This is a genomic window from Caulobacter sp. GW821-FHT11E11 (genome assembly GCF_058808315.1).
The window spans coordinates 164699-220395 of record NZ_JBXARO010000005.1 but is presented as its reverse complement, the minus strand read 5'-3'; the positions used below and the strand labels follow the sequence as shown (position 1 = coordinate 220395).

50 protein-coding genes and 2 pseudogenes (1 of these 52 cut by a window edge) are annotated in these 55697 nt (G+C 68.7%); 13 read left to right on the top strand and 39 right to left on the bottom strand.

Features of this window, described 5'->3' with window-relative positions; genetic code table 11:
- Positions 1-2: 2 nt before the first annotated feature.
- Positions 3-2402 carry a hybrid sensor histidine kinase/response regulator gene (locus tag AC1RR5_RS14275; RefSeq protein WP_492922301.1) on the bottom strand — a complete coding sequence of 800 codons (2400 nt, stop codon included), beginning with the start codon at positions 2400-2402 and terminating at the stop codon, positions 3-5.
- 60 nt (positions 2403-2462) lie between these two features.
- On the opposite strand from AC1RR5_RS14275, the gene AC1RR5_RS14270 reads away from it, so the two are divergent.
- Together AC1RR5_RS14270 and AC1RR5_RS14265 are read left to right on the top strand one after the other, a co-directional pair.
- Entirely contained in the window at positions 2463-2942 is a 480-nt protein-coding gene (locus AC1RR5_RS14270; protein WP_492922300.1) for a Dps family protein, read from the top strand.
- 18 nt (positions 2943-2960) lie between these two features.
- Positions 2961-4199 carry a cell wall hydrolase gene (locus tag AC1RR5_RS14265; RefSeq protein ID WP_492922299.1) on the top strand — a complete coding sequence of 413 codons (1239 nt, stop codon included), beginning with the start codon at positions 2961-2963 and terminating at the stop codon, positions 4197-4199.
- A 19-nt stretch (positions 4200-4218) separates the two neighbouring features.
- Here AC1RR5_RS14265 and trxB read toward each other — a convergent pair whose 3' ends face one another.
- Positions 4219-5226, bottom strand: a complete 1008-nt coding sequence (gene trxB, locus AC1RR5_RS14260) for a thioredoxin-disulfide reductase (RefSeq protein ID WP_492922298.1) — start codon at positions 5224-5226, stop codon at positions 4219-4221.
- Between the two features lie 72 nt (positions 5227-5298).
- Here trxB and AC1RR5_RS14255 point away from each other — a divergent pair, with 72 nt between their 5' ends.
- Both AC1RR5_RS14255 and pseI read left to right on the top strand, forming a co-directional pair.
- Positions 5299-5571: a hypothetical protein gene (locus AC1RR5_RS14255; RefSeq protein WP_492922297.1), complete on the top strand. Its 273-nt coding sequence runs from the start codon at positions 5299-5301 to the stop codon at positions 5569-5571.
- Between the two features lie 59 nt (positions 5572-5630).
- Positions 5631-6683, top strand: a complete 1053-nt coding sequence (gene pseI / locus AC1RR5_RS14250; protein WP_492922296.1) for a pseudaminic acid synthase — start codon at positions 5631-5633, stop codon at positions 6681-6683.
- On the opposite strand, the gene AC1RR5_RS14245 is transcribed toward pseI, so the two are convergent.
- From AC1RR5_RS14245 to AC1RR5_RS14230, 4 genes are all read right to left on the bottom strand, one after another.
- Entirely contained in the window at positions 6680-7852 is a 1173-nt protein-coding gene (locus AC1RR5_RS14245; protein WP_492922295.1) for a DUF418 domain-containing protein, read from the bottom strand. The two genes, pseI and AC1RR5_RS14245, sit on opposite strands and share 4 nt — an antisense overlap.
- A complete protein-coding gene (locus AC1RR5_RS14240; RefSeq protein WP_492922294.1) occupies positions 7852-9060 on the bottom strand; it encodes a DUF418 domain-containing protein in 1209 nt (402 codons plus the stop codon). Before AC1RR5_RS14240 ends, AC1RR5_RS14245 begins: the two co-directional genes overlap by 1 nt.
- A gap of 89 nt (positions 9061-9149) precedes the next feature.
- Positions 9150-10010 (bottom strand): SDR family NAD(P)-dependent oxidoreductase, encoded by an 861-nt coding sequence (locus AC1RR5_RS14235; RefSeq protein WP_492922293.1) that lies wholly within the window; start codon positions 10008-10010, stop codon positions 9150-9152.
- A gap of 52 nt (positions 10011-10062) precedes the next feature.
- Positions 10063-11481, bottom strand: a complete 1419-nt coding sequence (locus AC1RR5_RS14230; RefSeq protein ID WP_492922292.1) for a LytR/AlgR family response regulator transcription factor — start codon at positions 11479-11481, stop codon at positions 10063-10065.
- A gap of 123 nt (positions 11482-11604) precedes the next feature.
- Between AC1RR5_RS14230 and AC1RR5_RS14225 the strand changes: the two genes are divergently transcribed.
- On the top strand, positions 11605-13062 hold the full coding sequence (locus AC1RR5_RS14225; protein WP_492922291.1) for an alpha/beta hydrolase: 1458 nt from the start codon (positions 11605-11607) through the stop codon (positions 13060-13062).
- Here AC1RR5_RS14225 and AC1RR5_RS14220 read toward each other — a convergent pair.
- The 13 genes from AC1RR5_RS14220 to AC1RR5_RS14160 form a co-directional block, all read right to left on the bottom strand.
- Positions 13059-13766 (bottom strand): WbqC family protein, encoded by a 708-nt coding sequence (locus AC1RR5_RS14220; protein ID WP_492922290.1) that lies wholly within the window; start codon positions 13764-13766, stop codon positions 13059-13061. The two genes, AC1RR5_RS14225 and AC1RR5_RS14220, sit on opposite strands and share 4 nt — an antisense overlap.
- Positions 13763-15031, bottom strand: a complete 1269-nt coding sequence (locus tag AC1RR5_RS14215; protein WP_492922289.1) for an NAD(P)/FAD-dependent oxidoreductase — start codon at positions 15029-15031, stop codon at positions 13763-13765. Before AC1RR5_RS14215 ends, AC1RR5_RS14220 begins: the two co-directional genes overlap by 4 nt.
- Positions 15028-15675, bottom strand: coding sequence for a class I SAM-dependent methyltransferase (locus AC1RR5_RS14210; RefSeq protein ID WP_492922288.1), 648 nt, complete (start codon positions 15673-15675; stop codon positions 15028-15030). Before AC1RR5_RS14210 ends, AC1RR5_RS14215 begins: the two co-directional genes overlap by 4 nt.
- Before the next feature lie 56 nt (positions 15676-15731).
- Complete coding sequence (gene pseG / locus AC1RR5_RS14205; protein ID WP_492922287.1) at positions 15732-16724, bottom strand: UDP-2,4-diacetamido-2,4,6-trideoxy-beta-L-altropyranose hydrolase; 993 nt, start codon at positions 16722-16724, stop codon at positions 15732-15734.
- On the bottom strand, positions 16721-17434 hold the full coding sequence (locus AC1RR5_RS14200) for a cytidylyltransferase domain-containing protein (RefSeq protein WP_492922652.1): 714 nt from the start codon (positions 17432-17434) through the stop codon (positions 16721-16723). The genes pseG and AC1RR5_RS14200 overlap by 4 nt, the downstream gene beginning before the upstream one ends.
- A gap of 365 nt (positions 17435-17799) precedes the next feature.
- The gene (locus AC1RR5_RS14195; protein WP_492922286.1) at positions 17800-18936 is read right to left on the bottom strand and encodes a mitochondrial fission ELM1 family protein; all 1137 of its coding nucleotides are present in this window, start codon (positions 18934-18936) and stop codon (positions 17800-17802) included.
- A 94-nt stretch (positions 18937-19030) separates the two neighbouring features.
- Entirely contained in the window at positions 19031-19504 is a 474-nt protein-coding gene (gene greA, locus AC1RR5_RS14190; RefSeq protein ID WP_492922285.1) for a transcription elongation factor GreA, read from the bottom strand.
- 122 nt (positions 19505-19626) lie between these two features.
- On the bottom strand, positions 19627-21231 hold the full coding sequence (locus AC1RR5_RS14185; protein WP_492922284.1) for a methyl-accepting chemotaxis protein: 1605 nt from the start codon (positions 21229-21231) through the stop codon (positions 19627-19629).
- Positions 21228-21581 carry a hypothetical protein gene (locus AC1RR5_RS14180; RefSeq protein WP_492922283.1) on the bottom strand — a complete coding sequence of 118 codons (354 nt, stop codon included), beginning with the start codon at positions 21579-21581 and terminating at the stop codon, positions 21228-21230. The genes AC1RR5_RS14185 and AC1RR5_RS14180 overlap by 4 nt, the downstream gene beginning before the upstream one ends.
- Positions 21582-21699: 118 nt before the next feature.
- A complete protein-coding gene (locus AC1RR5_RS14175) occupies positions 21700-22101 on the bottom strand; it encodes a Dabb family protein (protein WP_492922282.1) in 402 nt (133 codons plus the stop codon).
- Positions 22102-22188: 87 nt separating this feature from the next.
- Positions 22189-22614, bottom strand: a complete 426-nt coding sequence (locus AC1RR5_RS14170; RefSeq protein WP_492922281.1) for a VOC family protein — start codon at positions 22612-22614, stop codon at positions 22189-22191.
- A gap of 94 nt (positions 22615-22708) precedes the next feature.
- Positions 22709-23983 (bottom strand): alginate export family protein, encoded by a 1275-nt coding sequence (locus tag AC1RR5_RS14165; protein WP_492922280.1) that lies wholly within the window; start codon positions 23981-23983, stop codon positions 22709-22711.
- Positions 23984-24063: 80 nt separating this feature from the next.
- Entirely contained in the window at positions 24064-24726 is a 663-nt protein-coding gene (locus AC1RR5_RS14160) for a glutathione S-transferase family protein (protein WP_492922279.1), read from the bottom strand.
- A gap of 105 nt (positions 24727-24831) precedes the next feature.
- On the opposite strand from AC1RR5_RS14160, the gene AC1RR5_RS14155 reads away from it, so the two are divergent.
- Positions 24832-27045 carry a methyl-accepting chemotaxis protein gene (locus tag AC1RR5_RS14155; RefSeq protein ID WP_492922278.1) on the top strand — a complete coding sequence of 738 codons (2214 nt, stop codon included), beginning with the start codon at positions 24832-24834 and terminating at the stop codon, positions 27043-27045.
- Here the strand turns inward: AC1RR5_RS14155 and AC1RR5_RS14150 are convergent.
- The 5 genes and pseudogenes from AC1RR5_RS14150 to AC1RR5_RS14130 all read right to left on the bottom strand — a co-directional run.
- Positions 27008-27178 (bottom strand): annotated as a pseudogene (locus tag AC1RR5_RS14150) (hypothetical protein); the annotation flags it as partial. The gene AC1RR5_RS14155 and the pseudogene AC1RR5_RS14150 sit on opposite strands and share 38 nt — an antisense overlap.
- 10 nt (positions 27179-27188) lie before the next feature.
- Positions 27189-28295, bottom strand: coding sequence for an HPP family protein (locus AC1RR5_RS14145; protein WP_492922277.1), 1107 nt, complete (start codon positions 28293-28295; stop codon positions 27189-27191).
- A 74-nt stretch (positions 28296-28369) separates the two neighbouring features.
- A complete protein-coding gene (locus AC1RR5_RS14140) occupies positions 28370-29869 on the bottom strand; it encodes a tryptophan halogenase family protein (protein ID WP_492922276.1) in 1500 nt (499 codons plus the stop codon).
- Between the two features lie 156 nt (positions 29870-30025).
- Positions 30026-30481 carry a hypothetical protein gene (locus AC1RR5_RS14135; RefSeq protein WP_492922275.1) on the bottom strand — a complete coding sequence of 152 codons (456 nt, stop codon included), beginning with the start codon at positions 30479-30481 and terminating at the stop codon, positions 30026-30028.
- 39 nt (positions 30482-30520) lie between these two features.
- The gene (locus AC1RR5_RS14130) at positions 30521-32191 is read right to left on the bottom strand and encodes a sensor histidine kinase (protein ID WP_492922274.1); all 1671 of its coding nucleotides are present in this window, start codon (positions 32189-32191) and stop codon (positions 30521-30523) included.
- A 150-nt stretch (positions 32192-32341) separates the two neighbouring features.
- Between AC1RR5_RS14130 and pgsA the strand changes: the two genes are divergently transcribed.
- Positions 32342-32959 (top strand): CDP-diacylglycerol--glycerol-3-phosphate 3-phosphatidyltransferase, encoded by a 618-nt coding sequence (gene pgsA / locus AC1RR5_RS14125; RefSeq protein WP_492922273.1) that lies wholly within the window; start codon positions 32342-32344, stop codon positions 32957-32959.
- Positions 32960-32962: 3 nt separating this feature from the next.
- On the opposite strand, the gene AC1RR5_RS14120 is transcribed toward pgsA, so the two are convergent.
- Together AC1RR5_RS14120 and AC1RR5_RS14115 are read right to left on the bottom strand one after the other, a co-directional pair.
- Entirely contained in the window at positions 32963-33127 is a 165-nt protein-coding gene (locus AC1RR5_RS14120; RefSeq protein WP_492922272.1) for a hypothetical protein, read from the bottom strand.
- A gap of 41 nt (positions 33128-33168) precedes the next feature.
- Positions 33169-33411, bottom strand: coding sequence for a hypothetical protein (locus tag AC1RR5_RS14115; RefSeq protein WP_492922271.1), 243 nt, complete (start codon positions 33409-33411; stop codon positions 33169-33171).
- A 295-nt stretch (positions 33412-33706) separates the two neighbouring features.
- Here AC1RR5_RS14115 and AC1RR5_RS14110 point away from each other — a divergent pair, with 295 nt between their 5' ends.
- Positions 33707-33916: a cold-shock protein gene (locus AC1RR5_RS14110; protein ID WP_492922270.1), complete on the top strand. Its 210-nt coding sequence runs from the start codon at positions 33707-33709 to the stop codon at positions 33914-33916.
- 137 nt (positions 33917-34053) lie between these two features.
- Here AC1RR5_RS14110 and AC1RR5_RS14105 read toward each other — a convergent pair.
- Positions 34054-34131 (bottom strand): annotated as a pseudogene (locus AC1RR5_RS14105) (hypothetical protein); the annotation flags it as partial.
- 56 nt (positions 34132-34187) lie between these two features.
- Between AC1RR5_RS14105 and AC1RR5_RS14100 the strand changes: the two are divergent.
- Positions 34188-35393 (top strand): patatin-like phospholipase family protein, encoded by a 1206-nt coding sequence (locus AC1RR5_RS14100; RefSeq protein WP_492922269.1) that lies wholly within the window; start codon positions 34188-34190, stop codon positions 35391-35393.
- Here the strand turns inward: AC1RR5_RS14100 and AC1RR5_RS14095 are convergent.
- The 4 genes from AC1RR5_RS14095 to AC1RR5_RS14080 form a co-directional block, all read right to left on the bottom strand.
- Positions 35353-36015 carry a glutathione S-transferase family protein gene (locus AC1RR5_RS14095; protein ID WP_492922268.1) on the bottom strand — a complete coding sequence of 221 codons (663 nt, stop codon included), beginning with the start codon at positions 36013-36015 and terminating at the stop codon, positions 35353-35355. The two genes, AC1RR5_RS14100 and AC1RR5_RS14095, sit on opposite strands and share 41 nt — an antisense overlap.
- Positions 36012-36470 (bottom strand): SRPBCC domain-containing protein, encoded by a 459-nt coding sequence (locus tag AC1RR5_RS14090; RefSeq protein ID WP_492922267.1) that lies wholly within the window; start codon positions 36468-36470, stop codon positions 36012-36014. Before AC1RR5_RS14090 ends, AC1RR5_RS14095 begins: the two co-directional genes overlap by 4 nt.
- Positions 36467-36823 (bottom strand): ArsR/SmtB family transcription factor, encoded by a 357-nt coding sequence (locus AC1RR5_RS14085; protein ID WP_492922266.1) that lies wholly within the window; start codon positions 36821-36823, stop codon positions 36467-36469. Before AC1RR5_RS14085 ends, AC1RR5_RS14090 begins: the two co-directional genes overlap by 4 nt.
- Before the next feature lie 197 nt (positions 36824-37020).
- The gene (locus AC1RR5_RS14080) at positions 37021-40437 is read right to left on the bottom strand and encodes a hypothetical protein (protein WP_492922265.1); all 3417 of its coding nucleotides are present in this window, start codon (positions 40435-40437) and stop codon (positions 37021-37023) included.
- A 254-nt stretch (positions 40438-40691) separates the two neighbouring features.
- Between AC1RR5_RS14080 and carB the strand changes: the two genes are divergently transcribed.
- The gene (carB, locus tag AC1RR5_RS14075; protein WP_492922264.1) at positions 40692-43985 is read left to right on the top strand and encodes a carbamoyl-phosphate synthase large subunit; all 3294 of its coding nucleotides are present in this window, start codon (positions 40692-40694) and stop codon (positions 43983-43985) included.
- A gap of 180 nt (positions 43986-44165) precedes the next feature.
- On the opposite strand, the gene AC1RR5_RS14070 is transcribed toward carB, so the two are convergent.
- A complete protein-coding gene (locus AC1RR5_RS14070) occupies positions 44166-44705 on the bottom strand; it encodes a hypothetical protein (RefSeq protein ID WP_492922263.1) in 540 nt (179 codons plus the stop codon).
- 191 nt (positions 44706-44896) lie between these two features.
- Between AC1RR5_RS14070 and AC1RR5_RS14065 the strand changes: the two genes are divergently transcribed.
- Positions 44897-46825 carry a hypothetical protein gene (locus tag AC1RR5_RS14065; protein WP_492922262.1) on the top strand — a complete coding sequence of 643 codons (1929 nt, stop codon included), beginning with the start codon at positions 44897-44899 and terminating at the stop codon, positions 46823-46825.
- 31 nt (positions 46826-46856) lie between these two features.
- On the opposite strand, the gene AC1RR5_RS14060 is transcribed toward AC1RR5_RS14065, so the two are convergent.
- From AC1RR5_RS14060 to AC1RR5_RS14040, 5 genes are all read right to left on the bottom strand, one after another.
- Positions 46857-47585, bottom strand: coding sequence for a class I SAM-dependent methyltransferase (locus AC1RR5_RS14060; RefSeq protein WP_492922261.1), 729 nt, complete (start codon positions 47583-47585; stop codon positions 46857-46859).
- Entirely contained in the window at positions 47573-48034 is a 462-nt protein-coding gene (locus AC1RR5_RS14055) for a GtrA family protein (RefSeq protein WP_492922260.1), read from the bottom strand. The genes AC1RR5_RS14060 and AC1RR5_RS14055 overlap by 13 nt, the downstream gene beginning before the upstream one ends.
- Positions 48031-49026, bottom strand: coding sequence for a glycosyltransferase family 2 protein (locus tag AC1RR5_RS14050; RefSeq protein ID WP_492922259.1), 996 nt, complete (start codon positions 49024-49026; stop codon positions 48031-48033). Before AC1RR5_RS14050 ends, AC1RR5_RS14055 begins: the two co-directional genes overlap by 4 nt.
- 188 nt (positions 49027-49214) lie before the next feature.
- Positions 49215-51878 carry a TonB-dependent receptor plug domain-containing protein gene (locus tag AC1RR5_RS14045; RefSeq protein WP_492922258.1) on the bottom strand — a complete coding sequence of 888 codons (2664 nt, stop codon included), beginning with the start codon at positions 51876-51878 and terminating at the stop codon, positions 49215-49217.
- Between the two features lie 282 nt (positions 51879-52160).
- Complete coding sequence (locus tag AC1RR5_RS14040) at positions 52161-52619, bottom strand: Lrp/AsnC family transcriptional regulator (protein ID WP_492922257.1); 459 nt, start codon at positions 52617-52619, stop codon at positions 52161-52163.
- A 104-nt stretch (positions 52620-52723) separates the two neighbouring features.
- Here AC1RR5_RS14040 and AC1RR5_RS14035 point away from each other — a divergent pair, with 104 nt between their 5' ends.
- On the top strand, positions 52724-53515 hold the full coding sequence (locus tag AC1RR5_RS14035) for a tryptophan 2,3-dioxygenase (protein WP_492922256.1): 792 nt from the start codon (positions 52724-52726) through the stop codon (positions 53513-53515).
- A complete protein-coding gene (locus AC1RR5_RS14030) occupies positions 53515-54657 on the top strand; it encodes an aminotransferase class V-fold PLP-dependent enzyme (RefSeq protein ID WP_492922255.1) in 1143 nt (380 codons plus the stop codon). The genes AC1RR5_RS14035 and AC1RR5_RS14030 overlap by 1 nt, the downstream gene beginning before the upstream one ends.
- On the opposite strand, the gene AC1RR5_RS14025 is transcribed toward AC1RR5_RS14030, so the two are convergent.
- Positions 54654-55223: a sigma-70 family RNA polymerase sigma factor gene (locus AC1RR5_RS14025; RefSeq protein ID WP_492922254.1), complete on the bottom strand. Its 570-nt coding sequence runs from the start codon at positions 55221-55223 to the stop codon at positions 54654-54656. The two genes, AC1RR5_RS14030 and AC1RR5_RS14025, sit on opposite strands and share 4 nt — an antisense overlap.
- 95 nt (positions 55224-55318) lie before the next feature.
- Positions 55319-55697 carry the end of an energy transducer TonB family protein gene (locus AC1RR5_RS14020; protein WP_492922253.1) on the bottom strand. 734 nt of this gene lie beyond the right edge of the window, so only the last 379 of its 1113 coding nucleotides appear in the window; its start codon lies beyond the right edge, outside the window; the stop codon is at positions 55319-55321.

Genomic DNA, 55697 nt, shown 5'->3' with positions numbered 1-55697 from the left:
CGCTAGTGCGGCCGCGCCTGGGCCAGCGCCTGCGCCAGCGTCTCCAACGAGAACGGCTTCGATATAAACGGCCAGTCCCCGGCCCGGGCCCGCCCCTGGTCCCCGCCCGTGTAGCCCGAGCACAGCACCACCGGCAGCCCTGGCCGATCCGCCGCCAGCTGCTCGGCCAGGTCCACGCCGCTCTTGCCGCCCGGCATGATCACGTCGCTGAGCACCAGCTGGATGCCCTCGTCCTGGGCCAGGCGCGACAAGGCCTCCTCGACCCCGCCGGCCCGCACCACGCTGTGTCCCAGGTCGTGCAGCATCACCCCGACCAGCTCGGCCACCTGCGGGTCGTCCTCGACCAGCAGCACGCGCGAGGGGGTCTGGGCGCGGATGTGGTCGACCCTGGGGGCGGTCTCGGCGGCGACGTCATTGAGGTCGATGGGCAGCAGCAAGGCGATGGTCGCGCCCTGGCCGGGCTTGCTCTCGATGTCGACCGAGCCGCCCGATTGCCGCGCGAAGCCGTAGACTTGGGACAGGCCCAGGCCCGTGCCCTCGCCGGGCGCCTTGGTGGTGAAGAACGGCTCGACCGCGCGGGCGATGGTGGCCGCGTCCATGCCGGCCCCGGTGTCGCTGACGGCCACGCGCAGGTACTGGCCCGGCTCCAGCTCACCCTGCTTGCGGGCGATGGTGACGGGGCGGCTCTCGATAGTGACTTCGCCGCCGGGCGGGGTGGCGTCGCGGGCGTTGACGACCAGGTTCAGCAGGGCCGCCTCGAACTGGCCCGCATCGATCTTGGCCGCCCGCACGCCCGAGCCCAGGCGCAGGTGAAAGGTGTAGGCGTCGCCCAGGGCGCGCCTCAGCAGGCCCTCGCACTCGGCGATCAGGCGGTCGACGCGGCAGATCTCGGGCTTCAGCGGCTGGCGGCGAGCGAAGGCCAGCAAGTGCTGGGTAAGCTTCTCGCCGCGCTTGGCCGCCGCCAGGGCCGCGCCGATCATCTTCTCGCGGCGGCGCTCGTCGTCGGGGTGGCGCTCGACCACGTCCAGGGCCCCGATGATCACCGTCAGCAGGTTGTTGAAGTCGTGGGCCACCCCGCCGGTCAGCTGGCCGATGGCCTCCAGCTTCTGCGATTGCAGCAGGGCCGCCTGGGCCGCGTCGCGTTCGGCCACGGCGGCCTCGACGCGTTCCTCCAGCAGCTCGTTGACCCCGGTCAGCTTGGCCTCGGCCCGCTTGGCGTCGGTGGTGTCGAAGGCGATGCCGATGAAGCCGACGAAGGCCCCGGTCGGGTCGAAGCGCGGCTGCGAGAACGATTTGAGCCAGCGCCAGTCGCCGTCGGCCCGGCGATAACGGCCCTCCAGGCTGAACGGCTTGCGCGAGGCCTCGCCCGCGATCTGGGCCTTGAGGATGCCCGGCAGGTCCTCGGGGAACAGCCGCGTGCGCCAGTCCATGGTCAGGGCGCCGTCATAGTCCAGGCCCGTGAACTCGACATAGGCGCGGTTGACGAACTCGCGGATGCCGCCGGGCCGCGACACCCACATCAGGGCCGGGGCGCTGTCGGCCAGGTTCCGGAACCGCGCCTCGCTCTCGCGCACCTGTTCCTCGGAGCGGCGGCGGTTGGTGACGTCGAAGTTCAGGCCGATCATGCGGATCGGCTTGCCCTCCTCGTCGCGGATCACCTCGCCGCGGCCGTGCACCCAGCGCTCGCCCTGGCTCATGTCGGCCAGGCGATACTCGACCTCGTAGTCCTCCAGCCCCTGCAGCGCCCGCCGCACCCGCTCGCGCGCCATGTCGCGGTCGTCGGGATGGACGTAGGTCGGCAGGTCCTCGATCCGCACCCGGCCCTCGTCGGGCGCGCCCATGTTCCGCCGCGCGCCGAGCGACAGGAAAAGGTCGCCGCTGACCATGTCGTAGTCCCAGGGACCGACACCCGCGGCCGTCTGGGTCACCCGCAGGCGGGCCTCGGCGTCGGCGCGCTCCTCGCGGGCCCGGGCCAGCATCCGGATCGCCCCGCGCAGACCCTCGGCCGCCGCCACGATCATGATCGCGCACAGCAGGAAGATGACCATGGTGGCCAGCTCGTCCTCGGAGATCGAGGTCGAGGCCTGGTCGGTCCACAGCCACCAGCCGAACGCCGCGCCGGAGGCGACGGGGATCAACCCCCAGCGCCAGCCGGCATAGAGGGTGACCAGCATGATGGCCGGGAAGAAGGGCTGGGTGGCGCCCACGCCGCCGTGCAGGCCCAAAAGGGCCACCCGCATCAGCACGGCCATGGCCACGCCGATCAGGGACGCGACCGCGCATCGCCACGCCGGTGGTGGAACCGGAGGGATGAGCCACGCGCTAACTAGAGCATGGATTCGACGGTGCTCGTCGGAAGCCAAGTTCGGGGCGTCTTCTTTTACCACCTCTGCTCCCCGCAAAGATGTCTTGCCAAGAGCATGGACACGCTTACCTAGAGCACGCAACACGGGAGATCATTGATGGCCGACGCCCTCAACACCGGACTGACCGCCAAGCAGCGCGCCGAGATCGCCGCGTCCCTGAACAAGGTCTTGGCCGACAGCTACGCGCTCTATCTGAAGACGCACGGCTATCACTGGAACGTCCGTGGCCCGAACTTCCAGTCCCTGCACGTTCTGCTCGAAGGCCAGTACCAGGAAGAGTGGGCGGCGCTGGACGACATCGCCGAGCGCATTCGCGCTCTGGGCGAGCTTGCCCCGCAGGGCTACGCCGCCTTCGGCAACCTCTCCAGCATCAAGGACGGCACTCCCGAAAATGAGTGGGAAGCCATGCTGGGCGAGCTGAAGGCCGACAACGAAACGGTTATCCGCACCCTGCGCGACGCCTTCCCGGTCGCCGACGACGCCGGCGACGAGGCCACGGCCGACCTGCTGACCCAGCGGCTCCAGGCGCACGAGAAGCACGCCTGGATGATCCGCTCCACCCTCGGTAGCAAGTAGCTGCTCGCCGGGGGCAGGGTGGGGACCCTGAACATCACCGCGTCCTGGAAGACCGCCGCGACCGCCCTGGTCGTCGGCGGTCTTTCCGCGTGCGCCACCACCACCTATTACGTGCCGTCCGGATCGGGGCGCGAGGCGGGCCTGATGCGCGTCACGGGCAGCTTCAGCGAGCGCGGTCTGCGCCACTATGTCGCGGACTTCGACCCCGCCATGCTGGCCCTGGCCCGGCGTCACGACCCGCGTCCGCACAAGGACTACTGGGGGCGTGTCGAGGGCTGGGAGGTCATCAATCTCAAGGACATCCCGCGCCTGGGCGACCGCGTGCCCGACTTCGACGAGGCGCGGATCATCAACGCCCTGCGCCCGGCGGTCCCCGACGAGCTCGAGGCGGCCAAGCCGTTCGTGCTGACCGGCTCGGCCGACGCCCGCGCCAAGGCGCTGAACTGCCTGACCCAGGCGGTCTATTACGAAGCCGGCTTCGAGCCCGGCGAGGGCCAGATGGCCGTGGCCCAGACGGTGATCAACCGCATGCGTCACCCGGGCTATCCGAAGTCGATCTGCGGCGTGATCTATGAAGGCGCGGCGCGCTCGACCGGCTGCCAGTTCAGCTTCGCCTGCGACGGCTCGCTGGCGCGCGTGCCGCCGCCGGCCCTGTGGGCCAACGCCCAGGCGGTGGCCAAGCGGGCGCTGAGCGGCTTCGTGTTCAAACCGGTGGGCGTGGCCACGCACTATCACGCCGACTACGTCTCGCCCTATTGGGCCCCGACCCTGGTCAAGCTGAAGCAGTTCGGCCAGCACATCTTCTATCGCTGGACCGGCCCGTCCGGGACCCTGGCGGCCTTCACCGGCCGTTACTCCGGCAACGAGACCGTCAGCGCCGAGATCCTGATGGCCGCCGACCCGCGCACCCTGGAAGCGGCCCCGCCCGAGGTTCTGGCCGCCCAGAACGCGCCCGCGGTGGCCACCAGCGCGGCGGCCCGGATGCTGGGTGTCGACAACCTGATCCTGCCCGAGGCCAAGCTGGTCGCGGTGCCGGACGCCAATTCGCCGACGGGCGAGCGCTTCACGATGGTGGGGACGGTGGCCGGGCGAAGGATCCCGACCCAGGAAGAGATCGCGCGGATCAACAAGGCGCTGGAGGCGGTGTCGGAGCCTCCTCCGCCGGCCGTGGAGGCGCCCGCGGCTCCGGCGACACCGCCGCCTCCGCCGCCGAAGCCCAAGCCTCGGCCGCCGAGTTTGTTGAATCCGTTGAACTAGGAGGGGGCGCTAAGCCGCCCTACCAAACCCCGATCTTGTTCGCCTCGGCATGACTGATCGGATGATGCGCCGCCTTGTGGTCCTCTTCGGCCAGGAAGCGCACCGCCTCCAGCGCCGCCATGCAGCCCATGCCGGCCGCGGTCACGGCCTGGCGATAGACGTCATCCGTCACGTCACCGGCCGCGTAGACACCCTCGATCGCCGTCGAGGCGGTGCCCGGCTTGACCTTCAGATAGCCGCCGGGACCCGTCTCCAGCTGGCCCTTGAACAGCTCCGACGACGGCGCGTGGCCGATGGCGATGAACACGCCGTCGGCGGCGATGTCGGTGGTTTCGCCGGTCTTGATGTTCTTCAGGCGGGCCCCGGTGACGCCCATCGGGTCGGTCTGGCCGGTGACCTCGTCGATGACGCTGTCCCAGACCACCTCGATCTTCGGATGGGCCAGCAGGCGCTCCTGCAGGATCTTCTCGGCCCGCAGCTCGTCCTTGCGGTGGACCAGGGTCACCTTGCTGGCGAAGCTGGTCAGGAACAGAGCCTCTTCCACGGCGGTGTTGCCGCCGCCGACGACGATGACCTCTTTGTTGCGATAGAAGAAGCCGTCGCAGGTGGCGCAGGCCGAAACGCCAAAGCCCTGGAACTTGCTCTCGCTCTCGATGCCCAGCCACTTGGCCTGGGCGCCGGTGGCGATGATGATGGTCTCGGCGATCCAGTCCTGGCCGCTGTCGGTGGTCACCGTGAACGGGCGCTTGGACAGGTCGACCGACAGGACGATGTCGTTGACCAGTTCGGTGCCGACATGCTCGGCCTGGGCGCGCATCTGATCCATCAGCCAGGGGCCCTGGATCACATCGGCGAAGCCGGGATAGTTCTCGACATCGGTCGTGATGGTCAGCTGGCCGCCAGGCTGAATCCCGGCGATCAAGGTCGGCTTCAGCAGCGCGCGGGCGGCATAGATGGCGGCGGTGTAGCCGGCGGGGCCCGAACCAATGATCAGGCAGCGCGTGTGGCGGGGAGCGGTCGTGGACATGGCCGCAGATATAGTGTCGATTCCGCCGCTAGGCGATGGCTTGCGAGAGCCGCCGGGCGGGGAGATTTTCTGATGAAGGCCGGACTTCCGATCGGGCTGGGCGTGGGGATCGCCATCGGCGTGGCCTTCGGGCTGGCGCTGAACAACCTGGCGCTGGGCATCAGCCTGGGCGTCGCCATCGGTGGCGGGCTGGGCGTGGCCTCGATGGGCGTCACGAACGCCAAGAAGGCCAAGGACGGCGGCGACGGCGGGACCTTCACCAGCGACGCCAGCAGCTCGACGGGTTCGGACTGCGGCTCGGACGGCGGTGGCGGCGACGGCGGAGGCTGTGGCGGCGGCGATTGACGCCTCGTCCACCTTTGATGGGTTAAGATGACGGCAACCACGTTTTCGGGTGATCCGTCATGTCCGCCCCTTACATCGAAATCGCCGGCCGCAAGATCGGCCCCGCGCACTCGCCCTATGTGATCTGCGAGCTGTCGGGCAATCACAACGGCAGCCTCGAGCGCTGCCTGCAGATGGTCGACGCCGCCGCCGACACCGGCTGCGACGCCATCAAGATCCAGACCTACACCGCCGACACCATCACGCTGGACGTCGACCGGCCCGAGTTCAAGATCCACGGCGGCCTGTGGGATGGGCGCACCCTGTACGAGCTGTACGAGGAAGCCCACACCCCGTTCGAGTGGCACGCGGCCATCTTCGAGCGCGCGCGCCAGCGCGGCGTGACCATCTTCTCCAGCCCGTTCGACGAGACCGCCGTCGACCTGCTGGACAGCCTGGGCGCCCCGGCCTTCAAGATCGCCTCCTTCGAGGCCGTCGACCTGCCGCTGATCAAGTACGCCGCCTCCAAGGGCAAGCCGCTGATCATCTCGACCGGCATGGCCAACCTGCAGGAAATGCAGACCGCCCTGGACACGGCGCTACAAGCCGGCGCGCCGGGCGTGCTGCTGTTGCACTGCGTGTCGAGCTATCCGGCGACCTTCGCCGACGCCAACGTCCGGACCGTGCCGGACATGGCCGCCCGCTTCGGCTGCCCGATCGGCCTGTCGGACCACACGCCCGGCACGGCTGCCTCGGTGGCGGCGGTGTCGCTGGGCGCCTGCTGCGTCGAGAAGCACTTCACCCTGGCTCGCGCCGACGGCGGTCCGGACGCCGCCTTCAGCCTGGAGCCGACCGAGTTCAAGGCCCTGGTCGACGACACCAAGAACGCCTGGGCCTCGCTGGGCGCGGCCCACTATGACGTGCTGGGCGCCGAGCAGGGGTCCTTGCTGTTCCGCCGCTCGCTGTATGTCACGGCGAACATCAAGGCTGGCGAGCCGCTGTCTCGCGCCAACATCCGCTCGGTCCGCCCCGGCAACGGCCTGCCTCCGGGCGAGCTGGACAACGTCCTGGGTAAGACCGCGACCCGCGACATCGCGCGCGGCGAGCCGCTGGACTGGTCGATGGTGGGCTAGGCGCGCCGCAAGGGCGTCCGCCCGCGATAGGCCAGCCGCCACAGCCACTCCAGCGGGCCCATGGTGAACCGGGCCATCCACCAGCGGGACCACAGCAACTGGGCGATCCAGGTGGCGAGGACGATGCCGGTCAGCGCCGGGCGGTCGAGTTCGCCGTACAGCGCCGGACCTCTCCCGCCGTAGAACAGCACCGTCATCACCACCGACTGGGCGATGTAGTTGGTGAAGGCCATCTGACCGGCGGGGGCGAGGGCGGCGGGGATGGCTTTCCAGATGCGGCTGTCAGCGGCCAGGACCAGCAGGCCGGCATAGCCCAGGCCGACGACCGGGGCGGTGGCCCGCTGGATCCAGCGGGCCAGATCGCGCAGGGTCTCGGGATGGTCGGGCGCGGCCACATACAGCGCCCAGGGCAGGGCGCCGATCAGCAGGGCGAACAGGCCGGCGGCGACGAGGGCGCGGTAGGCGGCGCGGCTGAGGCGGCCGCTCAGCACGCCCAGCTTGAACAGGCCCATGCCCATCAGCATCAGCGCCGCCACGGTCAGCGGCCAGTTGGACGGCCACTGCAGCCAGACATGGGTCAGCACCTCGCGATAGTCGGCGATGTTCTGGGCCTGGGACTGGGCCAGGGTGCCGCCGTAGCGGGCGCCGGCGATGGCCTGGGCGGCGAGGTCGGGCGGCGGCGGCGCGACCGGGTGGGCGGCGCCGACCAAGAGCTTGAGGCCGGTGGCCAGCGACATCGACAGGTCCAGGGCGATCCCGGCGGCCAGCAGGCGCCAGGCCGGCCAGTGGCGGACCAGGGCCACGACCAGGCCGATCAGGGCGTAGTAGGTCAGGACGTCGCCGTTCCACAGCAGGGCCCCGTGCAGGGCCCCGATGACCAGCAGGCTGAGCAGGCGCTTGAGCAGCAAACTCCCGCGCCCCTCGCCCCCGACCAGCACGATCGAGGCGCCGAACAGCATCGAGAACAGGGTGTAGAACTTCTGCTGGAAGAACACCTGGGTGACCCACCAGATCGCCACCGAGGCCGGGGCCATGCCGTGCGGCCAGTCGACCAGGCTGGTGGCCACGGCGTGCGGCTCTGACGCCAGCGGGACGTTGCACAGGAAGATGCCCAGCACCGCCAGGCCGCGCAGGGCGTCGAGCAGGACGATGCGGTCCTTCTGCGCCATCAGGTCGCCCGTCGCAGGGGCGCGGGGCCGCGATAGGCCAGGCGCCACAGCCATTCCAGCGGGCCCATGGTGAAACGGTCCAGCCACCAGCGCGACCACAGGATCTGGGCGATCCAGATCAGCACGACGATCCCCGCCAAGGCGGGGCGGTCCAGCTTGCCGTACAGCACCGGCCCTCGGCCGCCATACGAGATCACGGTCATGATCACCGACTGCATCAGGTAGTTGGTGAAGGCCATCTGGCCGACCGGGGCCAGTACGGCCGGGATGGCGCGCCAGACCTGTTGGCGCAAGGCGAGCGCCAAAAGCGCCAGATAGCCCAGGCTGACGGCCGGGGCGGTCAGGCCCTGCAGCCAGCGGGCCAGCGCGCCCAGCATCATCGGCTTGGACGGCACGGCGAGATACAGGCTCAAGGGCGCGGCGACCACGAGCATGGCGCCGAGGCCGACGGCCACCAGGGCCTTGTGCGCGGTGGGCGACAACTGGCCCTTCAGCACGCCCAGCTTGAACAGGCCCATACCCATCAGCATCAGGGCCAGCACGGTCAGCGGCCACAGCGGCGGCCACGACCAGGACTCGACCAGGAAGGTCCAATAGTCATGGGCGTTCTGACTGAGCGACGTGGCGAAATCTCCGGTGAAGCGGGCGGTCTCGGTGGCCGATTCCTTGGCGATGCGCGTGGTCAGGTCGGCCGGGATCGGCTGGTCGAAGCGGGCCGCGCGGCTGAGCATGCGCCACAGCTTCCAGCTATACTCGCCAAGGTGCAGCACGATGCCGACGGTCAGCAGCCGCCGCGCCGACCAGCCCCTGGCCAACAGCGCGACCAGGCCGACCAGGGCGTAGAAGCTCAGCACGTCGCCCTGCCAGATGGCCAGGCCATGGAAGAGGCCGATGGCCAGCAGCGCCAGCAGCCGCTTGACGATCATCACCGTGCGGTCGCGATCGCCGCCCTCGCCGCCGATCAGCAGGATCGAGGCCCCGAACAGCATGCCAAACAGGGTGTAGAACTTCTGCTGGAAGAACACCTGGGTGACCCACCAGACCGCCAGGCTGGCGGGAGCCTGGCCGTGGGGCCAGAACGGCACGCTCTCGGCCACGCTCTCGGGCATGAAGGCCAGCGGGATGTTGCAGATCAATATGCCCAGGATCGCCAGGCCCCGCAGGGAGTCCAGCAGGACGATACGCTCTGCTGGATTGGCCTTCAGCATCCGATTCCCCCTCGCGCCTAGGCGATGATGCTGAGCGCGCCAGGGTAGAACTACAAGCCTAAATCTGCCTGGAAATCCTGGGTCCGATCCTAGCCTTTCGGCAGCAGGCCCAGGCGCTGGCCGGCGATGCGGTCCAGGGTGCGCTTGGGCAGGATCTCGGTCATCAGCACCTGCATCGGCGAGGGCGAGACGACGTAGCGGACCTTGGGCTTGTCCGCCGTCAGGGCCGTGGCGATAACCTCGCCGATCTTCTCCGGCGGCAGGCCGGCCTTGCCGATCTGCAGCATGTAGGCGCGCAGCCGGTCCAGGGCGATGGCGTAGGGCGTGTTGGCGTAGCGCGTGACGTCGACCTGGTCGGCCTTGTCCCAGATGGGCGTGGCCACCGCGCCGGGCGCCACCACCACGACGTCCACGCCGAACGGCAGCAGCTCGCGGCGCAGGGATTCCGAGAGGCCCTCCAGTCCGAATTTGGTGGTGCAGTAGGGGGCCATGAACGGGTTGGCGTTGCGGCCGCCGACCGACGAGATGTTGACGATCCGGCCGGGGTTGGCGACCCGCGCCTCGCCCGCGCCGAGCAGGGGCGCGAAGGCCTGGGTGGCGATGACCACCCCGGTCAGGTTGACCTCCAGCTGCTGGCGCCAGTCGTCCAGCGACAGGTAGAGCAGCGGCCCGGCCACGGCGATGCCGGCGTTGTTGACGAGGCCCGCCAGGGTCGCGCCGCCCAGCACCGCCTCGACCTGCTTGGCGCCCTCGCGAACGGCGGCCTCGTCGGTGACGTCGAACAGCAGCGGCGTGAACCCGTCGCCGAACTCGGCCTTCAGCCGCGCGGCGTCGGCCTGTTTGCGCACGCTGCCGAAGACGTGGAAGCCCTGGCCGACCAGCACCTTGACCGCGCCCCAGCCGATGCCGGTGGAGACGCCCGTGACAACGACCGATTTCCGCTGCGCCATGTGTTGGCCCCTCCCAATAGACGGAGAGGATGGGGCAAGTGAACGCTGTTCGCTAGAGGGCGGCGGCATCCAGGGCCTCGCGCAGGGCGGGCTGACGCGAGCGGCTGACCGGCAGGGGCGGACCTTCGCGCAGGTGCAGCCGCCAGCGGTCGCCGTCGCGCTCCAGCCGCTGCACATGGGCCAGGTTGGCGATCACCGAGCGGTGGACGCGCAGGAAGTTGCCCGGCAGCTGGGTCGCCAGGCCGTCCAGGCGGGCGGCGTGCAGCAGGCTGCGGCCGCCGACCATCCGCAGTTCGGCATAGTCGTCGGCCCCGACCACGGCCAGGATCTCGGCGATCGGCGCCAGCTCGACACCGCGCGCCGAGGCCACGGTCAGGCGGTCGGGCTGGCTGGCGGCGCGGGTCAGGGCGGCCTCGCGGCCCCGGTCCTCTCGGGAGAGCCGCACGACCTCGACCATCAGCAGCGGCAGCACCAGCATGGTGGCGAGCAGGAAGTAGGAGAAGTCGGCCAGCCACTCGGGGAAGCCGAAGGCCAGCACCAGGAACAGCGCCAGCCAGGCCAGGGTCGGCCGCGCGCCGGGGACGCGCCGGCGCACGCCCGCCGCGGCCGGGACGGCGGCCAGGGCCACCCCGAGGATCAGCGCCCACACCGTCTTCATGTCGAAGCCCGGCAGCAGGGCCGTGGCCCCGACCGCGCCCACGGCCAGGCCGATGATCAGGCCGCGCGCCTTGGGCAGGAACCGCGCCGTGACATAGGCCACCAGCAGGATCGCGAAGGCCGCCGCCAGCCCCCAGATGGCGCTCATCCGCCAGGCGTGCAGGGGATAGGGATAGTCGAACAGCGGCCGCAGGCTCTCGACGATGGCCTGCAGGGCCGAGACCCCGGCCATGGCGGCCAGGATCAGGCTGGACCCGGTGCGGCGCATGGCGTGGATGACGCCAAAGCCGAACGCCGCCGCCAGCAGGGTCCCCGCCGCCACGAAGGTGACGGCCAGCATCGCGGTGCGTTGCGGATAGGGATAGGGCAGGACGAACAGCGCGCTCATCGGACGCGCGAAGCTCAGGCCGCCGTGGAAGGACGACAAGCGCAGCACCAGCGTGTTCCCGCCCGCCTGCCAGGCGCTCTCGCGGATCGGAAACACCGCCTGATAGCGCCCGGGAATCTCGTCTCGCGCCGTGGCGCCGGGACGGCCGTTGGCGCCCAGGCGCTGGCCGTTGAACCAGGCCTCGGACGAGGCGACGCCCGCCACGTAGAGCGCGTGGGTTCGCGTGTCCTTCGGGGCGGCGATGTTGGCGCGGATCCACAGCTCACGGCCTTGAGGATCGACGAAATCCTGGACCGGATGGCAGTCGCTCAGCACCGGTCCGGCCGAACCGACCACACCATGGCAGGCCTGCCATGAGATGTCCTGGGCCCTGACTCGTGTTGGGGCCAGGGTCGTGAAGGCGGCCAAGAAGAGGCCGAGAAGCAAGGTTCGCCACATGCCGTCACTGTACGGCGCCGCTCGCCGAGATGCGCCGCCATTCACCGACCAGACGGCGCCATTGACCGAAGCGGCGTGGCGGATGGCGTCTCGAACGGCTCAGCTGTCGGCATGACCCAGACCTCACTTCATCGCCGCGCCCTGCTCGCCGCCGCCGGCCTCGCCCTTCCGACCCTGGCCCTGGCCCAGGCGCTCCCGTCGACGCCGTCGCCGACCCAGGCCGGCCCCTTCCGTTTCAAGGGTTGGCAAGGCCAGGACACCGAGGCCGAGCGAGGCTTCTTCGAGGTCCCGGAGGATCGCCGCGATCCCAAGTCGCGCAAGATCCGGCTGAGCTATGTGCGGTTCGCCTCGACGGCGGCCAAGCCCGGTCCGCCGATCATCTACCTGGCTGGCGGGCCCGGCGGCCTGGCGACCCGGGCGGCGGGCGGGCCGCGCTTTCCGATCTTCATGGCCTTGCGCGAAGTGGCCGACGTCATCGCCTTCGACCAGCGCGGCACGGGCCTGTCCAACGCTATCCCCGAGCGGCCGGCTTCGACGCGTCCGCCGCCGGTGTTCACCGAGGCCGGGCTGACCGACTATTTCCGCCAGGACTTCCAGGAGGCCTGGGCTGACTGGACCAAGGCCGGCGTGGCCATGACCGGCTACAACACCGAACAGAACGCCGACGACATCGACGACCTGCGCCGCCATCTGGGGGCGGAGAAGGTCGACCTGTGGGGCATCAGCTATGGCACGCACCTGGCGCTGAGCATGCTCAAGCGGCACGGCGACCGGGTGAACCGCGTGGCTTTGGCCAGCCTGGAAGGCCAGGACCAGACGGTGAAGCGGCCGGCGGCGGTCGACGCCCTGCTGCGTCAGGTGGACGGCCTGCTGGCCGCCGACCCCGCCGTCCGCGCGGCGATCCCCGACCTGCCGGCCCTGATGCGGCGCGTGCACGCCAAGCTGGAGGCCTCGCCCGTGAAGATGGCCGCGACGCTGAACGGCGCGCCGGTCGAGCTGCAACTGGGCGGTTTCGCCATCCAGCTGATGGCGGGCGGGCTGATCGCCAATCCGCAGACCCTGGTCATGTTGCCGGGCCTCTATCTGGCGTTGGACGCGGGCAAGCCCGAGGTCCTCAGCCCCTTCATGAAGGAGTTCGCGGGCCTGCTCGGCATCGCCGGCATGCCCGAGGCCACGGACCTGGCGTCGGGGATCTCGCCGGACCGACTGGCCCTGGTGCGGCGCGAGGCCAAGACCGCCGTGCTGGGCTCGGCGCTGAACTTCCCGATGCCGCAGCTCTTGGGCGTGGTCCCAGGCGCCGACCTGGGCGAGACCTTCCGCACGCCGCTGCGCATCGACCATCCGGCCCTGCTGGTCGCCGGCACGCTGGACGGCCGCACGCCGATGTCCGAGCAGGACGAGGTCGCGGCCCAGTTCCGGCGCAAGTCGCGGGTGATCGTCGAGAACGCCGGCCACAACGTGTTCGAGGCCCATCCCGACGTTCAGGGCATGCTGGTGAAGTTCTTCAAGGGCGAGGCGGTGGCGGATGCGCGGCTGAGCCTGCCGCCGCCGAAGTTTAAGCTGGCCTAGGCCCGCACCAGCCCCTTCATCCCATCCCAGCCGACGTTCATCAGCGCGTCGACGAAGCTCATGTACGGGGTGAAGGGCTGTGGCCCTTGCGGATATTCTTCCAGCCGGAAGGGCTGGAACCGCGCGGGGAAGCCGGCGTCGACGAACACGCCGTCCTCTTCCATGTAGTCGGCCGAGCCCATCGGCGAGACATATTCCTCGGCCTCCACGGCGCGGCACAGGTTCAGCAGATGCTCGGACCGCGCGCCGCCGGCGTTCAGGGTCGAGGCGCGGACGAAGCGGGTCTGGATGTCGAGCTTTTCGGCGGCGGCCTGGGCCATGCCGCAGGTCAGGTCGGCGAGCTTGCCGTCGCGTTCTCGAGCCAGCTGCTCGGAGACGAAGGCCCAGCCCTCCTCGAAGAACGGTCGCTTGCCATAGGCGTGGCGGATGGCGGCCAGGTGCTTGTCGCGCCAGGGCTGGCTGTCGTCGATCTCGATGGCGTGGATGGGCGTGTCGCGGTCGTGCTTCTTGACGGGCACGGTCAGCATCAGCTCGCCCTGGGCGGTCAGGATGCGATTGCGCGACTGCCAGGAGCGGCGGGCGAACTGCACATCGTCCAGGAAGACGAAGACGTAGCTGGCGGCCATCAGCTGGAAATAGCCGAGATAGGGCAGGTAGGTCGGCTGCATGATCGCCGCCGCCCGGAGCAGGTGGTGCGGGCTCATCCGGCCTTGGCCAGGGCCGGCGCGGTCGCGCGCGCGGCGGCCAGCGCCGCGTTGACCTCGGCCAGCTTGGCGCTCTTGGCGTAGGGCTCCCAGGCGCCGGGGATGAAGCGGCCGCCGAAGCGTTCCGTCAGCTTGCCGCGCAGGGCGGCCAGGCCCTGGATGGCATCCAGCGAGTGGTAGATCCAGCGCGGCTGGGCGTCGCTGTGGACCAGAGTTCCCAGCTTCAGCGCCCCGAAGCCCGACAGCAGAGTGCGCAGCTCGGTCGGCAGGGTCTTGAGGTCGGCCTCGCGGACGCACTCGGCGACCACCAGCTTCTGGCCGTTGCTCTCGTACAGATAGGCCCGGAACGCCGCGCCGTGGGCGGTGAAGTTCTGGACATAGACCGGGCAGGGGCCGTCGAAGTCCTCGACCGCGTAGACATGGGTGAAGAAGCACTTCTTCACGAGCGCGGGGGTGGACAGGCCCAGCGGCTTGAACAGCGGCGTCGGATTGGCGGCCCAGACGATGGTCTCGTCCTGATCGTCCTGCGCCATCAGCTGGCGCGGCGGCACCAGGCAGTTCAGCTCGACCTTGACGCCCAGGCGCGTCAGCGCGCCGTGCAGGCCGTCGAACAGCTTGGCGAAGCCGCCGGCTGGCAGGGTGGCGGTGACATTGGCGGTGCGGCCCGACAGGCCGCGCGGGATGGCGTACAGCTCGTCCGCCCACGGATCGGTGGCCTTGGCGCTGGCCAGGGCGGTCAGGTCGGCGGCGGCCGGGAACACACGGTTGATGGCCAGCGGGATGGCGGCGTCGCCGTGGACGATGGCCGGGTCCGTATCCAGGTGCCAGCGGACATAGGCCTCCAGCTCGGCGGCGATCTGCGGCGGATAGGCGGCCAGGCGCGCGGCCAGGCTGTCGTCGGCGGGCTTGGCGACCTTGCCGGCCGGGCAATCGATGGCCGGGCCGCCGAAGTCCCAGGTGAAGACACGCTTGCCGTCGGCGCCGGTGCTCAGCGAGCCAAAGCGGTTGTCGAAGGTCTCGAACTGGGCGCCGTGGGCGGTCAGGGTGTCGACGATCGGATCGCCCCCCCCAAGATTATTGGCCCCGCCGAAATAGACGCAGCCGTCGCGCATCTCGGCGCCATGGACGATCTTGGGGCGAGCGACGCCGCCCAGGGCCTCGAAGCGCTCCTGGATCGTGATGTCGCGCCAGCCCAGGCGGTGGGCTTCGAACGCGGCCAGGATGCCGGTCAGGCCGCCGCCGACGATACGCAGGCGCTGGCTCAAGCGACGGCTCCCCAGACCACGAGGTCGCTGTTGGGGGCGACACGGACGCCGTCCTGGATGTTGTCGAACGACACCTTCAGGGCGGTGGGATCGGTCAGGCCCAGCTCCTCGACCAGGCGGCCGACCAGGCCGTCCTCGGTGTAGAACAGGTTGAACAGGCCCGCCTCGCCGGTCTCGGGCGTGGCCAGGCGCCAGCCGTTCGGCTCCTCAAGCGCGCCCTTGCCGCAACGATAGTCGTCGGTCAGGCGGGTGCGGACGAAGACCTCGGCGTTGGGGGCCAGCAGCTTGCGCGCGGCGGTCAGCACCGCCTTGGCCTGGGCGTCCGTCAGGTAGCAGAGCAGGTTCGGGATCAGCAGCACGTCGATCGGCGTCTCGCCCAGGTCCGGTAGGCCCTTGGACAGGTCGGCCTCGATCAGGGTGACGTCATCGCCCAGGTTCCAGCGGCAGTCCTCGAGGGCGGCGGCCGAATAGTCGACGCAGGTCAGGCCCCAGCCATAGGTCGCATAGAGCGACAGATTGTTGCCCGTGCCGCCGCCCAGCTCGACGACGCGGCCGGTGCGACGGTGCAGGCCGCGCTTGAAGAAATGCCGGACGACGAACTCGTCCGGAAACTTGAGACCGCGGATGTCGGGCAGGGCGCGCATGGTGGCGGTGAGAATCCGGCCGAAGCAGCGAATAACTTGTTAACGATGATTATCGATTAGCGGCCAAGTTGTCGCAGGCTCAGAAACGCCTCGGCCACCCGGTCCGCGCCCTTGCCGTCGCACACCGTCGCGCTCGCCGTTGAAAGCTCGGCGCGGCGGTCGGAACTGGCCAACAACCCCTCAACCTCGCGGACAAACGCCGCCTCGAAGTCCGCCGCGGCGACGTCCAGGCACGGCGTCACGCCGGCCGCCTCCAACGCCCGCGCGGCGGCGATCTGGTTGTCGGCTAGGATCAGGGTCAGGGCGGGCAGGGCCAGGACGCAGCGCTCCCAGGTCGTCGAGCCGCCGGCCCCGATGGCCAGATCCGCGTCGACCACCAGCTGCGGCATGTGCTGGGTGTCGATGTGCAGCTCCAGGCGCGGATCGTCAGCGGCGAGGGCCCACAGGTCCGGCAGGCTGGGCGCGCCGCCGCCCAGGACGAGGTCCAGCCTGGCCTCGCCCAGGATCGGCTGCAGCAGGCGCGTCACACGGCCGGTGATGCCGCCCACGTCCGTCAGGCCCAGCGAGACCAAGACCCGTTCGACGGGTCCACGCTCCGCGCGGCGAGCCAGGGCGTCGTCGCGCAGATCGGCGAAGGCCGGGCGGACCGGGGCGTAGTTCGGGCCCAGCAGCAGCTTGGCGTCCGGCGGGACGAGGCCGGCATAGTCCTCGGCCTTCCGCGCCGGACCCGCGTCCAGCACCAGATCCGCCGCCAGCGGCCGGTCGGCCAGATCGTCGATGACCAGGGTCGTGCGGCCCTTGGCGGTCGCGCGGTGGTCGTCGGCGGAGAGGGCGTAGCTGTCGAAGACCAGGGCGTCGAAGCCCTCGTCGTCGTGGACGCGGGCCATGTCAGGGCCGAAGGCGTCCATCACATGGGCGACGTCCGGCGTCACCCAGAACGCGCAGGCCGCGCCGCGCGCCTCAAGCGCGCGCGCCAGGGTCAGGGACCGCATCACATGGCCGCCGCCAACGCTGGGCCCGGCCGCGCAGACGAACAGGATCCGCGTCATACCCGCGGATCGCCGCCGTAGTCGGCCAGGTCCGGGCGGCTCTTCACGAAGGCGCGCACATCGTCCGAGGTGAAGGCGCGGTTCTTTTCGTAGAGCGCGTCATAGACCGCCGCCACGAAGGCGTAGTCGTCGGGCCGGTCGACGGTCCAGCGCACCGCGCCCTGGTCGGGGAAGCACGGCAGCCAGGCGCACTCAAACCGGCCGGATCGGTAGAGGTCCCAGGTGACGTGCTCGCGCGCCTCTTGCGTCGTCGCCTCGGCGGCGGCTTGGCGCAGGGCGGCGGCGGTCATGACCTCGACGTCGGTGCCCTTGGGGTGAGCGTGGCCCTCGGGGGTGTTGCTGACATAGTCGGCGTTCCTGGACAGGCACAGCGCGATGGTGGCGTCGATCAGGTCCGGATCGGCCAGCGGGCAGTCGGCGGTCAGGCGCACGACGTGGTCGGCCGGATGGGCGTCCAGCGCGCCGATGAACCGCTGCTGGACATTGTCCAGCGAGCCTCGGAACACGGCGATCCCTTCGCGGCGCACGGCGGCCTCGATGGCGTCGTCCTCGGGACGGTCGGACGTAGCCACGACCAGCTTGTCGATATGGCGCGAGCGGGCCACGCGCTCGATCTGCCGCACGATCATCGGCTGGCGCACGATCGGCATCAACACCTTGCCCGGCAACCGGGTGGAGCTCATGCGGGCCTGGAGGATGGCGAGGATCAGCGGCGGTCGCTTCGCATGGAGAGCCAGAAGACCAGGATCACCGCAGCGGCGAACACCAAGGTCATCAAGGCGAACTGAACGAGAGGGTCCATCTAGTCCTCCAACTGCCTCAAAATGTAGTGGAGAACGACTTGCAGGGCAACGACGATGGCCCCGACGATGACGACGCTGGGCAAGCCGAGGCGATCGGCCATGAGCGGTTGAAGGCCCGCTGAAATGAACAAGGCTACCGACAGGGCGTTGCAGGTTGTCGCGGCCGCCTTGCGCCGCTCGTTGCGGGCCGCTTTGCTGATTGGAACAGGCGCTCGGGGCTCAGCCATGCCGGGAACATAACGCGAACATTCGCGCGTCCGCAACGACAAAAATCAGGCTTTCGGCTTGACCGCCCGGGGCTTCCGGGGCTTCGGCGCGGGCGCCTCCGACACGGCCTCAACCTTCTTTACGCGAGGCTTGCGCGCCGGCTTCGGCGCCTCCTCGACCGGCGCTTCAACCACCGGCTCCGGGATCTCCACCCCGATGCGCGCCAGCACTTCCCGCGCCGCGCGGTCGGTCTCGTCGACCGGCTCATAGGTCCAGCCGTGGAACGCGCCGCCGTAAGGCCGGGCCGCGCCCATGCTTTCCAGTTCCTGGTGGAACAGGCGGAACTTCAGGCTGTGGCCGTCCAGCTTCAGCACGAACACCGGCTTGCCGGTCGAGGCGGCTTCGGTGGCCATGTTGGTCGAGTCCTCGGTGACGAGGATGTAGTCGGCCGCCGCCAGGAAGGCGAAATACGGGTTCGGCCCCTCGCCGTTCCAGACCATGCCCGGCAGATGGCGCAGGCGCGCGGCCATCAGGGCGCGGGCCGGGTCGGGCGTGCGCCGAGAGAAGGTCATCAGCAGGCTGCCGCCGTCCTGCTCCAGTGGGATCTGGATCGAGTGGGCGATCTGCGCCGCCCGCTCGCTGGGCAGGTCGAAGGCCTTGGACTTGCCGCCGACCAGCACCGCCACGCGCGGGTGGGGCAGGGGATCGATGAGGTCCTTGAACGCCGCGTACTCGGCCTCGAGCTTCTGGGGCGTCACGCGGTGCGGCGAGCCGGTGATCGGCAGCACGTTGTCGCCGGTCAGCCTGTCGTGCTTGGGCGGGATGACGAGGTCGAACATGTGGGCCGGGACGCGCGGATCCTGGATCTGCACCACATGGGTCTTGCCGCCCGACCAGCGCTTGGCGCGGATCGACAGCGGCAGGGTGGCGCGGCCGGCGGCGACCCAGACATCAGGCCACTCGGCGTCTTTGCCCGTCGGGATGCCGCTTTCGGGCGTCAGCCAGCGCTTGGGCAAGAGGTTCAGCCACCAGGGCAGGCGGCCGATACGGCCCGTCCAGCCCACGCGCTTGACCGTCACCTCGCAGGGGACCAGGCGCGCGAGCGCCTCCGACAGGCCCACCACCTGGGCCTCGATGCCGGCGCGGCCGTCGGAAACGGCCCACACCTTCAAGGGAAGGGGACGCTTGGGGGTTTCGGTCACGACGCGTGGTTCCCGCAAACGAAACGAGGCCGCTTTGCGTAAGCGGCCTCGTTCCATTGAACTCGCAATATGGCGTAGCTGCGGCGGCGAGCGCCTACAGCCACTCCACCTTGGTGATCTCGTACGCCTTGGTGCCGCCGGGGGTGTTGACCTCGACCACCTCGCCGACTTCCTTGCCGATCATCGCGCGCGACAGCGGCGACGAGACCGAGATGCGGCCCGACTTCACGTCGGCCTCATGCTCGCCCACGATCTGGTAGCGGGCCTCGTCCTCGGTGTCCTCGTCGATCACCGACACGGTCGCCCCGAACTTGATCTGCTTGCCCGACAGTTTCGACACGTCGATCACCTGGGCGCGGGCGATCTTGTCCTCGTGCTCGGCGATCTGGCCTTCGATCCAGCCCTGACGCTCCTTGGCGGCATGGTACTCGGCGTTCTCCGACAGGTCGCCGTGCGAACGCGCCTCGGCGATCGCCGCGATCACCGACGGACGTTCGATGGTCTTCAAACGCTTCAGTTCTTCGTCGAGGGTTTGATACCCCACGACGGTCATCGGCACTTTTTCCATTGCGGATTTTAGCTCGGACGCCTTGGGAGGAAAGACTTCGGTCGCGGGCGCTCACAACCGGGGGCTGGGAGGATAGGCGCCCCGTTCTGGATACGCAAGGGGTCGAGCCAGACCTTACGGCATCAGGCCCGGCGGCGAACCGGTTGCGGGACCTGGTCGCCCGGCAGCTCGAACTGGCCCACCAGGTCGGCCAGCAGGGCCGCGTCGCTGTTGAGGGTCTGGGTGGCGACCGAGGTCTGTTCGACCATGCCGGCATTCTCCTGCAGCACCTGGTCCATCTGGTTCACGGCGGTGTTCACCTGGGTCAGACCATGGGCCTGGCTTTGCGCGGAAGCGGCGATCTCGCTGACCAGGCCGTCGATCTCGGCGATCTGCGAGACGATCCGCTCCAGCGCCTCGCCGGTGCGCCCGACCAGGCCCACGCCTTCCTCGACCTGGTGGGTCGAGGTCGAGATCAGGGTCTTGATCTCCTTGGCCGCTTCCGCTGAACGCTGGGCCAGGGCCCGGACCTCCTGGGCGACGACGGCGAAGCCCTTGCCGCTGTCGCCGGCGCGGGCGGCCTCGACGCCGGCGTTGAGGGCCAGGAGGTTGGTCTGGAAGGCGATCTCGTCGATCACCGAGATGATGTTGGTGATCTGCTGCGAGGAGCCCTCGATGGCGGTCATGGCGGTGACGGCCTGCTGCACCACCTCGCCCGAGCGGCGGATGTCGTCGCGGGCGCGGGCCACCACGCCTGCGGCCTTCTTGGCCCCCGAGGCGGTCTGGGCGACCGTGGCGGTGATCTCCTCCATGGCCGCGGCGGTCTCTTCCAGGGTGGCGGCCTGGCGCTCGGTGCGGCGCGAGAGGCTGACCGAGGCGTCGGCGATCTGGTCCGAGCCGGCCCGCAGGCCGTCGACCCGGCCCTCGATCACCGACAGGGCGTCGGCCAGCTTGCCGGCGGCGGTGTTGTAGTCGCCGCGCAGGGGCTCGTAGGCCTCGGCGAAGCGCTGGTCGAGGCGCGCCGTCAGGTCGCCGCGCGCCAGGTGAGCCAGCGCTTGGCCAAGCGCGGCGATGGCCGCGTCGCGCTGGCCCTCGGCCCGCTCGCGAGCGGCGGTGTTGACCGCGCGGCTCTCTTCCTCGGAGCGGCGGGCGTCCTCGGCCGCGTCATTGGCGGCGCGGGCCTCGCCGACGGCGTCCTCGGCCTTGGCGCGGGCCCGGGAGGCGACGGCGAACATCGAGTTGACGCTGGCGGTGACGGCGATCAGGGCGCCGGCCTCGACGATCAGGATGACGGCGTGGACGATCACCCGACCCAGGCTGGCCGAGCCGGGGAACACGGCGCTGGGCAGCAGGTAGGACAGGCCCAGGTGGTGCACCGCGACAGTCGCGGCGGCGGCGGCGATGACGACCCAATCGCAATAGACCACCAGCAGGGCCAGGGCGGCGAAATAGGCCATGTGCATGTCGGCCTGCCAGCCGTGGCCGCCCAGGGCCGCGACCAGCAGCGAGACCTGCGCCATCAAGGCCACGCCGACCAGCGAGCGGCCGCCCGTGGTCTCGCCACCGAAGCGCCAGGCCAGGGTCGCGCCGGCCGCCGTCAGCGCCGAGGCGACGGCCAGGCCGGCGACGGCCTCGTGCACCGCCAGGCGGGCGACCAGCACCACCGGGATCATGGCCCAGGCCAGGACGATGATCAGCTTGCCGCCCAGTGTGCGTTGGGCGTCGAGGTTCGAGAACGAGAGCTTCATGGCGTGACGGGTTCCGAGATCGGGGCGCAGGCGCCGGCGAGGGCGGGATCGAGCAGGAGGAGCGCGCCGGCGTCGCGGGCGCGCTGCGAAAGATCGGTGGGATCACCGCGTAGAATGACAATGAACGACGCGCCGCCGGCCCCGGCGATGTCGCCGGCCGATCCGGCCGCGCCGATCACCTGGGCAGGGCTCCACCACGGCGGGAACACCGCCGCCACCCGTCCCGGCGTCCGGGGCTGGGCGTCGACCGCGACGGCCGCGAACAGGCTGAGAAAAACGCCGAGAGTGGCCAGGGCGACCGGGCCCGCGACGGCGGCGAAACGGCGCGTCGCTGGGGTCGGGGTCGTCAAGGCGCGGATCTCCTGCGCGCCCTCGAGACAAGGTGCGGGCGCACGAGATCCATGCCCCAAACGTGGTTTGCGAAGCCTTAAGATGGTCGCCTGGGCGACGCTTGGCCGCAGTGCGGCCCTAGGGCGCGACGGAGTCGTAGACCACGACCTTGGCCCACAGGTGCGCGCAGTCCTTGACGAATTTCAGGTGCAGCGGGTGGTCCTGGTACAGCTTCTGGTCCGCGATGCTGTTGAAGAACATCAGCTCGGAGACGTCGTAGCTGTTGTCGACGACCTCGCGCTTCTCGGTCGAGGCCGGGACGCCGATGTGCAGCTGCTGGACGACCTCGATGGCCTTCAAGGTCTCCAGGCCGGCGATCAGCGCGTCGCGATCAGTCTTCGAGCCAGGATTTTTCAGCCAGAAGAAGACGTGGTGGATCATCGGGGCGCTCGCGGGTTCGGCGGCGACCGCGGAGGTGGCCATCGCCGCCAGACTCGAAGACATCAGGCCGGCGGACATCAGGACGCGGCGATCGAGCATGGGAAGGATCCTTCGGCAAGGCGCCGGCGGCGCTCCTCAAGGGCTACCGTCGGCGCGCCGCGATCACAACTCTTGGAAGGTCGTAGGTCAGCCCTGCTTGGGCACGGTGTTGATCATCCACGGGATGCCGAACTTGTCGGTGAAGCTGCCGTAGCCGGGCGACCAGAAGGTGGCGGCGAAGTCCATGCCGACCTTGCCGCCTTCGGACAGGGCGTCGAACACCCGCTTGGCCTCGGCCGGGTCGTCGGTGTGGTAGGTGACGTCGAAGCCGTTCTTGGGCTTGTCGATGTTCGGCGCGAATTCGGGCGGCATGTCCGCGCCCATGATCGACTGGTCGCCGACGTCCAGCCAGGCGTGCATCAGCCAGTCCTTGTACTTGGGGTCGACCGGCATGTCGGCGGGGCCTTCGCCGAACGGGAAGGCGGCGGTGACCTTGCCGCCCAGCACCTGGGCGTAGAAGTCGAACGCGGCGCGGCACTCGCCCTGGAAGCTCAGGCTGGTGACGATCTTCATAGGCGTATCTCCCTTGGGTTTCCCTGACGTTAGTCGAGATCGGCGACATTTTCACACGCACGACCGCCCGAAGTTGTCAGCAGGCCCCTCGGACCTAGAGCTTGTACTCGAGGATCAGCCACCACTTGGTCCGCGAGGCCGGCGGGGAGAGCGTTCCGACCGGCACGGCGTTGGCGCGGTCGAAGTCGGCGTACTTCCACTGCATCGTCATCTTCGGCGTGATCGGCGCGATCCAGCTGAGGTTCCACTCGCGGCCCAGGTCCGCGCCGGTACGGTCGTCGTCGAAGTCGTGATAGCGGGCCATCAGCTCGCTCTTCTTCGGCAGCCAGCGATGCTTGGGCTTCACGGTGACGGTGATGTTGGCGTCCTGTAGGCCGTCGGTGAAGTTCTTGATGCCGCCGGCGCTGGCCCAGGCGTCGGCCCAGCCATTGACCCCGTGGGCCGCGCCGATCGCCGAGCCGAAGCCGCGCACGCCATCGCCTTCCAGGGCGTCATAGCCCAGGCGCACGGTGTAGATGCCGCGCGCGGCCGAGAGGTCGGCGCCGAAGAAGTCGAGTTCGAACGGGGCGGTGTTGCCGCGCCAGTCATTCTGACGCGCATAGGTGGCGCTGTAGGTCAGGGCGTAGGGGCCCAGCTTGTGCCTGCCCGAGACCCGCGCGCCCTTGCTGATCGAACTGCTGGCCGGGGCTTGGCGGAAGTCGAAGGCGTAGACTAAACCCTGCACCCGCACGGCGTCCGAGAAGGTCCAGCCGGCGTTCAGGAAGTGGCTGTCGCTGTCCCAGTCGGCGATCTGCGCCAAGGTGCGGTTGACCTTGGTCACATAGGCGTAGGTCGCCTTGAACCGGCCGCGCGAGACGTCCGCGCGGACGGCGTCGAAGGTCTGCTCGTCCATCCGCCAGGGCGCGGCCCCGACGAAGCGCTGGTCGTCCAGCTGGATGCGCTGGCGGCCGACGGTGAACTGGGCGGCCTTGCTGGGCGTCCAAGTCAACTGCAGACGGTTGAGCTCCGTGCCTTCCGGGTCATTGATCACCGGATAGCGGACCTTGTCGGCGCCGTTCAGCGGCGGGCCGCCGTTATTGGTGATCGCGAAGCGCTGCGGGCCCAACCAGTGGACGGTCTCGACGTCGACCAGGCCCTTCAACGTCTTGTACTCGGCGGTCTCCCAGCCGTAGCGGGCGCGCACGGTCAGGGCCTGGCCGTTTTCGGTCAGGGTCCGGGTCTTGGTCTGGTCCCAATGCTCATAGCGCGAGCGGACCTCCAGGATCGGATGGCCAGCCTTGAGGGCGTCAAGGGCCGTGGCGTCGGCGGCCGTGGCCTCCCCGATCGCGATCCCGAACAGGGCCGCGCAAGCGAGTAACGATGTCTTCATGGTCCGGGTATTGGGCCACAAAGGTTAAGCACATCGCCAAGAGAAACCTGGCGCCGGACTTCAGCAATACTTTGTCACAATCACGCGTAGTCGTACGGCCCGCCACGCTCGAGGGCGCGCTGGTAGGCGGGGCGGGCGTGGATCTTGTCGACGAACGCCTTCACGTGCGGACGCGAGGCGGCGCCGCCTCGGGCGATGCCGGCCTCCAGCGGGAAGCTCATCATGATGTCGGCGCCGGTCAGTTCGCTCCCGGCGAACCACGGCGACTTGGAGAGCTCGGCCTCCCAGTAGTCGATGTGCGACTTCAGCTGCGGGTCGACGAAGCCGGTCTGGGCCTTGCCGGCGATGGCCTTGACCAAGCCCTTCAGCAGGCCCGGCGCGCGAGCGGGCAGGGCGGTGAAGACCAGCTTCAGCAGCAGCGGCGTCATGGCCGAGCCCTCGGCATAGTGCAGCCAGTAGGTATGGCGCAGGCGTTCGGGTGTGCCGGGCGCGGGGATCAGTCGGCCCTGGCCGTAGGTCTCCAGGATGTACTCCACGATCGCGCCGGTCTCGGCGATGACCTTGTCGCCGTCGGTAATGACCGGCGACTTGCCCAGCGGATGGATGGCCTTCAGCTCGGGCGGGGCCAGCATGGTGGCGGCGTCGCGCTGGTAGCGCTTGATCTCGTAGGGCAGGCCCAGCTCCTCGAGCAGCCAGAGCACGCGCTGGCTGCGCGAATTGTTGAGGTGGTGGACCACGATCATTCGGACGTTCCCCAATATGGATATCTTGTCGCATGAACGATGATCACTCGTTCAAGGTTCGGCAAGGTTTACCGCGTTGACTTCCCGACTTAGTAGAGTCGGGGTTTGGGGATGACCGGAGCGTTTAAACGGCTGTCATTGGCTGGAAAGCTGATGACGGCGGGCGGCGCCGCGTTGGGCGCGCTGTTGATTGCCGGATCCCTGCTGATCACCTGGCAGAGCGGCAAGGCCATGCGTGGCCTGGCCGAGCGCTACGCCGCCACGGTGACCGCCCAGACCGGACAAGAGATCAAGAACGACCTCGATGACGCCGACGCGGTGGTCCGCGCCTCGGCCGGGCTGTTCGCGGCGTCCTACGCCTCCGGCCAGCGCGACCGCGCCCAGTATCTGGCGCAGCTGAAGCCGATCTCGAACGCGTCGAAGACCATGCTGGGCGGCTGGCTGATGTTCGCGCCCGGTACGCTGGGCGACGACGCAGCCTTCGCCAATCGCGCCGACCTGGGCTCGACGGCCCAGGGGCGCTTCATCGGCTATTGGGTGCGCAGCGGCGATACGCTGGCGGCCGAGCAAGGCGAGGACACCGAGTTCGGCGAGGACTTCTTCAAGACCAGCTACGACAGCGGCAAGCCGGCGATCCTGGAGCCTTATCGCGACAACATCACCGACGGCGGCCAGACCAAATATGTGCTCATGACCTCGATCACCTATCCGGTGATCGCCGACGGCAAGACGGTCGGCGTCATGGGCGCCGACCTGGCGCTCGACGACATCGCCGGCCGCCTGAACGCGCTGAAACCCTTCGACGGCGGCCGCGCCATGCTGGTCTCGCCCGGCGGCCTGTGGGTCTCGCACCCGGACGCGGCGCTGCGTATGAAGGCCTATGCCGATCCGGGCCTGGATGCGGTCAAGGCGGTGATCGCCGGCGGTGGTCCGACCGTGATCTCGGGCGTCAAGATCGGCGACAAGCGCGCCGAGCGCCTGGTCGCCCCGGTGGGTTTGGCTTCGGGCGCGACCTGGGCGGTGGTGGTCGACGTCACCGAGGAGGCCCTGCTGGCCCCGGCGCGCCAACTGGCCCTGGGCCTGGCGATCGGCGGTCTGGTGCTGCTGCTGGCGGCGCTGGGCGTGCTGGCCGTGACCTCGCGCAAGCTGATCGCTCGCCCGCTGCTGTCCCTGCGCGACACCGTGCGGGGGATGGCCGAGCACCGCTACGACCAGCCGGTCGCCGAGTTGGAACGCGCCGACGAGATCGGCTCGATCGCCCGCTCGCTGGAGACCCTGCGCGCCGAGCTGGCGCGGGCCCAGGCCCTGCGCGACCAGCAGGAAGCCCTGCGCGCCGCCGCCGACGCCGACCGCGATCGCGCCGCCGCCCTGAGCCTGTCCATCGACGAGCAGACCGCCGTGGTCCGCCAGGTGGGCGAGGCCCTGGCCGCCGTGGCCGAGGGCGACCTGTCCCGCCGTATCCCCGGCCCATTCGCCGACGTCTACGAGCCGCTGCGCGCCGACTTCAATACCGCTGTCCAGAGCCTGGAACAGGCCATCGGCGAGATCGCGGAAGCCGCCGACGCCATCGGCGCGGCCAGCGACACGCTCTCGCAATCCTCCACCGAACTGGCCCGCCGCACCGAGCGTCAGGCCCAGGGCCTGGAACGCGCCGCCGGCTCGCTGAACGGTGTCACCAGCGCCATGGGCGAGGTCGCCGGCGGCGCCGACGAGACCCGCCGCCTGGTCGCCTCGGCCCGCAGCGAAGCCGATCAGGGCGGGACCCTGGTCAGCGAATCCGCCCGCACCATGGGCGAGATCGACGCCTCCTCGCGCCAGATCGGCGACATCGTCGGCCTGATCGACGAGATCGCTTTCCAGACCAACCTGCTGGCGTTGAACGCCGGGGTGGAGGCCGCGCGGGCAGGCGAGGCTGGCCGTGGTTTCGCGGTGGTGGCGCAGGAAGTCCGGGCCTTGGCCCAGCGCTCGGCGGACTCGGCCAAGCAGATCAAGACTCTGATCGGTCAGTCCAACGTCCGCGTCGAGGCGGGTGTCGCGCAGGTCGAACGCACCGGTGCCGCGCTGCACGGCGTGGCCGGGCGGATGGCCGGCATCGACGCGGCGGCGACCCGGATCGCCTCGTCGGTGCGCGAGCAGGCCCAGGACCTGTCGGCGGTGAACGGCGAGGTGGCGGCGATCGAGCGGTTTACCCAGGAGAACCTGGCGATGGTCGAGAACGCCCGGGTGGCCGACCAAGCGCTGGCCGGGGAGGGCGCACGGCTGATGGAGCTGGTGGGGCGGTTCAGGTTGGGGCGTTCGGTGCGTAGGGCGGCGGCTTAGCGCCCCCTCCGTCTCGCTGCGTATCCGCAGCGATCCACCTCCCCCGCTTCGCATGGGAGGAGGAAGCTGTTCTTTCCTGCCCCGCTTGCGGGGGAGGTGGCGCGGCGCCGATAGGCGACGTGACGGAGGGGGCGCTCTGCGGCCTAGGCCGAGATCACACTCTCCACGATGTGCGCCCGGTACAGCACCCCAATCAGATCCGTCTGCGTGATCACCCCGATCAACCGCCGATCCCCATCCACCACCATCGCCTCATGCGTATGGCCGCTCGACAGGATCGGCAGCAGGGCCGCGATCGGCGTGCTCTCCATGACCTTGTGCACGAACGGGTCCAGCGCCGCCTCGACCTTGCGGCGACGGTTCGTCTGCAGCTCCGCCCGCCGGGCCATGCCGATGACCCGGCCCTCCGCGTCGACCACCGGCGCGGCGCGCAGCTCGTGTTCGGCGAGGTAGGCCAAAGCGCTCTCCGCCGACTGGTCATGGTGCAGGCTGATGACGTCCTTGGACATCACGTCGCCGCAGCGGATCTGGTTGTGCAGGCGCTGGGCGGCCGAGAGTTCGACCTCGCGGAACAGGGCGTCCAGGTCGTCGCGGCTGACGTCCAGCAGCTCGCCATAGCGGGCCAGGGCGACGTCCAGGTCGGCGGTGTTGTAGCCGATGCGGCTGGCGGGCGTGGCGTCCTTCGTCCCGTGCGGGCTGGGCGCCGCCGCCGGGACGCGGTGCGGATAGGAGTGCCGGGTGATCCGCCCCCAGATCATGCCCGCGCCGGTCAGCAGCAGGCTGTCCACCGCCACCGGGTTCAGCGCGAACAGATAGCCGGCCTCCAGCACCTTGGGTCCGCCGATCACGCAGATCAGCGCCACGGCCCCGCCGGGCGGGTGCAGGCAGCCCAGCAGCATCATGGTCCCGATCGCCAATCCAACGGCCAGCGGCGCGGCGACCAGGGTCTGCGGGATCAGCATGGCCACGGTGATGCCGACAAAGGCCGAGACGTTGTTGCCGCCCAGCACGCTGCGCGGCTGGGCCAGCGGACTGGCCGGCACGGCGAACACCAGCACCGCCGACGCCCCGATCGGCGCCACCAGCAGCGGATGCAGCCAGTCGCCGCCGCCCCCAGAAACGGAAGAGACCGCGAAGCGTCCCAGCAGGCCCGCGAACAGCAGGCCGAGCAAGGCGCCGGCCCCGCCCCGCAAGGCGTCGATCGGGCGGATAGGCGTCTTGCCGCGAACAAGGGCGTGAAGCGTGCTCATGGTGGCGCTCTTAGACCGGTCGGGCGCAGGCGTCTTTTCGATTTTTGTACAGGCGGTTCAAGAAATGGACCGCTTCACTCCGCCGCCCAGCTGGACGCCGGGCAATAGCGCGCGATGAAGGCCTCATGCGACGGCAGCCGTTCGACCGCGCCGGCGATGTTGCGGCTCAGATCGTCCAGCGCCTGCTTCAGCTGCTCCGGCGGCATCAGTCGGCCCATGTGGTGGTGGGCCTTGGGCTCCAGCCGCTGGCCCAGCATCACCTGCAGCCACGAGTCGACCTGGAACAGCTCGCCCGGGGCCTGGAACACCTGGCCGTTCTCGCGGAACAGCGCCAGCCTGTGGGCCAGGGTGTCGGGGATCTCCTGGGTCCGGCAGTGGTCCCAGAACGGGCTGTCGGTGCGTTCGGTGACGTTGTAGTGCAGCACGATGAAGTCGCGGATCTTCTCGATCTCGTCATTGGCGAGATGGTTGAAGCGGTCGCTGAGCGCGGCGTTGCAGCCCTGGAACGGGAACAGCTGCAGCAGCCGGTGGATGGCGATCATGATCATGTGGATCGAGGTCGATTCCAGCGGCTCGATGAAGCCGGCGGCCAGGCCCAGCGAGACGACGTTCTTGTCCCAGGCCTTGTGGCGGCGACCGGCGCGGAACTTGATCAGCTTGGGCTCGATCAGCATCTCGCCCTCGACCATGTCGTGGAGCATTTGCAGCCCCTCGTCGTCGCTCATGAACTGGCTGGAATAGACCAGGCCATTGCCGACCCGCCCCTGCAGCGGGATGCCCCACAGCCAGCCGGCCTTGTGGGCGATGGCGCGGGTGTAGGGGCCGGGCGGGACGGTCGAAGCGGTCTGCACGGCCCAGGCGCGATCGTTCGGCAGCCACTTGCCGTAGTCCTCGAAACCGACGCCCAGCGCGCCGTTGATCAGCAGCCCCTTGAAGCCGGTGCAGTCGATGAAGAGATCGCCCTTGATCACCTCGCCGCTCTCCAGCACCAGCGCCTCGACATGGCCGTCGTCGCCGCGCTGGCGGACGCTGGTGATCTTGCCCTCGACGCGGCGCACGCCCTTGTCCTCGCACTTCTGACGCAGGTAGCGGCCGTAGAGCGTGGCGTCGATGTGGTAGGCGAAGTTCACCGGCGACTCGTCGTCGGTGTAGAATCGGTCCTGCTCGGCCGCCTTCAGCTCCAGGCAGTAGTCGCCCAGGTCGCCGCCGAAGCCCTGGCGGCGGGCCTCCAGCCAGAAGTGGTGGAAGTGGCCCAGCCAGGTCGACTTTCCAATCTTGCCGAACGAGTGGATGTAGCGGTCGCCGATCTCGCCCCAGTTCTCGAACGAGATGCCCAGCTTGAACGTGGCCTGGGTGGCCGCCATGAACTCGCGTTCGTCCAGATTGAGCAGGGCGTTGAAGGTGCGGGCCGTCGGCACGGTGGACTCGCCGACCCCCACGGTGCCGATCTCGTCGGACTCGACCAGGGTGATGTCCAGCAGCGACCCCAGCTGCCGTGACAGCGCCGCGGCGGCCATCCAGCCAGCCGATCCGCCGCCGGCGACGACCACCTTCTTCACCGTCTGACCGTTCATCGCGTTTCCCCCGTCTTATGGTCGTTCAGGGGAGGAGAGGCCAAGTTCGGCGGTCGTCGCAAGTCGAAAATGGGCAGCGCTGTCAATCTGCAAGGGATTGATAAGGATAGGGAATTATCTGTGGCGATTACGTCACGCGGTAGGTATGTGCCTACGTCAGGTTGCCGGGGGATGCGCCAGCGGCTCGAGGTCGGGATCCACCCAGCCCAGGCGGGCCGCCGGCGTGAACAGCACCTCCCGCGACCAGTGCGTCAGCGGCCAGTCCTTGTCACCCAGCGGCGTGGCCAGCAGGCGGGCAGCGGCCTGCGCGTCATCCAGGCCCGGCGGCAGGGACGCTTCGAAGGCGCGGATGGCGGCCAGATAGGCCTGGGTGATGGTCTCGTGATAGCCGCTCTTGTCGTCGTTCACCCCGCCGACCGCGACGTTGTAGGTCCGGATGATGTTCGGCAGGTCGCGCTCGAGCCCGGCGTCGCGCGTGCGGACCAGGCGCAGGGTGGCGGTCAGGTGGGCGGCGTGGGTCCACTGGTCCTTGGGCAGGGAGCGGTCCAGCAGGCGCTCGGCCAGGGCGGCGATCTCGGGGTTCCCATAAGGGGCGTGAAGAGCGGCGGTCATCCCCGCCATTTAGGGAACGCGGGTCGCCGAGGCTAGGCCTTAGAAGCTATTGCTCCATCGCACCTGCTCGGGCAGCGGGAAGCTGGCCTCGAACACCAGCCCGTCCGGCCGGAAGTCGAACCGGGCCTGACCCTTCTGTTCGCGGCGGATCGAGCTTTCGATCAGGCGGGTGCCAAAGCCCGGTTGCTCCGGCGGGGTGACCGGCGGGCCGCCGACGTCGCGCCAGGTGAAGGCCAGGGTGTCGGTCACCGGATCCAGCCGCCAGGTGATCTCGACCCGACCGTCGGGCGCGGACAGGGCGCCGTACTTGACGCTGTTGGTGGCCAGTTCGTGGAACACCATCGACAGGCCCACCGCCGTGTGCGGCGCCAGGGCGACCTCGGGACCGGTGCGGGCGACGCGCTCGACATGGGCGCCGACGCTGGCGGCGACCAGGGCGCCCATGTCGGCCTCGCGCCAGCCGGTGCGGGTCAGCAGGTCATGGGCGCCGGACAGGGCGATCAGCCGGTCGGTGAAGACGTCCAGCGGAGCGCCCTTCACCTTGGCGAAGCTCTGGCGGGCCAGGGCCTGGACCGTGGCCAGGGTGTTCTTCACCCGGTGGTTCAGCTCGTTGATCATCACCCCCTGGCGCTCCTGGCGGGCCTTCAGCTCGCGGGAGGCTTCGCGCAGGGCGGCGTTGACGGTGGCGATCTCTTCCAGGCTGTCGGGATTGGCCGGCGGCAGGGTCTCGCCGCGGCCGATGGCGTCGGCGTCCAAAACCAGCTGGCGCATCTCGTCATTGATCCGCCGGGAGTAGACCAGCGACAGGGCGATCCCCAGGGCCAGCAGCGCCAGGAAGACGCCGCCCCCCAGGGCCACCGAGCGGTTGACCGTGCTGGCCAGGTCATCGCGCGGGATGGCCACCACCAGGGTCCAGCCGGTCTGGGGCGAGCGGGTATAGGCGACCATGGTCGGCACGCCTTCCAGGGACTGGCTCTTGTTCACCCCCTCGGTGGAATGGCGGAGGTTCTCCTCCATGTCCTTGGACGCCAGGCGGCCGGTGAACTTCTCGTTCAGGCGAGAGCGGGCGATGACCCGGCGGTGGTTGTCCAGCAGGGTGGCGACCCAGCGGTCGGGCACGCGCTGCTGGCGGAACACCGAAGTGAATGAGGCCGAGTCCACGACATAGGACAGGACGTAGAACTTGCCCTTCACCGTGATCGGCGTGCCCACGGTAATCACCGGCTTGCCGGCCACCGGGCCTGACAGCAAGTCGGAGACCTTGCTGCGGCCGGCCGCGAAGGCGCTGGTCTCCTCGGGCGTGCGCTTGATGCGGGGCAGGGGATCGCCCCAGGGCTTGAGCGTATTGACCACCTGTTGACCATCGGCGTCGGCCACGACGATCCAGCCGGCGCGACGCTCCATGGCGCGGCGGGCGCGGGCGTGGAAGGCGGCCCAGTCGCCGTTGATCAGGGCCTGGTCGGTGGCCAGGGTCTCGGCCACGGAGATGCCGACGGCGGCCTGGCGGTCGACGGCGCCGTTCAGGGCCCGGGCGGTGGTGACCAGCTGCTGATAGAGCTGCCCGCGCGACTCGCGGTCGGCTCCCGCCAGCAGAAAGGCCATCGAGATCAAGGCGGGCGCCAGCAGGCTGATGGTCAGGAGGACGAGGCGGCTGCGCACCGAACCGATGCGGCGACGCGCCCAGAAGCCTCCCCAGTTCAGCCGTTCCATGCGGTGGCGCGCCCGCTGCGACAAGAGCGCCCTGCCGCTCTCAGAACTTGTATAGCGAAGCGAGTCGCGTCCGGCGTCTCAAAAATCGGATCTCGCGGTTAACGAGCGGAGCCGTAGCCCTGTCGCTGTTTTGTGCGTTATGAGATCGCTATGAAGAACCTGCCCAACATCCTGACCGGCTCGCGCCTCGTGATGGCGCTGTTCATGTTCGTCGCCCTGGCGGTCGCGGCCGGCGCGGTGCCGTTCATCGGCGACCGTGTGTCGGTCGACAGCCAGCTGCGGCTGGAGCGCTGGGCGTTCTACGCCTTCGTCGTCGCCTCGGTGACCGACTTCTTCGACGGCTGGCTGGCGCGCAAGCTGGACGCCGTCAGCGTCTGGGGCGCGATCCTGGATCCGATCGGCGACAAGATCCTGGTCTGCGGCGCCTTGCTGGGCCTGATGGCCCTGGGCCCCAACCCCATGGTCGTGCTGCCGGCGGGCCTGATCCTGTTCCGCGAATTCACCGTCAGCGCCCTGCGCGAAGTGGGCGCTGGCAAGGGGATCAAGCTGCCGGTGACCCTGCTGGCCAAGTGGAAGACCACCCTGCAGCTGGTCGCCATCGGCGCCGAACTGATCCTGGCCAGCTGGGGCGCGTTCGGCCTGCCGCTGGAGCCGTCGGTGATGGGCGGCTTCACGATCGTGGCGCATACGCTGCTGTGGATCGCGACCCTGGTGACCTTGATCACCGGCGCGCAGTACTGGGAAGCGGCGCGGAAGGCGCTGGCCTAGAACCTAGGCGGCGTCGTTCGCCGCCAGCCGCTCCAGCGCCTCGACCAGCTCCGGATCGGCCGGACCGTCCAGCAGCCAGGCCGGTGGCCCGGCGGAGCGGTCGCCGTTCTCGCGTTCGGATCGCATCATGGTGGCCAGCCAGCTGGCGCCTGTCATCCGCAGAACCATCGTCGTCTCCTCGCGATGATGTTCCTGAGAATGAATTGCAATTACGACTCTCGCAAGACCCTATCGCGGGTCTTTATCGACGCACCCCATCTATCGGCGGGCCCATAGCGACGGGGGAGGCGCACCGCGCGACGGCGCGACGCTTCACGCTCCAGCGGCGTGATCACCTCGGCGACCTGGCGGCGTTGGTCCGGGGTGCCGGTGACGTCCAGGCGGCGGGCGTTGGACAGGAGCTTGGACAGTTCGACGTCGCTGAGCGTGGGAATCTTCTCGAGCAGGGTCATGCCGAAACTCCATGTCGCGAAGGGGTGTCGCGCGGAAAAAAGATTTCGCCGACAAGGCAACGCTCGAAACACCGTATGGGATCCGGCTTTCGACCCAAAGTAGATCGAATATTCTTTCCTTGATTTTTGGAATAAAATGCGGGACCTTGCGGCATCGAATTCGCTGCCGCTCGGCCTGCTATTCCTTGCTCCCTCAGCGGAGCGCCGGACGCGCCATCCGAACTTCCAACGAAATTTGATCGCGGATCGGGACGTTTTCGGTCGGCGAACACACTTGTCTACAAGGATACTCACCATGGCTACTGGCACCGTGAAGTGGTTCAATTCCACCAAGGGCTTTGGCTTCATTCAACCGGACGACGGCGGCCAGGACATCTTCGTCCACATCTCGGCCGTTGAGCGCGCTGGTCTGGGCTCGCTGAACGAAGGTCAAAAGATCTCGTTCGAGCCGGAAGTCGACCGCCGCAGCGGCAAGACCTCGGCCGGCCAGCTGCAAGCGGTCTAATCGACCCGCAGCGAACCACTAGGTTCTAAGGGAACGGGCCGGTGCGCAAGCACCGGCCCGTTTTCGTTTGGGGGTTGTTGAGCGCCCCCTCCGTCTCGCTGCGTATCCGCAGCGATCCACCTCCCCCGCTTCGCATGGGAGGAGGAAGCTGTTCTTTCCTGCCCCGCTTGCGGGGGAGGTGGCGCGGCGCCGATAGGCGGCGTGACGGAGGGGGCGCTCGAACGCCTAAGCCCCCTTGACGCCGACCCAGCGCCCGGCTTTCCCATTCCTTATGTCCAGGCTGCTCGCCGTCCTCTTCGCCGCCTTCACGCTGGCTGCCTGTGGCTCGCTGCCGCGTGATCCGTTCACGGCGGGCGATCTGAGGGCCGAGGCGCCCAAAGGCCTGAATGACATCCGCTTCAACGCCAGCGACGCCGAGGCCGGCATCCGCTTCGCCGACGCCGCCCGCACCCGGCGCGTCAACCAGAAGACCTTCGACGTGCTGGCCATCTCGGGCGGCGGCTCGAACGGGGCGTATGGCGCCGGGGTGCTCGTCGGATGGACCAAGACCGGCCAGCGGCCCGAGTTCGACATCGTCACCGGCGTCTCGACCGGCGCCCTGACCGCGCCGTTCGCGTTCCTCGGCCCCGACTGGGATCAGCGCCTGACGCAGGCCTACACCAGCAAGGCCGCCGACAAGATCCTGGAGAAGCGCGGGATCGACCTGCTGTTCCGGCCCGGCTTCTACGACACCAAGGCGCTGCGGGCCCTGATCGCGAAATATGTCGATCCGCCGATGCTGTATGCGATCGCCATGGAGCACGCCAAGGGCCGGCGCCTGCTGATCGCCACCACCAATCTCGACACCGAGGAGACGGTGATCTGGGACATGGGCGCGATCGCCGCGCGGGGTGACGAGGCCTCGCGCAAGCTGTTTCAGGACGTGCTGGTCGCCTCGGCCAGCATCCCGGGCGTCTTTCCGCCCACCCTGATCGAGGTCGAGGGCGCCGGGCGACGCCTCTCGGAGATGCATGTCGACGGCGGGGTGACCATCCCCTTCTTCGTGGCCCCGGAGTCGCTGCTGCTGTGGACCGCGCCCAAGGCCGGCGAGGCGCGGCCGGGTCACATTACGGTGTTGGTCAACGGCAAGATCGGCGGCGCGTTCGGCTTCACCAAGGGCGGCACCCTGTCGGTGGTGGGCCGCTCGTGGCTGACCATGAGCAAGGCCCTGATGCGCACCCACCTGACCGCCAGCGCCGCGTTTGCCCGGCGCAATGGCGGTTCCCTGGTCTATGCGGCCATTCCCGACGACACCGCGCTGGACACCTCGGGCCTGGACTTCAGCGCCGACAATCGCAGGACCCTGTTCGACCTGGGCAAGCGGCGGGCCGAGATGGAGGTCGCCTGGGCCCAGCCAGTGATCCCCGAAGCCGCGCCGCCCCCTGTCGCGTCGGCGCCTATTGTGGCCCGGCCCAGCCCTCCGGCGGCGAGCCGGTAAAGTCGGCCATCTGGGCGGCCAGGGCTTTCTGGAAGCCCGGGCGCGCCAGGCAGCGCTCCAGATAGGTGGCCAGCTTCGGATACTCGGCCAGCATCGCCTCGGGGATCATGCGCAGCACGTCGGCCATCAGGATGTCGCCGGCCGTGAAGGCGTCGCCGTCCAGATAGGCCTTGTCGCCCAGGCGGGTCTCCAGCTCGCCCAGCCGCATGCGGACCCAGCCCTCGACGCGCGGGCGAGCGCCCTCGGTCCAGGCCTGGCCGGCGTTGAAGATGTTCAGCTCGGCCAGCATGGCGATCGGGGTTTCCATGGTGTTCAGCGCGCAGAAGATCCAGGTCTGGACCCGCGCCCGGCCGGCCGCGTCGCGCGGCATCAGCGCCTCGGACCGCTCGGCCAGATGCAGCACGATGGCGCCGCTCTCGAACATCTCGACCTCGTCGTCGACATAGGCCGGCACCTGGCCGAACGGCTGCTTGGCGCGGTAGGCGGTCTTGTCCTCCAGGCGGATCAGTTCGGCCTCGTACGGCAGGCCGGCTTCCTCGAGCGCCCAGCGGACCCGCAGGTCGCGGACATGGCCCCGGGCGACGCCAGGCACCCAGGCGTAGGCGGAAACGAGCGCGTTCATTGGACGGTCTCCAGATAGGCGACCAGCTTGTCGAGCAGGCTGCTCCAGCCGCCGACGTGCGAGTCGCGGGCCTCGATGGTCTTGAACGGCGCCTGGTGGAAGCGGAACAGCGTGCGGCCGCTGGCCATGGTCAGAAAGGTCACGGTGACGACGTTGTCGACGTCCCAGGCCCCGTCGTCCCACTTGAACGTCATGACGATCCGTTCGTTCGGCACGATGTCGGTATAGACGCCCGACTTCCAGACCTCGCGGCCCTCCTGGCTGAGCATGCCGAAGCGATAGGCCCCGCCGACGCGGAAGTCCTGCTCGATGGCCAGCGGGGTGAAGGTCTTGGGGCCCCACCATTTCATCAGGTGTTCGGGCTTGGTCCAGACGCGGAAGACGAGCTCGCGCGGAGCGTCGAAGATGCGTTCGATCAGGAGCTCGTCGTCCTGGATCACGACAGTGTCGGTCATTCGGAGGTGTCCTTTGAGCGGGCGGCGGCTTCCTCGGCCTGCAGTTCGGCCAGGTACGCAGCCATGCGGTCGAAGCTCTCGTCCCAGAAGCGGCGGTAGTGATCGATCCAGCCATAGGCGCGCCGAAGCGCCTCGGGTTCCAGCTTGCAGGGCCGGGCCTGGGCCTCGCGCGTGCGGCTGATCAGGCCCGCGCCCTCCAGCACCTTCAGGTGGCGCGAGACGGCGGGCAGGCTGATGTGGAACGGCTCGGCCAGCTGGTTGACCGTGGCCTCGCCGGACGCCAGCCGGGCCAGGATGGCGCGGCGGGTCGGATCGGCCAGGGCGGCGAAGGTGGTGGAAAGGGGATCTGTCATCTATTTAACGAGTTTGCTAATTAACGTACTTGTTAAATTGAGGCTGCGAGTTTGTCAACCGTGCGGGCCCCCGGGTCGGGGCCCCGCGCGGGTGAAAAGAAAGGGGGAGGCCGGACGACGCCGGACCTCCCTTCGACCCACCCACGACGGCAGGGTCGCAGTCCCTCGCTGGACGCCCCGCCGGCTCGCGGTCGACGCTAGTGGAAGGTGATCACGCCGCCGCTGACGGTGGCCGCCGCCATGTCGAGGGACGATCCGCCGACCAGCTTGATCAGGTTGTCGGCCCCCTGGACGAAGCTGGTCGAGGCGCTGACGTCCGACAGGATGTAGAGGTCGCTGCCCAGTACGAACCAGCGCAGCGTGTTGGTCGTCCCGGCCGCGTCATTGGCGATGGCCAGGTAGTCGGCCAGGGTGGTCTGGCCGGTCAGCTGCGCGCCCAGGACGCCGGCGTTGTTGTTGGTGATGATGAGCTGGTCGTGCGCGCCCATGCCGGTGATCGCGTTGAACACCGTGGCGCTGGCGGCGTTGACGCCGCCGATCTCGACCTCGTCCTCGTCGTCGTCGGCGCTGGAGCCGACCGTGATCAGGTTGGAGGCCGCGTCGACGAAGATCCTGTCGTCGCCGCTGCCGGTGACGATGGTCGAGGCATGGGTGGCCGAGGTGGCGAGGATCAGGTTGTCGCCGTCGCCCGCCTGGATCGTCGCGCCGCCGCTGGTCAGGTTGACATAGTCGTCGCCGGCCCCGGCCGTGACCGTCAGGGCCGCGCCCTTGAAGTAGTTCAGGCCTTCGCCCAGGTGGATGACGTTGCCCGCCACGCTGTTGATGGCGAGGACGGTGTCGTTGCCGGAACCGCCGTCATAGGTGACGGCGGCGGTCGCGGCCGTGAGGGTGACTTCGTTGTCGCCATGCGCCGAGCCCTTGACCGTCGCCGCGCCGGCCAGGGCGCCGGACGTCCACTTGAAGTCGCCGATCGTGACGCCGCTGGCGTCGACGGTGGTCAGGGCCGTGCTGGCGGCCGTCAGGTCCAGGCCGGCGTCGCCGCTGATGGTGATGGTCTTGGTCGCGCCGATCACCTCCAGGGTGTTCAGATCCACCCCGGTCGGGGTCGCGCGGGTATCGTCCAGCGTGATGGCGACGGTCTCGACGCCGGACAGGCCGACGCTGCCGTAGGCCAGCGCGCCCGCGCCGTCGGTCTCAAGGCGCAGGTTGAAGCTGTCGTTGGCGTTGCCGAAATTGCCGGCGCCCACGATGTGGGCCGCGCCCGACTTCATTAGGGCCAGGGTGTCGCCGGAGCTGAGCCCGTCGATCGTCACGCCGTTGCCGTCCTCGACCTCGACATAGTGGTAGCCGCCCAGGACGGCCACATCGATCGTTTCGTTGTTGGCGTTGTCGATGTGCAGGCGCTCGAAGCCGGTGACGAGGCCCGCGAACGTCGACGAGCCGGCGGCGGTCGCGGCGGTGCTGCCGTCCAGCCAGATCGTGTCGGTCCCCTGGCCGCCCTCGATCGTGGCGCTGGTCGTGTAGCCGCCCAGGAAGAAGGTGTCGTCGCCGCCGCCCAGCGACATCGCCTTGGTGACCGCGCCCCCCTGTTGCTCGATGTAGTCCGCGCCAGAGCCGGTCGACAGGGCGGTCACGCCGCCGTCGACGATGAGGGTGATCGCGCCCGTGGCGGCCGAGGCGTCGAACGTGTGCAGGCTGCCGATGCCGGTCAGGTCGTCGGCGTCGAAGGCGCCCGAGCCGGTGACGGTGATCGTCTCCAGGTTCGAGGAGGACAGGGCGGTCAGCGTCAGCGCGCCCGAACCGCTGACGCTCAGGGTTTTCAGGCCGCCCAAATAGAGGCCGATGGTCGACGCCTCGGCGCCCCGGGTCACGTTCAGCGTCTGGTAGACACTGTTGTCGGCGACGTTGCCGGTGATCCCGCTGAGGGTGGCGTTCAGGGTGGTGGCCGGCGTGACCACCCCGGAGTTGGTGATGCTGATCCCGCCCCCGTGCGAGGCCGTCAGCGTGGAGAGCGCGTTGCTCTGGATGTTGAGGGATGAGAAGCCGTCGGCCTGGACCGTGCTGATCACGCTCGCGGCCGTGGTCGAGACCCGGTTCACGTCCAGGATGCTGAACCCACTGCCGCCGTGGCCCGCGGTGTTGGCGTCGGCGGTGACGGTCTGCGAGCCCTTGACCTTGACCGACGTGGTCAGGGCCGTGCCAGTTAGGGTGATCCCGTTGCCCGACTGGGTGGTGTTGACCGCGTTGGTGGCGCGCAAGGTGACGTCGATCGACGTGCCGCCGGTCACGTAGAGAAAGCCCGTGCTCGTGCCGGCGGTGGTCCGGTCGACGACCACGGCGCCGGTGGGGGCGATCGTGCCGCCGATCTGGATCGTGCCCGTGCTGTTGAGCGACGTCACGCGCATGTCGTGGCCGCCGTCGGCGGTGAGGGTGAAGCCGCCCTGGTCGTTGTTGGTGACCGTGACGTCCTGGGTCGCGGAGGCCGTCACCTGCGTCGATTGCTTGTCGGTGACGGTCAGCTTGGTGACGCTGGTCCAGCCGCTGGCGTCGACATAGACGCCCGAATTGGCGTTGGTGATCTTGACCGTCTCGATGCTGTCCAGGGTCGCCGCGGCGGGGGTGTAGTTGCCGTTGAAGCCGGCGTTGATGATCAGGGTGTCGTTCCCCGTCCCGCCTTTCAGCACGTCCGCGGCGTTCAGCGTCGTGGCCGTGGCGTTGAAGGTGTCGTCCAGCGCCTTGCCGGTGAACTTGTCGGTGTTGATGGTCAGGGAGAACTGGAGCGGCTCGGGCTCCGACACCGGCGGCTTGGGCGGCTCGACCGCGCCGGGCAGGGTTTCGGCGGGCGGCGGAGTGTCGACCGCGCCGCCCGTGCCTTGCGAGCCTGAGCCGGGGACGGGCTTGTAGGTCGTGGTGATGTCGGTGTTGTAGACGGCCTTGTCCTGGGCCAGGGCCAGCATGAAGTTGTTGGCGGCGGCGGCGTAGATCCCGACATCGGCCTTGATCGCCTCGCCCATCAGGAAGCCCGCAGCGGCGGCCTTCACAGCCAGGTCGATCTGGGCCTGGGTCATGTTCGGGGTGATCATGCCGGCGCTGGCGGCGGTGGCCTTGATCGCGTCCTGGCGGCTGACCAGGTAGGCGAGGGCGGCGGCCACGTCGACGCCGGCGGCCTTGGCGTAGGACGAGCCGATGATCGTCTCGTAGATCGAGGCCACGTAGTCGGCGAAGCTCATCGCGCCGTACTTGCTGGCGAACGCGCCCGCGCCTTCGCCGACGACGCCCAGATTGGCGGCGAAGTTGATGTAGCGGTTCTCGATGTTGAACTTGGCGTAGTAGGCGTCGTTCAGATCGTTGGGGTTGGTCGGCGAGTTGACCAGGTAGTCCAGGCCGCCCTCGGTCGGGCTCTTGCCGGTGAAGAACTGGTAGCTCAACACCGCCAGGGCGGTGGAGTTGTCGGCGCTGTTGAGCACCCAGGCCAGGGTCTGGGCGTCGGTCATGGCCCCGGCCGCGTTCTGGGCGGCCTTGTTCTCCAGGTCGGCCAGCACCGTTCCCTGCGGCGCGACGCCGTTGTGCACAGCCGTCCAGGCCATGGTCAGCTGCTTGATCGTGTAGGCCATGTCCCGCTCCCCTCACAGTGTCGCCAAGGCGACTGAGCGGGGGTTCTAACCTTGGCCGCGCGGAGGGCTTGTCATCACAAATAGGGAGGTCCCGGCGAAGCGGGCTCGACCTCGCGTCAGGTCCGGTAACCACGGTCTCCGCTTCCGGGGTTGCGAAAAACCGACTCCGTCTCTACACGGGCGCCTTAACCTGCAAGATGGTCGGCAGCGGGCGCGCGGATGTGCGCGACCGTGTCTCTGCGCGCGAGTTTACGATGCCCAAAAGAACAGACATCTCCTCGATCCTGATCATCGGCGCCGGCCCGATCGTCATCGGTCAGGCCTGTGAGTTCGACTATTCGGGTGTTCAGGCCTGCAAGGCCCTGCGCGCCGAGGGTTACCGGATCATCCTGGTCAATTCGAACCCGGCCACGATCATGACCGATCCGGACGTGGCCGACGCGACCTATATCGAGCCGATCACCCCGGAGATGGTCGCCAAGATCATCGAGAAGGAGCGCCCCGACGCGCTGCTCCCGACCATGGGCGGCCAGACCGCTCTGAACACCGCCCTGGCCCTGGAAGCCGACGGCACCCTGGCCAAGTTCAAGGTCGAGATGATCGGCGCCAAGGCCGAGGTCATCGACAAGGCCGAGGACCGCCAGAAGTTCCGCGACGCCATGGACAAGCTGGGCCTCGAGAGCCCCAAGTCCAAGGCCGCCCACAACATGGACGAAGCCCGTGAAGGCCTGGCGTTCGTCGGCCTGCCGGCGATCATCCGTCCGTCGTTCACCCTGGCCGGCACCGGCGGCGGCATCGCCTATAATGTCGAGGAGTTCGAGGAGATCGTCGAACGCGGCCTCGACCTGTCGCCGACCACGGAAGTCCTGATCGAGGAAAGCGTCCTCGGCTGGAAGGAATACGAGATGGAAGTGGTCCGCGACACAGCGGACAACTGCATCATCATCTGCTCAATCGAGAACATCGATCCGATGGGCGTCCACACCGGCGACTCGATCACCGTCGCTCCGGCCCTGACCCTGACGGACAAGGAATACCAGTGGATGCGCGCGGCCTCGATCGCCGTGCTGCGCGAGATCGGCGTCGAGACCGGCGGCTCGAACGTCCAGTTCGCCGTCAACCCGGCCGACGGCCGCATGGTCGTCATCGAGATGAACCCGCGCGTGTCGCGTTCGTCCGCCCTGGCCTCCAAGGCCACCGGCTTCCCGATCGCCAAGGTCGCCGCCCGCCTGGCCGTCGGCTACACGCTGGACGAGCTGAAGAACGACATCACCGGCGGCGCGACCCCGGCCTCGTTCGAGCCCTCGATCGACTACGTCGTCACCAAGATCCCGCGCTTCGCCTTCGAGAAGTATCCGGGCTCGGAGCCGCTGCTGACCACGGCCATGAAGTCGGTCGGCGAAGTGATGGCCATCGGCCGCACCTTCAAGGAAAGCGTCCAGAAGGCCCTGCGCGGTCTCGAAACCGGCCTGGCCGGCTTCGACGAGGTGGAAATCCACGGCGCCGACGATCCCGACACCGGCAAGGCCGCGGTGATCCGCGCCCTGGGCACCCCGACCCCCGACCGCCTGCGCGTCATCGCCCAGGCCTTCCGCCACGGCCTGACCGTGGAAGAGGTCAACGCCGCCTGTTCATACGAGCCTTGGTTCCTGCGCCAGATCGCCGAGCTGATCCGCCAGGAAGGCTGGGTCCGCGCCGGTGGCCTGCCCACCGACGCCGCCGGCTTCCGCGCCCTGAAGGCCCAAGGCTTCTCGGACGCCCGCCTGGCCAAGCTGACCGGCTCGACCGAAGCCGCCGTGCGCAGCCTGCGCCAGGAGCTCAGCGTCCGCCCGGTCTTCAAGCGCATCGACAGCTGCGCCGGCGAGTTCCTGGCCTCGACGCCCTACATGTACTCGACCTACGAGACGGGCGCCCTGGGTCAGATCCCCGAGTGCGAGAGCGAGCCGTCTAACCGCAAGAAGGCCGTCATCCTGGGCGGTGGCCCGAACCGGATCGGCCAGGGCATCGAGTTCGACTACTGCTGCTGCCACGCGGCCTTCGCGCTGGACCAGATCGGCATCGAGTCGATCATGGTCAACTGCAACCCCGAGACCGTCTCGACCGACTACGACACCTCCGACCGCCTGTACTTCGAGCCGCTGACGGCCGAGGACGTGCTGGAGCTGCTGCATGTCGAGATGAGCAACGGGACCCTGGCCGGCGTCATCGTCCAGTTCGGCGGCCAGACGCCGCTGAAGCTGGCCCACGCCCTGGAAGAAGCCGGCATTCCGATCCTGGGCACCAGCCCGGACGCCATCGACCTGGCCGAGGACCGCGAGCGCTTCCAGCAGCTGCTGAACGGCCTGAACATCGCCCAGCCCGAGAACGCTATCGCTCGCACCTGGGACGAGGCCCGCGCCGCCGGCGAAGAGATCGGCTTCCCGTTCGTGATGCGTCCGTCCTACGTGCTGGGCGGCCGCGGCATGGAGATCATCCGTGATCACGAGCACCTGGAACGCTACATCGCCAACACCGGCGAGATCTCGTTCGAGCATCCGATCCTGCTGGACCACTATCTGAGCCGCGCCACGGAAGTGGACGTCGACGCCCTGTGCGACGGCAAGGACGTGTTCGTGGCCGGCGTGCTGGAGCACATTGAGGAAGCCGGCGTCCACTCAGGCGACAGCGCCTGCTCGATGCCGCCCTTCTCGCTGAAGGCCGAGACCATCGAAGAGCTGAAGCGCCAGACGGTGCAGATGGCCCTGGCTCTGAACGTGCGCGGCCTGATGAATGTGCAGTTCGCGATCGAAGAGCCGCACGGCGAGAACCCGCGCATCTACGTGCTGGAAGTGAACCCGCGCGCCTCGCGCACGGTGCCGTTCGTGGCCAAGACCATCGGCCAGCCGGTCGCCGCCATCGCCGCCAAGGTCATGGCCGGCGAGCCCCTGGCGGGCTTTGGCCTGGTCGACAAGCCGTACGACCACATCGCGGTCAAGGAAGCCGTCTTCCCGTTCGCCCGCTTCGCCGGCGTCGACACGGTGCTGGGCCCGGAAATGCGCTCGACCGGCGAGGTCATGGGCCTGGACTGGAAGCGTGACGGCGAGGCCGACATGGCCCCCGCCTTCGCCCGCGCCTTCGCCAAGAGCCAGCTGGGCGGCGGCGTGAAGCTGCCGCGCAAGGGCACGGCGTTCGTCTCGGTCAAGGAAAGCGACAAGCCCTGGATCGTCGAGCCGGTGAAGCTCTTGCAAGCCGCCGGCTTCACGGTGCTGTCGACCGAAGGCACCCGGGCCTATCTGGCCGAGCAGGGCGTCCAGGTCGACTACGTCAAGAAGGTCCTGGAAGGCCGTCCGCACATCGTCGACGTTATGAAGAACGGCGGCGTCCAGCTGGTGTTCAACACCACCGAAGGCAAGCAGGCCCTGGAAGACAGCTTCGAGATTCGCCGCACGGCGCTGATGATGAAGGTGCCGTACTACACGACCTCGGCCGGCGCTCTGGCCGCGGCCCAGGCCATCGCCGGCGCCCCGGACGAAGCCCTGGAAGTGCGCCCGCTGCAAAGCTACGCGTGAGCCTGAACTTCCCCTCTCCCCTTGCGGGAGAGGGGGGGGGGGGGGCCGCGCAGCGGGCCGGGTGAGGGGTTGAAGAACAGAACCGCCGCGACAGCCTCACCGCCGTCGCGGCGGTTTTCGTTTGTGCGACCCCTCATCCGTCGGCTTCGCCGACACCTTCTCCCGCAAGGGGAGAAGGGGCTACCCCATGGGCACGCCGTTCTTCGTCTTGAAGCACCGCCGCCGCCCGAGCTCACTCCCGCAGAACCCCGGCTCGCTCGTCCCCGCGTGCAGCATCACGTACTGGTCCCGCCGGCACTGGAACCAGGCGTGCTGGAAGGGGATGTGGTCGACGTCCTGGTGGAACACCGGGCGTCGGTCGACGGTGTAGAAGCGGACCATGCTGGACAGGCCGCCGAAGCTGCCGCGGCCGTTGACGATGCCGCAGATCTGGCCTTTGCGGGTGGCCCACACCGCGCCAAGCTCCAGCGGGTTGGTCTGGTCGAGGCGCGTCTCCAGATTGGCGTGGACGATGCGCCATTCGGCCTGGGCCAGGGGCCGGTAACGGGCGACCTGCTCGGCCGAGGGCGGGGGCAGGCGGGCGTTGTCGCGCTCGAACTGGGCGAAGTCGAAGCCGGTGAACATCATCGCCCACAGCGTGCCGGCCACGGCGACCGTCGAGATCGCCAGGGCCACCCACGAGCGCCGCACCTTGCGCGTCCCGTAATCCCGCACCGCCATGACGTTGTCTCCCCTGGTCCGCGTCGGACGCAGGAGATTACAAGTCTAAACTAATTACAATCGTAATTATCGAGCGCCGCCACGCGAGGGAAGGCCGCCCCTTTTACCGCTCAACCGAGGATGGGCTTTCCCCTCCGAGCTTTGCTGCTAGTAATCGCCCTCGCGGTGGGTGCGACGGAATCGAAAAAATCATGACCGGAACCAAGGCGAAATGGGTCTGGGGCGTCGGGGCGACGCTCTGGTGTCTGCTGCTCGGCGCGCTGCTGTCGTGGAACCGCATGCTGTCGCTGTCGGTCGACAGCTCCTACCACCTGCAGGTCATGGAGGTGGTGCGCCATGCGTTCATCATCGCACCGCAGGGTCACGAGTTCATGGCCGAGATGGCCATCTATCCCAAGCTGAGCCATCGCCTGGCGGCCTTGGCCGCCAGCCTGGGCTGGCCCGAGATCAATTCGCTGCTGCTGGTCGGGGTGACCTCGGCCGCCGTCGTCTGGCTCGCCCTTTTCGACCAGGCGCGGCGGGTGTCGCTGGGCTTCATGGCCATGTGCGCCTTTCTGGCGGTGGTCGACGTGGTCGTCGTGCGCGCCGCCTTCGGGGGCGAGCTGATCGACAACTTCTTCTATCCGCAGATCGTCGGCGAGGCTGTCGCGGCGCTCAGCCTGGTGGGCGGCGGCGTGCTGCTGCTGCGCTCGCGGCCGCTGTTCGTGGTCTATGCGACCGCCGCGGTGCTGCTGGCCGGCTGCTTCCACCTGGTGCCGACCCTGAAGCTGGCCGGCGCGTTCATGGCCATGCTGGGCCTGGCCTGGCTGCGTGACCTGATCCACGCCCGCCGCTTCGACTGGGTCGGGCTGGTCGGCCTGTTCGCCATCCTGGGCGGCGTGGTCGGCAGCCCGTTCTTCTGGCGCATGCGCTGGATGGCCCTCAACAACGGCAGCCTGAACCTGGGCGTGAAGATCCCCCTGGAAGGCGTGGCCGCCGCCGCCGTCCTGCTGCTGCTGCTGTCGGCCTGGGTGCTGCTGGTCGAGCTGACGCGCGCCCCCGGCGCCGTCGAGGCCGACGAGAAGCCGACCGCCTCGGCCGTGCTGCTGGCCTCGTTCGGCGCGGCGGCGGCGGCCTCGATGCTGGCCCAATACGCCATGTGGGAGCTGCGCCACGACGGCTCGCCCTATGCGGTGATGAAGCACAGCTTCGGGGTGTTCAGCCTGCTGGCCTTCGTCGTGCCGCTGTGGGCGGTGACAGTGCTGGGTCTGCGTGGCGGCGCCATGAGCGAGCCGCCGGCCTGGGTCCGCGCGATGGGACCCGCTCCGGCCTTCGTCGCCCAGCTGATCGTCATGCTGTGCTTGTTCCTGCGCCCCAGCGTCTTCGACGTGCCCAAGGTCAACGCCGTGCTGCGCGACGTGCGCGAGGTCCGGCTGACGCGCGGGCTGGAAGGCGAACGGGTGATGTTCTCGGCCTCGGACATGCCGCCGATCACCACCTATATGGGCACCATCGCCATGCTGAAGTCGCCGCACGGCGGCAACGTGCTGAGCCTGATGCATGACGGCCGCCCCGACCGTCCGGGCGACGTGCCCTATATCGTCACCCTGGCCGGCGACGCCTATGACAAGCCCGGCTGCCGCTCGGGCGCGCCGTTGGGTCTGGTCGTGGTGGTGGTCGGCGCCTGCGTCGAACCGCCGTCGCTGATGTTCAAGGCCGGCGGCGCGGGCGTGCCCTATCTGCGTGAAGGCTGGAGCGCCCCCGAGCTGGGCGGCGTCTGGTCCAACGGCAAGCGCGCCACCGTCGACCTGCCGATCTCGCCGTCCCAGCGGACCCTGGCCAGCGCCTCGGTGCAGGTGGCGGCCTTCGCCTTCCTGCCGGAGAACGGCTCGACCCGGACCGTCACCGTCTCGGTGCCGGGCGGTACGCCCGAGACCTTCACCTTCAACCGCCAGGACGCCATCCGCCACGACTACCTGCTGGCCCTGCCGCCCGAGGCGCTGAAGGGTCAGTCCGTGCGGGTGACCTTCGACATCAAGGATCCCAAGACCCCGCTGGAGCTGGGCCTGGGCACCGACACGCGCCTGCTGGGCGCGGGCCTGGAGGCGATGCGGATCATCCCGACGCCGACGCTGCGATAAGAGAGACCTGAGAGGCCGGCTGGCGGAAGCGCTAGCCGGCCTTGCGGGCGATCACCGCGATCGACAGGCCGAACGGCAGGCCGCCGCCGGCCGCCAGCGGGGCCTCCAGCGAGAACACCTTGGCCAGGGCCGTGTTAAGCCAGCTCGGCGGCATCGTGTCGTCGGCGCTGTTGTCGCCGATCAGCTTCTTGACCGTGCGCTGGGCCGCGGCCAGCGGGAACAGCAGGGTGTTGAAATAGGTGGCCGTCTCCACCGTCAGCCCGGCCTGCTCGAACAGGGCCCGGTACTTCGGCAGCAGGTAACGGCGCTTGTGGTGGTGCAGCACATCGTGGTGGCTCCACATCCACTGATAGGCCGGCACCGTGGTCAGCATCGCGCCGCCCGGCTTGACCAGCCGCGCCAGGGCCTTCACCGAGGCCGCGTCGTCATCGACATGCTCCACGACGTCGAAGGCGCAGACCAGGTCGAAGCTCTCGGGCTGATAGGGCAGGCCGTCGGGCAGCAGGCCAGTGTCGATCACCAGGCCCAGGCGCTCCGAAGCATAGGCGCGCGACTCGTCGTCGGGCTCCAGCGCCGCCACCGCGCCGAACTCGCGCAGCAGCGGGACATTGCCGCCCGCGCCGCAGCCGACCTCCAGGATTTTCGCGTCGGCCGGCGCGCCGATGCGGCCCAGCAGGCGGCGCAGCACCTTGCGGCGGCCGACGAACCACCAGTGGTCGGTCTCAAGCTCGCGGATACGGTCGTAGATCAGGCGGTCCATGGGGCGTCCTTGCCTGAATTCGGTTCAGATTTCGAGTGGTGGGCGAAAACCCAGAAGTGGCTGAGCAGGAACAGCGCGCCGGTGTAGCTGACGACGGCCGCGCCCTGGGCTGCGACATCGAAGACCCGACCGGCCGGCAGCAGCAGGTGCGCCAGGCTCAGGACCCCCTGGTTGAGGGCGAAGGCGACCGCCACGGCCACGACGTAGCGCAGCGGCGCGCGCGGCTTGTGCTGGCGCGCCTTGAACACGAAGACCTTGGACAGGACGAAGCTGACGCAGACGCCCACCGCATAGCCGGCGGCGTTGGCCAGGTGCGGGTCCAGCCCCAGCCCCACGTCCAGGGCCAGGATCACCGACAGGCCGACGGCGGTGTTGGCCACCCCGGCCAAGCCGTAGCGCAGGGCCGAGGCCAGCAGCTCCCGCCGCGCTGGCGTCAGCAGGGCCGTCATTGGTCGAACCCGTAACGGTCCATGACTACGTACAGCGGCCGGCCCTTCACCTCCTGATAGATGCGGGCCACGTATTCGCCCAGCGAGCCGATGGCCAGCATCTGCAGGCCAAAGCTCATCAGGATCACCACCATCAGCGACGGGTAGCCGCGCACGTCGGTGCCGAACAGCAGGGTGCGCAGCACGATCAGCCCCGCCATGCCCACGGCCAGCACGCCGGCGATCAGGCCCACATAGCTCCACACCCGGATCGGCGCGGTGCTGAACGAGGTGATGCCGTCCAGGGCGAAGTTCCAGAGCTTCCAGTAGCGGAACGAGCTGGTCCCCGCCGCGCGCTCGGGCCGGGCATAGGGGATGGCCTCCTGCCGGAAGCCGACCCAGGCGAACAGGCCCTTCATGAAGCGGTTGCGCTCGGGCAGCTGGCGCAGCACCTCGACCACCCGCCGGTCCATCAGCCGGTAGTCGCCGGCGTTGTAGGGGAGGTCCACGTCCGACATCCGGTTGAAGGCGCGATAGAAGCCCTGGGCCGTCAGGCGTTTCAACAGGCTGTCGGCGCTGCGGTCGACCCGCACGCCATAGGCCACGTCGGCCCCGTTCTCCCACGCCGCGACGAACTGGCCGATCAGCTCGGGCGGATCCTGCAGATCCACGTCGATCGGCACCACCATGTCGCCGCTGGCCGCGTCCAGCCCGGCCGACATCGCGGTCTCCTTGCCGAAGTTGCGGGCCAGGTTGATGACCTTGATCCTCGGGTTGCGCTGGTGATGGGCCAGCAGCACCGCCAGGGTGTGATCGCGGCTGCCGTCATTGACGCAGACGATCTCGTAATCGACCCCCAGCGCGGCCAGTTCGGCCTCGATCCGCTCGAAGAACAGGTCCAGCACCTCCTGCTCGTTGAAACACGGCGCGACGATGGAGAGGCGCTTGCCGACGCGGGAGCGCGTGGCGACGGCGGGTACGGGTGCAGCGGGGGACGCAGGAGACTGAACCATGGCGCTGGTTTAGCGGGGTTGCGCGCGGAGGGGGAGGGGGCCGTCACCCCTCAATCCCCGTAAATCCGCGCCTCACCGCCGGCGGCGCGCGAAAACGCCGTCCGGAAATGAGCCGGACGGCGCTTCTTGTCAGTCATTCTGGCGCTGGCCAGGTCCGATGACCCGGTTCGGTCAGGTCGGAAAGAGCTCTAGTATTTCACCTTCAGGCGCGCGTACCAGAAGCCGCCGTTCATGCCGAACGGGCCGCCCGAGCGCGGATAGATCTGACCGTCGGCCGTGCTGCCGGTGATGGCGTAGATCGGGTTGGCCGTGGTCGGCTTGAGCTTGTCCGGATAGGCGTCGAACAGGTTATTGGCCCCGACGGTGAGGGTGTACTTCTCAGCGACCGTGTAGCTCACGTCGAGATCGGCGGTGACCTTCGAGCCGAACTTCTGGCCCGGATAGTCCTGGTTGGTGCTCCAGCTGCTGTAGTAGTTGCCGCGGGCGTTGATCAGGAAGCCGCCGACCTCGTAGCTGGCCGAGGCGTTGGCGCGGTGTTTCGGCGTGATGTTCTCGATGTCGTAGATCCGGTCCGCGCCGATGGCCACCGGGTCGGACTTGGTGACCGTGCTCTTGTTGTAGCTGTAGGCGAGCGTGAGGCTCAGCGGGTTGTCCGCCAGCTGCGTGCGATAGGTGGCGACGGCGTCGATGCCCTTGGTCTTGGTGTCGAAACCATTGGTGAAATAGGCCACGGCGCCGCCGACGCCGACCGCGGCCAACGCGGGCTGGGCGACGATGTCGGCCGCGACGACATCGAACGTGCTCGTGATGCTGATGCGGTCCTTCACCTTGATCAGATAGCCATCGACGGTGAGGGTGAGGTTGCTGATCGGGTTGAAGATGAACCCGACGCCGTAGTTGGTGGACTTTTCAGGGGTCAGGGTCTTGGCGCCGAAATACTTCGCGATGGCGCTGGTCACCGGATAGGTGCCGGTCTGGACCTGCTCGCCGCCAGGGGCGAAGGCGGTCGTCAGGATCTCGGTATTGCTCTGCCCGGGAGACGGCGCGTGGAAGCCGGTGCCGACCGTGCCGCGCACCGAGAACATGTCGGACACCCGGTACAGGCTGTTCACCTTGCCCACGAAGGTGTCGCCGAAGGTGTCGTAGTCCTCGTAGCGTCCGGCGACGCCGACCGTGAAGGCCTCGGTGACGTCGGCTTCGGCGCCGAGATAAAGGCCGTAGTTGCTCTGCGTCGACGTCTTCGCCGACGCCGGGCTGGTGCCGCCATAGCCGCTGGCGCCGGGCGACTGCGACGCCGTCTCGGGCGCGCCGTTGACGATCGAGCGGGTGTAGACGCCGGGCGAGACCTGCACGTACAGCGGCTGCACGGCGTAGGGACCCGCGGCGTAGGACTGCAGGTCGCCCGCGGTCGCTTCGTACTCCTCGTGGCGATATTCGCCGCCGCCCGACAGGGTGATCGGGCTCGCGAAGCCGACTTCGATCGGATAGGTCAGATCGAGGTTCAGGTTGGTTTCGCGCTGGATCAGCTTGCCGAACTTGAACTCCTTCTGGCTGGTCGGACCGAAGGAGGCGTTGAGCGACTTGGTCATCGCCAGGTCGAGCGAGTTCTTCGCCACGGTGGCCGAGAGGTCGTAGGTCAGGCCGTTGTCGGCCTTACCTCGGGCGCCCGCCGTGCCGTAGAACTGTTCGACCACGCCCTGGAAGCGCGGGGTGAAGCCCGCCGGATAGACGGACGTGAAGCTGAACGTGTTGCTGTTCTTGACGAAGCCGCCCGTGGGGCAGGTCGCGTTGCCGGTCGGGCAGGGCGTCAGGTAGATCGGGGCAAAGGCGCCGTTGCGCCCCGGCGAGCCCGTGGCGGGCGTTCCGGTGCCGTTGTTGACCGCCAGCGGCGTCGGCGCCGAGATGGGCGAGCGATAGTTGAAGCTCTGATCGGCTTCGCGGTGGCCGACATTGGCCGTCATGTAGAGGGTGGTATTGTTGCTGATGTCGTAGCCGGCGTTGAGGAACAGCTTGTAGCCGTTGGTCGGCGACGAACCCCAGATCTGCGCCGGACCGGGATAGTTGGGCAGCTGTCCCGCGAGCGACGGGTTGGCCGCCGCGAAGACGGCCGCGATCGGCCGGGTGGCGCCGCGGCTGGTTTCGCCGTCGTCGAAATACTCGCCCGACACATTGACGAAGCCCGCGTCGAACAGCTTGAAGCCGGCGTTGACGGCGAACTGATAGCTCTCGCCGTCGCCGCTATAGGTCTGGCCGTAGCGCGCCTGGGCCTCGAAGCCGCTGTCGCTGTCGCGCAGGCCGTAGTTGATGACGCCGCCGATGGCGTCGGAACCGTATTGGGCGGTGGCGCCGTCGCGCAGGATCTGCAGGTTCTTGACGGCGATCGACGGGATCATCGACAGGTCGACGGCCTGCGCGCCCAGCGACAGGGCGGTGTCGCCGCCCGTGACCACCTGGACCAGCGCTGAGCGGTTATAGCGTTTGCCGTTGATCATCACGAGCACCTGGTCGGCGCCCAGACCGCGCAACGACGGGGCGCGCACGAAGGTCGAGGCGTCGGAGATGGTGTTCTGTGGGACGTAGAACGACGGGACGAGGTTCTTGACCACGTCCAGCATGTCGGCGGCCGGCTGGCGGCTGAGTTCTTCCCCTCCGAAGACATCGATCGGCGACGGCGAGTCCACCACCGAGCGGTCGGTTCTGCGTGTGCCTACGACGATGATGGAGTCGAGTTCGGTCGCGGTCTCGCTCGCCTGGGTCTGCAGGCCGGCGGCGTTGGCAAGGCTGGCGCATCCCAGGACGATCGAAAGAGTCGAGATCCCCGAAAGCAGAATAGCCCTTGAAAACTTAGTCATATATGCCCCTCGTAGCGCTATGCGCGTTTGTTTATTTTCGAGGGCGCTTCCCAGAGACGAAACTTTTCTTATTCTGATGGTCGAATACAGGCGCTACTTGCAGTGTTTGCGCTGCCGAAACAGTTCGTCAGGCGTGAAATATGCGCAATAGCCACCGCCATCATGGGAGCGTAACGACCGTCTTTGAGGCTCGGGCTGCAGCATTGCGCGGCGCCCGCCATGCTTTTTAGGCAGGGCCGTGATCGTAATTGTAGCAATGTTCGTGGTGATCGCTCTCGGCGCTCAGCCCCCCGCCATCAACAACCCATCCTCCTTGATCGCCTTCATGCACACCGTCGTGGTGTAGCGCTGCACCCCCGGCAGCTGGCTCAGTTCCTTGCGCAGCAGGGTGTCCAGGTCGGCGACGTCGGCGGCGACGATCCGCAGCAGGTAGTCGCCGGCGCCGGCGGTCGAGTGGCACTCGATGATCGACGGGTGCCGCAGCACGGCCGCTTCGAACGCCTCGGCGCGGGCGAAGTCGACGGTGGCGAGGGCGTAGACGGTCAGGCCCTTGCCGACGGCCTTGGCGTCGATGCGGGCGCGGTAGCCGGTGATGACGCCCTGCTTCTCCAGCGCCTGGACGCGGGTCCAGCAAGGGGATTTCGAGAGACCCACGCGCTCGGCCAGGGCGGCGAACGAGATGCGGGCGTCGGCCTCCAGGATGCGGAGAATCGACAGGTCGATGCGGCTGAGGATGGACATTCGTGCTGCTGAAGACGGTTTGATCAGGACATTGTTCTAGCTCGCTGGCATTGCCGCGCGCAAACGAGGACAATGTGCCGTCGCGATCGGCATAGGGTCCTTCCATGGCGCAAGACATGACCTACGCGCGGTATCTCGCGCTCGACACCCTGCTGGCGGCGCAACAGCCGCAGAGCGACCGGCACGACGAACTGCTGTTCATCGTCATCCACCAGACCAAGGAGTTGTGGCTCAAGGAGATCATCCACGAGGTCGGCCTGGCCATGCGGCTGATCGCGGCGGGGGATGTCGAGCCGGCCTACAAGGCCCTGGCGCGGGTGTCGCGGATCCAGACGGTGATGACCCTGTCGTGGGACATCCTGGCGACGATGACGCCGGCCGACTATCTGAGCTTCCGGGGCTCGCTGGGGACCAGCTCGGGCTTCCAGTCGGCCCAGTTCCGCACTTTGGAATACATGCTGGGCCTGAAGGACCAGAGCTTCCTGAAGTTCCAGGAGGAGGGCTCCAGCGGCCTGGCCCTGCTGCAGGCCGCCCTGTCCGCGCCCAGCCTGTACGACGTGGCCATCGCCCAACTTCCTCGGCACGGCTTGGCCGTGCCGGATAATGCATTGCACCGCGACTTCACCCAGACCTATGTCCCGTCCGAAGCGGTCGAGGCCGCCTGGCTGGAGGTGTATCGTGATCCGCAGCGCTATTGGGAGCTGTACCAGTTGGCAGAGAAGCTGGTCGACCTGGACGACGCCCTGGTCACCTGGCGCCACAAGCACGTGCTGACGGTCGAGCGGATCATCGGCGGCCGGCCGGGGACGGGCGGCACCGACGGGATCGGCTACCTGGCCAGCACCCTGCGCCGGCGGGCGTTTCCGGAGCTGTGGACGTTGCGGGGCAAGCTCTGATGACCGCGCGCAAGGACCTGTTCTCCAAGGCGCTGTCCGTGCCGGGCCGGCTGCACATGGCCGCCCACAGCCACCACCTGTGGCCCGACGCCACCCTGGCCGCTCAGGTCCAGGCCTGGGAGGACGCCGTCGTCCTGGCCGACCACAAGTGGGACAAGGTGCTGGGCGAGGTCCATCCAGCGGCACAAAGCCTGGTCGCGCGCGAGCTGAACTTGCCGTCGCCCGACACCGTGGTCTTCGCGCCCAACACCCACACCCTGCTGGCCGTGCTGAAGTCGGCCGTGGGCCGCAAGCCGGTGCGGATCCTATCCACCGACGGCGAGTTCCACTCGTTCCGCCGCCAGGCCCAGCGCTGGGTCGAGGCTGGCGAGATCGAGCTGACCCTGGTGGAGAGCGAACGCCCCGACTTCGCCGAGCGGTTCATCAACGCCGCGCGCACGGGCGCGTACGACCTGATCTTCGTCAGCCACGTGTTCTTCAAGACCGGCTTCGTGTTCGACCGGGTCTGGGAGCTGGCGAGCCTGTCCAAGCCTGAGGGGCCATGGCTGGTGGTCGACGGCTATCACGGCTTCCGGGCCGTGCCGACCGACCTGTCGGCGGTGGCGGACCGGGTGTTCTACCTGGCCGGCGGCTACAAATACGCCATGGCCGGGGAGGGCGCGGCGTTCCTGCATGCGCCGCCGGGCTTTGGCCCGCGCCCGGTGCTGACCGGCTGGTACGCCGAGTTCGGCGACCTGGAAGGTCCGCCGGGCGGGGTGGGCTACACCGCCGACGCCCAGCGGTTCATGGGCGCGACCTTCGATCCGTCGGGGCTGTACCGCTTCGTGGCGGCCGGGCGGATGCTTGAGGCCGAAGGCCTGACCACGGCGGCGATCGCGGCGCATGTGGGCGGGTTGATGCGCAAGCTGCTGGCGGCCGAGCCGTTGAAGGACGCCGTGGTTCTGAACCCGCCGGGCGAGGGCCCGCAGGCGCGGTTCCTGGCGCTACGGCACGAAAAAGCCAGCGCCTGGAAACAGGCGCTGGCTGATAAGGGCGTGGTGGTCGATGTCCGCGATGACGTGCTGCGGATCGGCCTCTCCGTCTATCACGACGAGGCCGACCTCACGGCGTTCTGCGCGGCGTGCGCCGAGCTGACGGTTTAAGCCGCCAGACGCTCCAGCGCCTTCAGCATCGAGCCCATGGCTTCGTGCACCGGCAGGCCGTCACGCTCGTAGTTGCCGGTCTCGAAGATCTGCAGCAGGTCGGCGCGGGCGCGGCTGACTCGGCTCTTGACGGTGCCGACGGCGACGCCGATCACCTCGGCCGCCTCCTCGTAGGAGAAGCCGCCGGCGCCGATCAGGATCAGCGCTTCGCGTTGGCTTTCCGGCAGCATCATCATGGCCTGACGCAGGTCGTCCAGGGCGATGGCGCTGTCGAAATTGGTGTTGGCCACCAGGGTCCGCTCGGCGGTTTCCTGGTCCAGGGCGACCGAGCGCCAGCTGCGGCGCTTGTCGGAATAGAACTGGTTGCGCAGGATCATGAAGGTCCAGGCCTTCATGTTGGTGCCCATGGTGAAGCTGCCGCGGCTGGCCCAGGCCTTGGCGACGGCGTCCTGCGCCAGGTCGTCGGCGGCGGTGGCGTTGCCGCACAGCGAGCGGGCGAAGGCGCGCAGGTGCGGGATCAGCGCGATCAGGTCGCGTTCGAAGGTCTTTTGGTCTTGATGGTCCATCACGGCCCCCTTCGGGATAAAACACTCAAGCTCAAAACGGTACCGAAGAGCTAAGGTTCCACCCCGAGGCCAAATGAGGTCCTCGTTTCGAGTCTTTAGTCGCCCTGGTCCCGGGCGATGGCCGGCAGGGCGTAGATGATCGGCATCACGCAGCCGCGCGAGCCAGCCGCCTCGCCCGCCGGCTTGACGCCCTGCATCAGGGTGGCGGCGGCCACGCCGAAGGCCGGGGTGGGCTGCGAGGCCAGCACCTGCACCGGGCCGATCTGGCCGGCCGGGGTGACGTCGAACCGCACGATCGCCCAACCGCCGACGCGGCGGTTGGCATAGGCCGGCGGATAGGGCTTGGCGTCGGGCAGGGCCACCTGCTTCAGCGGGCAGGCGTCGCCGGGGCGCTCGAAGCTGGCCATGTCGGGCCGGGCCGTGGCGGGCGAGATCTCGGGCCGGGCCTTGAACACGGCGTGGCAGCCCTTGCGC

Bases quoted from the DNA above. Each gene is read 5' to 3' on its own strand.
- AC1RR5_RS14270 (WP_492922300.1), top strand. From the start codon at position 2,463: ATGGCCGACGCCCTCAACACCGGACTGACCGCCAAGCAGCGCGCCGAG.
- trxB (WP_492922298.1), bottom strand. From the start codon at position 5,226: ATGTCCACGACCGCTCCCCGCCACACGCGCTGCCTGATCATTGGTTCG.
- AC1RR5_RS14255 (WP_492922297.1), top strand. From the start codon at position 5,299: ATGAAGGCCGGACTTCCGATCGGGCTGGGCGTGGGGATCGCCATCGGC.
- pseI (WP_492922296.1), top strand. From the start codon at position 5,631: ATGTCCGCCCCTTACATCGAAATCGCCGGCCGCAAGATCGGCCCCGCG.
- AC1RR5_RS14245 (WP_492922295.1), bottom strand. From the start codon at position 7,852: ATGGCGCAGAAGGACCGCATCGTCCTGCTCGACGCCCTGCGCGGCCTG.
- AC1RR5_RS14240 (WP_492922294.1), bottom strand. From the start codon at position 9,060: ATGCTGAAGGCCAATCCAGCAGAGCGTATCGTCCTGCTGGACTCCCTG.
- AC1RR5_RS14235 (WP_492922293.1), bottom strand. From the start codon at position 10,010: ATGGCGCAGCGGAAATCGGTCGTTGTCACGGGCGTCTCCACCGGCATC.
- AC1RR5_RS14225 (WP_492922291.1), top strand. From the start codon at position 11,605: ATGACCCAGACCTCACTTCATCGCCGCGCCCTGCTCGCCGCCGCCGGC.
- AC1RR5_RS14220 (WP_492922290.1), bottom strand. From the start codon at position 13,766: ATGAGCCCGCACCACCTGCTCCGGGCGGCGGCGATCATGCAGCCGACC.
- AC1RR5_RS14210 (WP_492922288.1), bottom strand. From the start codon at position 15,675: ATGCGCGCCCTGCCCGACATCCGCGGTCTCAAGTTTCCGGACGAGTTC.
- pseG (WP_492922287.1), bottom strand. From the start codon at position 16,724: ATGACGCGGATCCTGTTCGTCTGCGCGGCCGGGCCCAGCGTTGGCGGC.
- greA (WP_492922285.1), bottom strand. From the start codon at position 19,504: ATGGAAAAAGTGCCGATGACCGTCGTGGGGTATCAAACCCTCGACGAA.
- AC1RR5_RS14185 (WP_492922284.1), bottom strand. From the start codon at position 21,231: ATGAAGCTCTCGTTCTCGAACCTCGACGCCCAACGCACACTGGGCGGC.
- AC1RR5_RS14175 (WP_492922282.1), bottom strand. From the start codon at position 22,101: ATGCTCGATCGCCGCGTCCTGATGTCCGCCGGCCTGATGTCTTCGAGT.
- AC1RR5_RS14170 (WP_492922281.1), bottom strand. From the start codon at position 22,614: ATGAAGATCGTCACCAGCCTGAGCTTCCAGGGCGAGTGCCGCGCCGCG.
- AC1RR5_RS14165 (WP_492922280.1), bottom strand. From the start codon at position 23,983: ATGAAGACATCGTTACTCGCTTGCGCGGCCCTGTTCGGGATCGCGATC.
- AC1RR5_RS14160 (WP_492922279.1), bottom strand. From the start codon at position 24,726: ATGATCGTGGTCCACCACCTCAACAATTCGCGCAGCCAGCGCGTGCTC.
- AC1RR5_RS14145 (WP_492922277.1), bottom strand. From the start codon at position 28,295: ATGAGCACGCTTCACGCCCTTGTTCGCGGCAAGACGCCTATCCGCCCG.
- AC1RR5_RS14140 (WP_492922276.1), bottom strand. From the start codon at position 29,869: ATGAACGGTCAGACGGTGAAGAAGGTGGTCGTCGCCGGCGGCGGATCG.
- AC1RR5_RS14135 (WP_492922275.1), bottom strand. From the start codon at position 30,481: ATGACCGCCGCTCTTCACGCCCCTTATGGGAACCCCGAGATCGCCGCC.
- AC1RR5_RS14130 (WP_492922274.1), bottom strand. From the start codon at position 32,191: ATGGAACGGCTGAACTGGGGAGGCTTCTGGGCGCGTCGCCGCATCGGT.
- pgsA (WP_492922273.1), top strand. From the start codon at position 32,342: ATGAAGAACCTGCCCAACATCCTGACCGGCTCGCGCCTCGTGATGGCG.
- AC1RR5_RS14120 (WP_492922272.1), bottom strand. From the start codon at position 33,127: ATGGTTCTGCGGATGACAGGCGCCAGCTGGCTGGCCACCATGATGCGA.
- AC1RR5_RS14115 (WP_492922271.1), bottom strand. From the start codon at position 33,411: ATGACCCTGCTCGAGAAGATTCCCACGCTCAGCGACGTCGAACTGTCC.
- AC1RR5_RS14110 (WP_492922270.1), top strand. From the start codon at position 33,707: ATGGCTACTGGCACCGTGAAGTGGTTCAATTCCACCAAGGGCTTTGGC.
- AC1RR5_RS14100 (WP_492922269.1), top strand. From the start codon at position 34,188: ATGTCCAGGCTGCTCGCCGTCCTCTTCGCCGCCTTCACGCTGGCTGCC.
- AC1RR5_RS14095 (WP_492922268.1), bottom strand. From the start codon at position 36,015: ATGAACGCGCTCGTTTCCGCCTACGCCTGGGTGCCTGGCGTCGCCCGG.
- AC1RR5_RS14090 (WP_492922267.1), bottom strand. From the start codon at position 36,470: ATGACCGACACTGTCGTGATCCAGGACGACGAGCTCCTGATCGAACGC.
- AC1RR5_RS14085 (WP_492922266.1), bottom strand. From the start codon at position 36,823: ATGACAGATCCCCTTTCCACCACCTTCGCCGCCCTGGCCGATCCGACC.
- AC1RR5_RS14080 (WP_492922265.1), bottom strand. From the start codon at position 40,437: ATGGCCTACACGATCAAGCAGCTGACCATGGCCTGGACGGCTGTGCAC.
- carB (WP_492922264.1), top strand. From the start codon at position 40,692: ATGCCCAAAAGAACAGACATCTCCTCGATCCTGATCATCGGCGCCGGC.
- AC1RR5_RS14070 (WP_492922263.1), bottom strand. From the start codon at position 44,705: ATGGCGGTGCGGGATTACGGGACGCGCAAGGTGCGGCGCTCGTGGGTG.
- AC1RR5_RS14065 (WP_492922262.1), top strand. From the start codon at position 44,897: ATGACCGGAACCAAGGCGAAATGGGTCTGGGGCGTCGGGGCGACGCTC.
- AC1RR5_RS14060 (WP_492922261.1), bottom strand. From the start codon at position 47,585: ATGGACCGCCTGATCTACGACCGTATCCGCGAGCTTGAGACCGACCAC.
- AC1RR5_RS14055 (WP_492922260.1), bottom strand. From the start codon at position 48,034: ATGACGGCCCTGCTGACGCCAGCGCGGCGGGAGCTGCTGGCCTCGGCC.
- AC1RR5_RS14050 (WP_492922259.1), bottom strand. From the start codon at position 49,026: ATGGTTCAGTCTCCTGCGTCCCCCGCTGCACCCGTACCCGCCGTCGCC.
- AC1RR5_RS14045 (WP_492922258.1), bottom strand. From the start codon at position 51,878: ATGACTAAGTTTTCAAGGGCTATTCTGCTTTCGGGGATCTCGACTCTT.
- AC1RR5_RS14040 (WP_492922257.1), bottom strand. From the start codon at position 52,619: ATGTCCATCCTCAGCCGCATCGACCTGTCGATTCTCCGCATCCTGGAG.
- AC1RR5_RS14035 (WP_492922256.1), top strand. From the start codon at position 52,724: ATGGCGCAAGACATGACCTACGCGCGGTATCTCGCGCTCGACACCCTG.
- AC1RR5_RS14030 (WP_492922255.1), top strand. From the start codon at position 53,515: ATGACCGCGCGCAAGGACCTGTTCTCCAAGGCGCTGTCCGTGCCGGGC.
- AC1RR5_RS14025 (WP_492922254.1), bottom strand. From the start codon at position 55,223: ATGGACCATCAAGACCAAAAGACCTTCGAACGCGACCTGATCGCGCTG.